The sequence below is a fragment of the Mycobacterium sp. IS-2888 genome, assembly GCF_001954215.1.
In the GTDB taxonomy this organism is placed as follows: domain Bacteria; phylum Actinomycetota; class Actinomycetes; order Mycobacteriales; family Mycobacteriaceae; genus Mycobacterium.
Genome location: NZ_MBET01000094.1, coordinates 223,018 through 279,264 on the forward strand (window position 1 = coordinate 223,018; position 56,247 = coordinate 279,264).

Sequence of the window (56,247 nt, forward strand, 5' to 3'; positions counted from 1 at the left end):
TTGTGGGTCAGCAGCGCCTGGTGGATCGCCTCGACCGCGGCCGGGTCCAGGTCGCCGCCCAGGCGCACCCCGTCGACCCGGGCGCCGATGCGGCTGCCCAGCTTGGTCACGGTTACAGGCTGCGTCATTTTGTCGTCCTTTTGTGTCATCCTAGGTGTAGTCAACTGACTACATGCGCTACTGTAGTCATATGACTACACCTTCCGCAAGGGGTCGCTCGAAAACACCCACCGGGCGGGAGGAGGTGGCCGCGGCGATCCTGGAAGCGGCCACCGACCTGTTCGCCGAGCGGGGCCCGGCGGCGACCTCGATCCGCGACATCGCCGCCCGGTCGAGGGTGAACCACGGGCTGGTGTTCCGCCATTTCGGCACCAAGGAACAGCTCGTCGGTGCCGTGCTTGATCGGCTGGGCGCAAATCTGAAAGAGCGACTGCAGGCCGGCGAGACCCTCGGCGTTTTGGACGATGCCCTGGACCGGCAGATGCGGGTCATGGCCCGCACGCTGCTGGACGGGTATCCGGCCGCCCAGTTGCAGAAGCACTTTCCGAACATCGCGGCCCTGCTGGAGTTGGTGCGGCCACTGCATGACGAGGACACCGCCGCACGGTTAGCCGTGGCCAATGCCCTTGCGCTGCAATTCGGTTGGCGGTTGTTCGCGCCCATCCTGCGCTCCGCGACCGGTCTGGACGACATGCCCGAGCCCGAAATTCGCGAGGCGATCCGCACCGAGGTGGCCCGGATGGTTCAGCCGCACTGACGGCTCAGCGTTCGGTCAGCTGCTGAAGCATGCTGCGCCGGTGCACGGGCTCGCGGCCCGGGGGCTGGGGTGGCGCCGGCAGCAGCGGCTTGCGCCGGCGCACCGCGATGGTCGTCGGCTTCTCGGTGCTCAGTTCGAGTTCCTCGCCGGCATGCCTGATGGTCAGGTCGCCGCCGGGCCCGTCGCGCAGCGTATAGGTGACATCGGAGTGGTTGGCGTCGACCGTCACCCGGAAATCCCGCCACCGCAGCCGGAACCGAAGTCGCGAAATGCCATCGGGCAGTTGGGGATCCAGGGCCAGGACACCCTCGTCGTCGCGCAGGCCGCCGAAACCGTTGATCAGCGCCATCCACGCGCCGGCCAAGGAAGCCATGTGCAGCCCGTCGCGGGTGTTGCTGTGCAAGTCGCGCAGGTCGATCAGCGCGGCCTCGTAGGCGTAGTCATGCGCCAGCTCGAGGTGCCCGACCTCGGCACACATCACCGCCTGGGTGCAGGCCGACAGCGACGAGTCGCGCACCATCCGACGCTCGTAGTAGTCGACGTTGCGGGCCTTCTGCTCGGCCGTGAACGCGTGGCTCTGCAATTGCATCGCCAGCACCAGGTCGGCCTGCTTGATCACCTGCGCGGGGTAGAGCCGCACATACGCTTCGTGCAACAGCAGCGGATAGGTCGTGTTGGCTTCAAAGTCCCACTCCGCGAAGGTGGTAAAGCCTTCGCACTGCTGATGGACTCCCAGCTCCTCGTCGTAGGGGATGTTGACGGCGCCGGCCGCATCACGCCACGAGGCGGCCTCTTCGGTGGAGACGCCCAGTTCTGCTGCCTTCTCGGGATGGCGGTTACACGCGTCGGCGGCGACGAGCAGGTTGTGTGCGGCCATCAGGTTGGTGAAGACGTTGTCGCGGACGATCGCCGTGTATTCGTCGGGGCCGGTGACCCCGTCCAGGTGCCAGACACCATGGCGGTCGTGGTGCCCGAGCGACATCCACAGCCGGGAGGTCTCGACCAGAACGTTGAGGCCGCACTCGGCCTCCAGCGATTGGTCGCCGGTGACCACGCGATACCGCTCGAAGGCCATCGCGATGTCGGCGTTGATATGCCAGGCCGCGGTGCCGGCCGGCCAGTATGCCGAGCACTCCTGGCCGCGGATGGTGCGCCACGGAAAGGCGACACCCTCCAGGCCGAGTTCGGCCGCCCGGTCCCGGGCCAGGTCCATCGTCGAGGCCCGCCATCGCAGGGCATCGGCGACCGCGTGGGGCGCGGTATAGGTGAGCACCGGCAGCACGTATCCCTCGGTGTCCCAGAAGGCGTGGCCGTCGTAGCCGGTTCCCGTGAGTCCCTTGCTGGGAATCGCGCGGCGTTCGGCGCGCGCGCTGGCCTGCAACAGGTGGAACAGTCCGAAGCGCACCGCCTGCTGCGATTCGGAGTCGCCCTCGACCTCGACGTCGGCGCTCTCCCAGAAGTTGTCGAGGTAGGACCGCTGCGCGTCCAGCAATCCCTGCCACCCGGTGTAGCGGGCGCTGTGCAGTGCGGCGGCGGCCTGGTCGCGCAGCGCCGGGCGCGAACGCAGACTCGACCAGCCATAGGCCAGATATTTGACGATGCGCAGCTTTTGCCCGGGGCGCAGCCCGCAGATCACGGTGGTGCGCGCCAAGTCCTCACGCGCGTCGGTGTTCACTTCGACGCGTCCGGGAACGTCGATCTCGTGATCCATCGCGGCGGCCATCATCAGCGCGCTGCTCCGGGTCCGGTGCATGAGAAGCGCGCCGTACTCGGTCTTTTCGTGGTCGACGGCCTCGAGCGGGTTGTCCAGAATGGCCGCCACCCGCGGGTCGGCCGACGTGGTCGGCTGATCCTCGTTGGTGACGAGCTCGGACTGCACGGTCACGCGAACGAATTCGTCGACGGCCTCGACGACGTATTCGATGGCCGCGACGCTGCGTTGCGCCAGCGACACCAGACGGGTGGACACCACCTTGACCTGCTTGCCCGAAGGCGAGCACCAGTGGGCCCGGCGGGTCAGCGTCCCGGCCCGCAGGTCGAGGGTGCGCTCGTGCGAGAGCAATTTGCCGTACCGGACGTCGAAGGGCTCATCCCCGACCAGCAGCCGGAAGATCTTGCCGTTGGTCACGTCGACGACGGTCTGACCGGCCTCGGGATAGCCGTATCCGGCCTCGGCGTACGGCAGGGGCCGGATTTCGTAGAAGGAGTTCAGGTACGTGCCCGGCAGGCCGTGCGGCTCGCCCTCGTCGAGGTTGCCGCGCAGCCCGATGTGCCCGTTGGACAGGGCGAACAGGGATTCCGACTGGGCGATCAGGTTCAGGTCCAGCTTGGTTTCGCGGACCTGCCACGGTTCGACGGGGAACGCTTCCTGGGTGATCATGACTGCAGCAATTCGGCCAGATCGGTCACCACGACGTCGGCGCCGTTTCGCCGCAAGTCCTCGGCCTGGCCCACTCGGTCGACGCCCACCACGAAGCCGAAGTTACCGGCGCGACCGGCCTGCACGCCGGATAACGCGTCTTCGAATACGGCCGCCGCGTCGGCCGGGACGTCGAGTAGCTGTGCGGCCCGCAGGAAGGAGTCGGGGGCGGGCTTGCCGGCGATGTGCTCGTCGCGCAAGGTGATGCCGTCCACCCGCTGCTGGACGAACCGGTCGAGCCCGGTGATCTCGAGCACGTCGCGGGTGTTGGCGCTCGAGGACACCACCGCGATGCCGAGCGCCGCCGCCGAGGCCGCTTCCAGATAGCGGCGCGACCCTTCGAACACCTTGACCCCGTCGTCGTGCAACACCTTCTGGAACATGTCGTTCTTGCGGTTACCCAGGCCGTAGACGGTGTCGGCGCCGTCGGGATCGTCGGGACTGCCTTCGGGCAGTTCGATTCCGCGGCTACTCAGAAACGACCGGACGCCGTCCTCTCGTTTCTTGCCGTCGACGTACTGCCGGTAGTCCGCCGCCTCGTCGAAGGGGACGAATTTTTCGCCCGTGCTCTCGGCGCGTTGGGAGAGGTAGGCGTCGAACATGGCCTTCCAGGCCTTGGTGTGCACGCTCGCGGTGTCGGTGAGCACACCGTCGAGGTCGAACAGGCAGGCACGCACCTTTTCTGGCAGACCCAGCACAGCGGATCCTCACTCTCGGAGTAGTTGGCCGCTAATACTCCACCATGCTTGCCCGCGAGCCGCCACAGATCACCGGCCGTGGCTCTTAACTGATCGCAGGGGTTGGCGGGACGTCCCGGCCTGGCCGCTGGAGCTTTGCGCCGCGCCCCCACACGAAAATGCCCACAGCAAGAATCAGCACGAACGGTATGTCGGTGAGGAACTTGCTCCAGTATTTGTCTAATTCGGTGGCGGCCTGCACGATCATCAGGCCACCGTGTGCCAGGTTGGCCCACGCTGTGAACCGCAGGAAGGACGCATAGCTGTATGGGTCTGCGGCGGCGAGGAGGAGGAACACGCCCCAGACGATGTAGATCACCATCAGCATCGGCGGAACGTGCATATGCTCGCTGCCGCAACGAACGTCATTCCAGATCGTCCAGTTCAAAGCCCCGCCGTGTTCGGCGAGCAGCGGGGATTGCGCAAGGAATCCCACGATGAGCAGACCGAAGATTGTGAGCGTCAAGACACCGTAGACGCGCAGAAACACTTTGAACGCCAAGCCCTTTCGTGGCATGCGTTCGCTGTTGATTGCACTCACCGAACTTCCCTTCATCCTCTGTTTGTTGTGGGTTGGCAGATCAAGGCGCGATCAGTACGCGGCGGTGAAGAGCGCCCGGCGATGCCTCGGGTTGTCGATCTCGTCGACAAAGGCGATGGCATAGTCGGCGCCGCCGATGTGGGAGTTGCCCTCGGCGTCGATGAGGAGCACGTCCTCACCGACGCGAAAGATCCCAGTGCGCTCGCCGCGGTTCTCGGAGTTGTACACCGCCGGCGGGGAAAGGCTGAACCAGTCCACGTCCTCGGGCAATGCGCGCAGCCGCGTCATCACCTCGGCATGCGCGATGCCATCCGCCCTGAACTCCTCGGGGAAGATCGGCGTGTCCAGCGCGCGCGGCCCATCGGGCGAAACCCGCAGATTGCCCGCACCGCCGACCACGCCGATGCGCAGCGCGTTGTCCGTGGCAATTCGCCCCAGTTCCGGGATGTATTCGGCCAGGCCGGTGCCATGCGCCGGTACGGCCACCACGACTACGTCCGCGTCCACTGCGATGTCGCGGACGAACCGCTCGTCAAACAATGAACCCTGCCGGACGTCCATGTCGGTACGGCCGGCCAACGGGCTGGTGTTGCGGGCCACCGCGATCACTCGGTGCCCGCGGGACAGCGCCTCCTCGGCGATGTTCCCGCCGGAGTAGCCGGTTGCCCCGAAAATCGCAATTGTTGTCATGTCGGTATGGAGGCGACGAGTCACTGAAACTCATCGGCGGCGCCGGACCGGAAGCCAGCACGCCGCCAGCGGCACGGTGGTGAGCACTCCGAGCACCACGACCCCTGCGATGTGCTGGTGTTCGCCGTGCATGGCGGCGGCCATGACGAGCATGGCGGCGAAGTGGGCGGCGTTCGCCGTGAGATTGAAATCAAGAAACAGCCGGTTGGCGAGTGGGTCACGCGCCGCCGCGAACAGGAAGAGGGCCCAGACGATGTAGACGGTGGCGAACATGACCGCTACCGAGTCGCCGCCCTCGCCCCAGTCGAAGAGGCGGGCGAAAAACGGCGGCAGGGTGCCGATGTGATGCGTGCTCGCGAGGACGAGGTCGGGCACGAAGAAGAGCAGGTACCCGATCGCGGTCAGCCGGATCATCAGCGCAAGCCAGAATGCCCGGGTTTGGTTCATGGGCGGGCGGTTTCCCGGATGATGCGGACCACGTCGGCCGGACGCTCCAGCGCGGAGAAGTGACCCGCGCCGGGCACCGTGACTGGGTCGACGTTCAGCAGGCGAGCGACGTGTTCGCGTTCGGCGGGGCGCGACCAGTCGCGTTCGGAATAGACCAGTGTGACGGGAGCGCTCACCTCCGGGTAACGCGGCCGCGCGGCGATGAACCCGTTGAGGCTGCGCATGATTGCGCGGGCCACCCTGGGGTAGCCGCGTCGGCGGCCGCTGCGGCGCAGCTCGACGAGGAAGTCCTTCGGCAGCGCGCCGCGGTCGGCGAAGCCGCCGGCCAGCACGCCTTTGAGGATGAGGCGGTTTTCCAGTGCGGCGAAGATCGGCCCGGAGCCGGGCAGCCGGATGGCCGTTCCGATCACGCGGGCGAACCAGTTGCCCCGTTCCAGTCCGCTCGGGTAGTCGTAGGGGTTGAACGCGATCACGTTGCGCGCGTTGTCCCTCAGCTCGATCGAGGCCAGCAGCGCGACCGCGGCGCCCATCGATTCGCCGGCCAGTGTGACGTCTCGCAGGTTGAGCGCCCTGACGAATTCCACTACGGCGCTTCGCAGTTCCGGCTCGTTATACCTCGCGCCGGCAGCGATGTCGGACCAGCCCATGCCCGGGAGGTCGAGCGCGTAGACCGTGAATTCGTCCCAGAGCGCGGGGATGACGCGTTGGAAGTAGTCCAGCTGGGTGCGGACCGTGTGCAGCAGGACCAGCGGCGGGCCGGTTCCCGCGGTGAAGTAGCGCAGCCGCGAGCCGTCGGAACGGCGGAGGAACTTGACCTCGCCGCGGCCACCGGTCCACGCGGTCGTGTACTTCTGGTCTGGAATCTCGTTGCGTTGCATGATGTTAACCTCCGCTGACTGCCTGGATAGCTCGAAGCCGTCCGTCGGCCAGGGCCTGGGTGAGATTCTCGGCCTTGCGCCTGAAGTCGGTGACGAAGGCATGCAGGCCCAGTGGGTTGGCGGGCTGCGCCAGCAGGGCTTGCATGAGCGCGGCCGCCTGATCGGTGAGATCGTTCCAGTGCTCGATCGAGAATCCGGCCGACTCGACGGCGGCACGTAATGCTTCGGCGGTGACCAGGTGGCTGTGGGCGGGCTGGTCGGCCCACGGCAGCGGATAGTCGAGTTCGCCGTGATCGCCAATCGTGATGTCCCACATGGCCAGCCGGCCGCCGTCTTTCAGTACTCGCCGCGCCTCGGAATACAGGCGAGCTTTGTCGGCGACGTTCATCTGGACGTGCTGACTGATGGCGACGTCGAAGGTGCCGTCGGCGAACGGGAGTTCGGTGACGTCGGCCTGGCGGACGCTGACCAGGTCGTCGAGTCCGACGAGGCGATTGAGCCAACGGCTGGTGTCGCAGTATTCGTCGGTGAGGTCGACGGCGTCGACGGTACAGCCGTAGCGGTCGGCGATGTAGCGGGCGGTGCCGCCGACCCCGCTGCCGGCGTCGAGCACCCTACTGGCACTGGTGATCTGCGCCAGGTCCACCAGCCGGCCGGTGGCGATGCGACCCATGGTGTGGAAGTCCTCGAGCAGGGCCAGGTCGGCGGGCGCGAGGTTGTCGAGGTTCTTGCCCGCGGCGAGCAGGGCCCGCTCGATGTTGTTGCGCGACAGGCCCGTCGAATACTGGTCGGCGATTGTGTCGGTCATTTCTGCACCTTCGTCCATGCGGTGATGATGGAGGGCATGGTGATGAGGGCGCCGGCCGCCAGCGCCTCTTCGCGGAAACGCGGCACGAACTCGGCCATGTCGCCGAGATCGTCGAGGCCATAGCCCCCTTGTTCTGCGATGGGCGAGACGAGCCGCCAGACTTCCGCGCCGTAGGCGAGGATGTCGGCATCGGCGGCGGTGCCGATCGGCGCGCCGATGGTCAGCTGCGGTGCGCCCAGGCCGGCCTCCGCGAAGACGTTGTGCAGTGTGGTGCCGAACCGCGCGGACAGGCCCATGGCCTCGAAGGCGCGGACGATGCCCGACGTCACTTGGCTGAACAGCGGCAGGTCCGGGACGCTGCGCGCCCGGGTGATGTCGATCTCGGCGAACGCGATCACGCCGCCGGGGCGCAGCAACGAGCTGAGATACCGCAGCGTGGCGGCCGGGTCGGGCAGGTGCATCAGGATCAGCCGGCCGATGACGGCGTCGACCGGTTCGTCCAGGGCGATGGCGTCAATCGCCGATCGCATGAAACGGACTGTTGTCAGGCCTTTTTCGGCGGCGCGGGCGCGGGCGAGCTCGACCATCTCGGGTGCGGCGTCCACACCGAGCACGCTTCCCGTCGGCCCGACCAGCCCCGCGGCGATGAACGACACGTCGCCGGGGCCGCTGCCGATGTCGAGCACACGCATGCCCGGGCGCAGCCCGGCGAGCCGCAGCGCGTGCTCCGTATAGCCGTCGTACAGCCTTGCCTGCAGCAGGAGCCGCTGCACCTCGACGTCGGCGTGGCCGAGGACATACGTGCTGTCTGATGTACCCATTGGTTTGGTGCCTTTCTGTGCGGGAGGGTGTTAGGCGTTGGCCAGTTCGGGTGACGGCGTCGCTTGCCGCTCGCGTGCCGGCAACAGCCAGGCCACGACGATCGCGGCGCCCAGCGCGATGCCCGCGCACACCAGCGAGCTCACCTGGAGGCCGTCCAGGAATGCGTTGTCGACGGCGGCCCGGACATAACCGGCCTGGTGCGCCGGCAGTTGTTCGATCACCCGGTGGGCGAACGCCATCGAGTGCCGCATCGCGTCGGCCGGCAGCCCGGTCAGCGCGGCAGAGCCGAGATGTCCCGAGTACACCGACGCGAAGATGCTGCCGGCGATGGCCACGCCGAGGGTGCCGCCCAGCTCACGCGTGGTGTCGTTGACGGCCGAGCCGACGCCGGCCTTGTCGACGGCCAGCGATCCCATGATGGCCTCGGTGGCCGGGGCGGTGGTCAGGCCGAGGCCGCCGCCGAGCAGCACCATCTGCAGGGCGATCTCGAGGTAGGGCGTGGCGGCGTCCGCCGTGGACGCCCACGCCAGCCCGGCGGCGAACACGATGAGGCCGGTGGCGACGACGGCGGTGGTGCCGATTCGTTCGACCAGCCGGGGGCCCAGGATGCTCGCCAGCGCGATCAGGGCGGCAACCGGCAGCAATCGCACGCCGCTCTGAAATGCCGTGTAGCCCTTGATGAATTGGAAGTACTGGGTGATCACGAAGATGAAGCCGAACAACGTCAGGAAGCCGGCGGTCACTGCCAGGCTGCCACCGGAGAACCGGCGGTTGAAGAACACCGAGACATCCAGCATCGGATGGGTGCTGCGCCGCTCCCACAGCGCGAACCCGGCGAGAACGACGGCGGCGAGCGCGAACCCGGCCACGGTCCGGCCGTTGGTCCATCCCCACGTCGGCGCCTCGATGACGGTGTAGACCAGCGTCGTGATCCCGGCCGCGGACAGGATCAGGCCGGGCACGTCGACGCGCGGTGCCGCGGGGTCGCGTGAGGTGGGAACGAACAGGATGCCGCCGACGATGGCCAGCGCCGCGATGGGGATGTTCACCATGAAGATCGAGCCCCACCAGAAGTGTTCGAGCAGCCAGCCGCCGCTGATCGGGCCGACGGCCACCCCGACGCCCACCATGGCCGCCCAGAGCCCGATGGCCTTGGCGCGCGGCACCGGGTCGGTGAAGATGTTCGTGATCAGGCCCAGCGTGGTCGGGAAGATCACCGCCGCCCCCACACCCATGGCGGCGCGAGCCGCGATCAGCGCGTCGGCCGAATTCGCTTGTGCCGCAACGGCGGATGTCAGCGCGAACACCGCGAGCCCGGAGTTGAGCCAGGCCCGCCGGCCGTAACGGTCGGACAGGCTGCCGGCCGACAGCAGCAGGCCGGACATGACCAGGGTGTAGGCGTCGACGATCCATTGCAGCTGGGCGGTGTCGGCGCCGAGCTGACGCGACAGGGTGGGCAGCGCGACGTTGACGATGGTGGCGTCGACGCTGATGACGAAGACGCCGAGGCAGATGACGGCGAGTGCGGAAATCGGGTGGTTTCGGAATATCGGTTCGGTACGCATGGACAAGAGACTAAAGCTGATAGACAAATAAATCAAGTAAGAAGTTGAAAAAGATGTCTTCCGCAGGTAGGGTGGCATTATGCCGACCCGCAGGAACTACAACCAGAACTGTCCGATCGCCCGTGGCCTCGACGTCCTCGGCGAGCGGTGGACGTTGCTGATCCTGCGCGAACTGGTCGGCGGGCCCCGCCGCTACGGCGATCTGCGCGACGAGCTCCCCGGCATCGCGACCAACCTGCTGGCCGAACGACTCAAGGAACTCCAGGACGCCGGGCTGGTCGACCGCGCCGACCTACCCGCCCCGATCGGACGCACCGTGTACACGCTCAGCGACGACGGCTGGCAGCGGGTGCTGCCGGTCCTACGGAGCATCGCATGGTTCGGGCTGGACCGGCTGGACCCGATCGGGGACGGGCCGGTCTCGCCGCTGAACGGGTTCCTGGCGGGCATCCTGCTGGGCTTCGACTCGGGTGCCGCGGCCGGTCTGGAGGCGGCGTGCCGCATCGAGATCGACGGCCGCCGTTTCGAGTTCACCGTGACCGAGGGTCGCCTCGCCGGCGCGCGCGGCGAGCCGGCGGTGACCATCACCGCCAGCGCGGCGGACCTTGTCAACGCCCGCCTCGGGTCAACCGACGCCAAGCGCAAGGCGGCGCTGCGGCGCATCGACTTCGCGGGCGACCCGGGCGCGATTGACGCGGTGCGTCAGGCGTTTTCGCTGTAGTCGGGAGCGTCAGTCTCGGTTTTCCAGCAGCGCGCCGATCAATGCGTGGGCGATGAACTTGCCGTAGCGGGAGGCCGACCAACCGCGTTCCAGAACGAGGAGTTCGTAAAGCTCGGGTGCGTGGTACGTCCAGAGGACATCGCGGGCGTGTGTGGCGCTGACCCGCAGCTGCCCGGTGTGGGCCAGGTCGGAGGCGAACATCGTCATCGCCGTGAGAGTTTCGTGCCGGATCTGCTTCCAGACCGTCGCGGCGTCTGGGGACGACGCGGCGCCGTCGCGTGCGAGCAGCTGGACTGGAGCGCTGCGCGGCATCGTGGAGGCCAGGTGCTTGGCGTAGATCTCGATCTTGCGGGCGGCCCGGGGCGCCTTGAGCACCTCCTGGATGACGTCTCGCTGGACCATGGGGATCGGTTCGTCATCGCCGGCGACGGACACATCGAAGAGCGCTTTGAGGACGCCCGCCTTGGTGGCGAAGGCCTTGTACACCGTCTCGACTGACACGCCGGCGTCGCCCGCGATCTCCGCAATGGTCGTCGCCGCATAACCCTGCGCCAGGAAGCGCTTCCGGGCGGCCGCAAGCACCGCCTGCCGGTTCTGTTGCGCCTGTTGGCGACGACGGGTCGAGTCATAGCGGCGCGGAGGCTGGCTCTTGACAGATCCCATATTTCAGTACATGCTCCTGTATCTATTACTATTTACTGTATCAGACATGGGGAGCCAGACATGACAATCGCTACACCTGCTCCCGCCACGCTGGCGGACGGCGACCATTCCATGGCGGTCGCGCGTGGCCTGGCGCCGGAAATTGCGCGGTGCGCCGATGACGCTGAGGCGCTCGGGACATTGCCGATCGATCTGGTCGGGCGGCTGCGTGCTGCCGGCATCTTCCGTGCCTTGCAACCACGCTCGCTCGGCGGCTTTGAAGTGGCACCCGCGGAGTTCATCCAGATGATCGAGGAACTGGCGCGTGCCGACGGTTCGACGGGCTGGATTGGGGCGATCGGTGCCGGCGCTCCGGCGTTCACCGCTTGGCTCGAGCCTGCGGTCGCCCTAGAACTGTTCGGCCCGGACGCGGATTTTTTGGCGGCCACCGTGTTTGCCCCCACCGGGCGAGCCGTCCAGGATGACCGCGGCCGGTTCACAGTCGACGGCCGTTGGCCTTTCGCCAGCGGTTGCCGCCACGCCGAATGGTTGCTGGCCGGGATGTTCGTCTTCGACGCCTTGGACAGTCAGGCGCCGAGAATGATCGCGGGGCAGGGCCCGGACTGGCGCCTTGCGTTCTTTCCGCGCGCCGACGCCGAAATCGTGGACAACTGGGACGTTTTGGGGCTGCGCGCCACGGGCAGCAATGACGTGGTCGCACGAGGTCTGCACGTTGCCGAAGAACACACCATCCGCCCGTTCTTCGAGCCGGCCCGCCAGGACGGCCCATTGTGGAGACTGGCGTTCTTCACACTGGTCGGAGTCGCCTTGGTCGGTGTCCCGCTCGGGATCGCGCGGCGCGCGCTCGACGAATTCGCCGACCTTGCGCCCACGAAGACCCGTGCCGGCACCTTCGAGCCCCTCGCCGAGGACCCTGTCGCGCAGGTCGAGTTCGCCGGTGCCGAAGCGGCTTTGCGGTCGGCGCGGGCCTTCGTTCTCGACGAGGCCGGCGCCCTGTGGGACACCGCGCTCGCCGGCGACACACCGTCGCTACAGCAGCGCGCTCGTTTCCAGCTCGCCGCCCAGCAGGCAATGCGCGCGGCGCGCCACGCGGTCGACGCGACGTTCGGCCTGACCGGTGCGGGGGCGGTGCACGCGACCCATCCGCTGCAGCGATGCTTCCGGGACTTACATACCGTCGGTCAGCACGTGTACTTCAGTCCGTCCGCCCTGAAGCGCTATGCCAACGCCCAATTCGGCATCACCCAACCGACCCACTTGATGTGACACCCACGCCCCGTCAGACCTCCAAGGCGTTGATCCACTTTTCCAGCCGCCTGGCTTCGCGCGTCATGATCTCGGGTTGGGCCAGCGCGTTCGTGAGGACCGCGCTGCCCTCGTAGGCGATGACGAGTTGGTGCGCCAGGTCGCGGGCGTCGCGGCGACCCATGGCGCGGAATTGCTGCTCGGCCCAGTCCAGCAGGGTCTGCATGAGTGGAGCGGTCAGGGCGGGCGATTGGCCCGGCTGGTTCGCGAGCTCGGTGCACAAGGTGCCCAACGGGCAGCCGTGGTCGGCGATCGTGTCACGCGAGTCGGCCAACATGCCCACGAGCGCCTTCAGCCGGGCCTTGGGGCTACCGTGCCGGCGTTGCACGGCCGCGGTGGCGGATCGGATTTCGTCGGTGCGCGCCTCGACGACTGCGGCCACGATGTCGTCCTTGGTCTTGAAGTAGTAGTACACGTTGCCCAGCGGTACGTCGGCGGCCTCGGCGATGTGCGCGAGCGTGGTACCCGCGATGCCCTGGCGATGGAACAGATCGCATGCGGCGGCGATCAGTCGCTCTCGCTTGCCCGGGGGCGTCGGCGGGGCGGCATCGTCGGAATCGGTTGAGTCAGCCATATCACTCACGGACTATAGACGGCACGCATCCATGCTCAACGCCCACAACAGATTCCTGTTCTCGTGCGTGTTGTAGGAGGTCTTGACGCTCCTAGCCTTAGCACGCGCGAAGTATTGGCCGGAGTGCTGCGCTCGCCGCGTGGAGGAGGCAAGGTCCACCGAGGTGGCCGCGCCCTTGTTGGGGGAAATCGAAAACGGCAGAGCCGCATAGGACATCGCACGCAGGGCTCCCGGGGCGTCCCGCATCATCGGTGTCCTGACGATCCCGGGATGCGCGGCGTTCGCGGTGACCCGCGTCGACGCCAGCCGGTGCGCCAGCTCGATGGTGAACAACAGCACGAGGAGCTTGGACGCCGCATAGGCGCGGATGGCCGAAAATCGTTGCTCGCCTTGCAGGTTGTCGGGTTCGAACTTGCCCACGCGGTACACGCTCGAGCTCAGGTTGACGATTCTGCCCTGTGGGCTCCTTCGCAGTTCGTCGAGCAACAAGTGGGTGAGGTAGAACTGCGAGAGGTAGTTGACCTGAAAGGTCGTCTCATAACCGTCCTCGGTCAGGATGCGCCGCGTCATGACGATCCCGGCGTTGTTGATCAACACGTCCAACCGCGGATAACGGGCCGCGAACGTGTCGGCCAGCCGCTGCTGCTGGGCGAGGGACCTGAGGTCGGCGGTGAGGTAATCGACGTCGTGATTGCCGGTGGCCGCGACGATTTCGCTCATGACGCTCGCCGCCTTGGCTTCGTTGCGTGCGGCGAGCACGACGGCATAACCCTTTGTCGCGAGCGCGGTCGCGGTGACCTTGCCGATGCCGTCGGTGGCCCCGGTGATCAGGCAGATTGGTTTTTCCATGGGCTATTGGGCGGCCGCATTGATCTGCGATGGCCGCGCCAACATGCGCGACATCATCGAGCGGGTCAACGCCGCGGGCACGAGCGCGGCACTGACCCGGTTGATCCGGCCCGGTATGCAGTTGGCGCGGTTGCGCTGCAGCGCGCGCAGCGCCTCGCGGACGCAATCGTCCGGCGTCAAGGGCGGTATTGGCAGCTTGTCGGGGTCCAGGCCGAGCTCGGCCAGCACGGGGGTGCGGGTGGGTCCCGGGTGCAGGACGGTCACGTGCACGCCGTGCTTGGCCAGCTCGCCGTGCAGTCCGGCGCCGAGGCTTGTTACGTAGGCCTTGGTCGCTGCGGTGTGCGCCATGTAGGGCACGCCGTGGATCGCGCCCAGCGCGGAGACGAGCACGATGCCGCCGCGGCCGCGGCGCGCCAGGCGTTGACCGAAGTGGTGGCTCAGGCCCAGGTGCGCCGCGGTGTTCAGCCGCAGGACCGCGCGCTGCGCCTGCAGGTCGGAGCTCAGGAAGGGCCCGGGCAGGGCCACACCGGCGTTCGACACCAGCAGGCCGACGTCAATGTCGTTGGTGGCCTCGGCGATTGGGGTCAGCATGCCCGGCTCGGACAGGTCGACGTCGAGGGCGCGATGCTCCACACCGTGGCGCTCCGCCAGCTCCGCGCCGACATCCCGCAGCACGTCCAGGCGCCGGGCGACCAGCACCACGTTGATGCCCGCGGCGGCGAGCTGGTTAGCGAACTCGCGCCCGATCCCTGATGACGCGCCCGTCACGACGGCCCACGGACCGAATTGGTGTGCGTTGATGCTCATGGCGTCCGCCTTCCCTTTGTCATGTACCAAGCTAGTTAGCCAACTTACTATCTGGGGTGAGTACTGACAAGGAGAAGAATTGAAGGACGGATTGCGCTGGCATCGGCTCAGTATTATGTTAGTTGTCTGACTGACTACTGCCTACCGCGAGAGGCTTAGAGCCAGATGATTGTCGTCAAGCGTGCGTGGCTGCCGCTGGCCATCGCGGCCCTGGTCGCTATCGCGGGTTTCGCCGTCTACCGGCTGCACGGGACATTCGGTGTTCACCCCAACGCGTCGGCGGCGAGCCCCCGCGCCGATGACATCAAGCCGTTCAATCCCAAGCGCGTGACCCTCGAGGTGTTCGGCCCCGTGGGGAGCGTCGCCGACATCAACTACCTCGACGTCGACGCCGCACCGCAGCGAGTCGACGGTGCCGGGTTGCCGTGGACCTACAGCGTGTCCACTACCGCCCCGGCGGTAAGCGTCAACGTCGTGGCGCAGGGCGATGGCGAGGTCATCGGCTGCCGAATCACGGTGAACGGCCAGACCAAGGATCAACGAACCGTCGAAGGCGTCAACCCCCAAACCTTCTGCCTGGTGAAATCCGCGTGATCGCGCGAACGGTCCGCCGCCTTGCGCTGCCCATCCTGCTGTTTTGGGTGGGCCTCGCCGCGATTACGAATATCGTTGTGCCACAACTGGAAGCGGTCGGGGAAGCGCACGCGGTGTCGATGAGCCCCGACGACGCTCCCGCGATACAGGCGATGAAGCGCATCGGCCAGGTATTTCACGAGTTCGATTCGGACAGCGCCGTCATGGTCGTCCTGGAAGGTCAGGCGCCGCTGGGCGACACGGCGCACCGGTTTTACGACGACCTGGTGCGCCGGCTCGCACAGGACAAGAAGCACGTCGAGCACATTCAAGACTTCTGGGGCGATCCGCTCACCGCGGCCGGCTCGCAGAGTCCCGACGGCAGGGCCGCATATGTGCAGGTCTTCCTCGCCGGGCACCAGGGCGAGACGCTGGCCAACGAGTCGGTCGACGCCGTGCGGCGCATCGTGTCGAGCGTGCCGGCACCGGGTGGCGTCAAGGCTTATGTCGCCGGCGCGGCGGCCGTCACCACCGACCAACTCGAATTCGGCAACAAAAGCGCCCGCAAGGTGATGGGCGTGACGATCGGGGTCATCGTGCTGATGCTGCTGATCGTGTACCGATCGTTGGTCACGGTGCTGCTGACGCTGCTGATGGTCTTCATCGAATTGCCCGCCGTGCAGGGGGTGATCGCGTTTCTGGGAAGCCATGGGGCCATCGGGCTTTCGACCTTCGCGGTGCAAATCCTGCCGATACTCGCCATCGCGGCCGGCACCGACTACGCGATATTCGTCGTCGGGCGATATCAGGAGGCCCGCCAGGCGGGGGAGGATCGGGAAGCCGCCTACTACACCATGTTTCGCGGCAGCGCACACGTGGTCCTGGGCTCGGGCCTGACCATCGCCGGCGCGATGTTCTGCCTGTCCTTCACACGGCTGCCCTACTTTCAAACGCTGGGTGCGCCCTGTGCCATCGGCATGTTCACGATGGTCGCGGCGGCCCTCACCCTGGGCCCGGCCATCCTCACCCTGGGCAGTCGATTCGGCCTGTTCGATCCCAAACGGAAGATCAAGACGCGCGGATGGCGACGGGTCGGGACCGCCGTCGTGCGCTGGCCCGCGCCGATCCTCGCGGCGACCTGCGCGAGCGCCCTGGTCGGGCTGCTGGCGCTGCCGTCGTTCACCACGAGCTACAACGACCGCAATTACCTGCCCGCGATCACACCGTCCAACATCGGATACGCCGCGGCGGACCGGCACTTTTCGCCGGCGCGGCTCAACCCCGACCTGCTTCTCGTCGAGACCGACCACGACATGCGCAATCCCGCCGACATGCTCATCCTGGACCGGGTTGCCAAGGCCGTCTACGCGGCCGACGGCGTCGCCCGCGTCCAGGGCATCACCCGGCCGCTGGGTACCCCCATCGCGCACACGTCCATTCCCTTCCAGATCAGCATGCAGGGGACGACCCTGACCGAGAACATGAAGTACATGCACGACCGCATGGCCGACATGCGCGCCGTCGCCGATCAGATGGCGGGCGTCATCGACACCATGCAACGGATGCTCGCCGCGATGCGCGGGCTCGCGGCCACCACCCACGACATCGCGGGCCAAACAAAGCAGATTGTCGCGGACACCGACGACGTGCGCGACCGCATCGCCGATTTCGACGACTTCTTCAGGCCGTTGCGCGGCTACCTCTCCTGGGAGCGGCACTGCTTCGACATCCCCGTCTGCTGGGCGCTGCGCTCGGCATTCGATGCGCTGGATGGCGTCGACAAGCTCACCGACGACCTGGGCGGGCTGGTGAAAGACACCGACAGCCTCGATGTCATGCTGCCACAGCTGATCTCGCTGCTGCCGCCGATCATCGACGCCACCTCGACCATGCGCACGATGACGATGACGATGTACAGCTCGTTCTCGGGCCTGCTGGATCAAATGGACGCCGCCCAGCAGAACGCGAGCGCGATGGGGCAGGCCTTCGACGCGGCCAAGAACGACGATTCCTTCTATCTGCCGCCGGAAGCGTTCGACAACCCTGACTTCAAACGGGGCTTGGCGATGTTCCTCTCGCCCGACGGGAAGGCGGCCCGGTTCATCATCACCCACAACGGGGATCCGGCGACACCCGAGGGCATCTCGCACGTCGACGCCATCAAAAAGGCCGCGCACCACGCGGTCAAGGGAACCCCCTTGGAGGACGCCAAGATTCAGCTGGGCGGCACGGCGGCGACGTACAAGGACATGAGTGACGCGGCCAAGTACGACCTGCTGATCGCCGGGATCGCCGCGGCCAGCCTGATTTTCGTCATCATGCTGATCATCACCCGCAGCGTGATCGCCGCCCTCGTCATCATCGGCACGGTGCTGCTGTCGCTGGGATCCTCGTTCGGACTGTCGGTGCTCGTCTGGCAAGACATTCTCGGAAGTCCGTTGCACTGGCTGGTCATCGCGATGGCGCTGATCGTGCTGCTGGCCGTGGGATCGGACTACAACCTGCTGCTGGTATCCCGATTCAAAGAGGAAATCGGCGCCGGCATCAAGACCGGAATCATCCGCGCCATGGGCGGAACCGGAGCGGTGGTGACGTCCGCCGGGCTGGTGTTCGCGTTCACCATGGCGTCCTTTGTGTTCAGCGATCTGAGGATGATCGGCCAATTCGGCACGATCGTCGGGATGGGGCTGCTCTTCGACACTCTCGTCGTGCGCTCCCTCATGACGCCGTCGATCGCGGCCCTGCTCGGACGCTGGTTCTGGTGGCCGCAACGGGTCGGCTCCAGACCTTCTTTGGTGAGACCCACGGTCTCGCCCCGGACCGTCGCCGAAAGCCTGCGCGCATGAAATCCCGACGCGCCGAACAGCAGACGCTCTCCAAGTCGATACGCCTCGCCGCGCCGCCGGAGAAGGTGTGGAACTTGATCACCACCGTCGCCGGCATCGCCGAGTGGTACGACACCTGGGACGCCGTCGAGCACGCCGTCGAGGACCAACGGCTCGAGGTGGGCACGTCGTTTCGGTTGATCCGTCATCGCCGCGGCCGCGACGACACCGCACTGTGCCGGGTGACAGCGCTACAGGCGCCCACGCGATTGTGCTGGGTGCAATACGCCCCTCATCTGTCCGCCATGTCGGTCGAGTTCCGGTTAGTTCCCGACGACGGGGCCACCCTGCTGGAGCACACCAGGAGTTGGATCACCACGTGACCGGTAGTTCGACGAGTCCGCCGGCCAGCACGTCGCGACGCATGGGCAGTGTTGCGGGATCGACCGTGAGATTCATTGACGGAAACCGTGGAATCAGTTGAGCGAAAACCGCTTTCAGCTCGATGCGAGCCAGCGGGGCTCCGATGCAATAGTGGCCGCCGTATCCGAACGCAAGATGGGCGGCTTCCTTGCGGGAGACATCAACGCGTTGCGGATCGGCGAACGTCGCGGGATCGTGGTTGGCCGCCCCGACGTCCAGCAGCACCAGGTCTCCGGCGTGGATCGCGACACCGTCGATGTCGAAGTCCGTGCGCGCGTAGCGGGGAATGCCGCCCACCCCGCCCCCAGTTGTCGACGCTCGTAACAGTTCCTCGACCGCGTTGGGAATCAGCGCGGGGTTATCGACAAGCGCCTCCCACTGATCGCGGTTGGTCAGCAAATGCATTGTCCCCAAGCCGATCTGGACCACGGTGGTCTCGTGCCCGGCGAACAGCAAGAGCATCGACATCGTGGCGGCGTCTTCGTCGGAGACGCCGTCGGTCGCACACAGCCGCGACATAACGTCGTCGCCCGGGTGGGCGCGCTTGCGCTCGACCAGGGCGCGGCCATAGTCGAACAGCGCGGCCAGCCCGCGCTCGGAGCGATCGTGATCGCGCACGTTGCCTGCGTCCTCCGCCCAGGCACGGAACTGGTCCCTATCGGAATAGGGCACCCCGAGCAGCTCGCAGATCACCAGGATGGGCAGCGGCAGCGCCAATCGCGCGTGCAGATCGGCCGGGGGGCCCTGCTTTTCGAGTTCGTCCAGCAGCCCGGTGGTCAGTGCCTCGACTCTCGGTGCCAGCGAACGCAGGTGCTTGGGTGAGAAGTGGGGCTGTAGCAGTGCCCGCATCTTCGCGTGGTCCGCCGCCTCGGTGTCGAAGTCCCCCAGCGGGCCACCGAACAACGCCGATTCGCCTGTGCGCGCGGCCGTTTCGGGTTCGCGATGAGAACGGCCGAGGCGATCGTCGTCGAGCAGCCGTCGCACGTGGGTGTAGTCGCTGACCAGCCAGCCCACGTCGCCGACCGGGGTCCGTACCCGATGTATGGGCAGTCCGATGGATGTCATCGCATGTCCCCAGCAGGTATAAGAGTTCTTATACAACTGTACTTGTATACTTAGGCCTAGACAAGAGGAGGTTGGATGACGGTTGTCCAATCCGAGCCGACCCGGCGGATGCCCCGCGCCCAACGGCGCGAGCAGATCCTCGAGGCCGCCACCCGCGCCTTCGCCCGCGGCGGCTTCGCGAACACGGGGCTCGATGCCATCGCCGCGGAGGCCGGCGTGACCCCGGTGATCCTGTACCGGCACTTCGCGTCGAAGGCCGACCTGTATCGCGAAGTCATAGAGAGTGGCCACCAAAGGCTGCGCGAGGCAACCGGCGGCGAAGACCTCGGCGATGCCAGCATCCCCGCGTTCATCCGCGCGGCCGCGGCCGATCCGGACGCCTTCCGGCTGCTCTACCGTTACGTCGCGCGCGAACCGCAGTTTCACGACATCATCGACACCCTCATCGAGAGCTCGGCCGACCTCACCCGCCGCCACCTCGCGGGCGTCGCCGATGATCGGTGGCGGAGCTGGGCGGCGCGGCTGCTGCCCAGCATGACGATCGACGCCGTCATCGCCTGGCTCGACGCCGGCCAGCCCGACCCCGACGACGCCGCCATCCGAATCAGGAGCGTTGTCGACGCCGTGATCCAGGCCGCGGAGCGCTGACCGGGGGCGGTCGTCGGCAGCCACTAGACTTTCTGCCGTGGCCGAACCCGCTGACACCGTGTCGACGCCCCGCCCTGTGTTGGTGGTCGATTTCGGCGCACAGTACGCGCAATTGATCGCCCGCCGGGTGCGGGAGGCGCGGGTCTTCTCGGAGGTGATCCCGCACACCGCCTCGGTCGAGGAGATCAAGGCCCGCGACCCGGTGGCGCTGGTGCTCTCCGGTGGACCGGCCAGCGTCTACACCGAGGGCGCGCCGCAGCTCGATCCGGCGGTGTTCGACCTCGGGCTGCCGGTGTTCGGCATCTGCTACGGGTTTCAGGCCATGGCGCAGGCGCTGGGCGGGACCGTCGCGCACACCGGCACCAGCGAGTACGGCCGGACCGAGCTGAAAGTTGTTGGCGGCGAATTGCATTCGGGGCTGCCCAGTGTGCAGCCGGTCTGGATGAGTCACGGCGACGCCGTCACCGCCGCCCCCGATGGGTTCGATGTGGTGGCCAGCAGCCCCGGTGCGGTGGTGGCCGCCTTCGAGAACCGCGGCCGGCGCCTGGCCGGGGTCCAGTACCACCCCGAGGTGATGCACACCCCGCACGGGCAACAGGTGCTCAGCCGGTTCCTGCACGACTTCGCCGGACTCGGCGCGGAGTGGACGGCCGCCAACATCGCCGAGGCGCTCGTCGAGCAGGTGCGCGCCCAGATCGGCGACGGCCACGCGATCTGCGGGCTGTCCGGCGGCGTGGATTCCGCGGTTGCCGCCGCGCTGGTGCAGCGCGCCATCGGCGACCGGCTGACGTGCGTCTTCGTCGACCACGGGCTGCTGCGCGCGGGCGAGCGCGATCAGGTGCAGCGCGATTTCGTGGCCGCCACCGGCGCCAACCTGGTCACCGTGGACGCCGCGGACACCTTCCTGCAGGCGCTGTCGGGGGTGACCAATCCCGAAGGCAAGCGCAAGATCATCGGCCGGCAGTTCATCCGGGCCTTCGAGGGCGCGGTGCGGGATGTGTTGGGGGACAATCCCGTTGAGTTCCTGGTGCAGGGCACGCTGTATCCGGATGTGGTGGAGTCCGGCGGGGGCAGTGGCACCGCCAACATCAAGAGCCACCACAACGTCGGCGGGCTGCCCGGCGACCTTAAGTTCAAACTCGTCGAGCCGTTGCGGCTGCTGTTCAAGGACGAGGTGCGCGCCGTCGGGCGGGAGTTGGGTCTGCCGGAGGAAATCGTTGCGCGCCAACCGTTTCCGGGCCCGGGGCTGGGCATCCGCATCGTCGGCGAGGTCACCGCGAAGCGGTTGGACACGCTGCGGCGCGCCGATGCCATCGCGCGCGAGGAGCTCACCGCCGCCGGGTTGGACAACCAGATCTGGCAGTGCCCGGTGGTGTTGCTGGCCGACATTCGCTCGGTCGGCGTCCAGGGCGACAACCGCACCTACGGGCATCCGATCGTGCTGCGGCCGGTGTCCAGCGAGGACGCGATGACCGCCGACTGGACGCGGGTGCCCTACGAGGTGCTGGAGCGGATCTCCACCCGCATCACCAACGAGGTGGCCGAGGTCAACCGCGTGGTGCTGGACGTCACCAGCAAGCCGCCCGGCACCATCGAGTGGGAGTAGTTACTCGACGAATTCGCGCCTGCCGGAGGCGATCGTGGCCGCATCCCAGTTCCCGCCGGCCTCGGCGACGAGTCTGCGTGCGACCTCGCGATCGTCGTTCCCGGCGACCAGGATCAAGGTGTGGTCGGTCGCGGTGACGGATCCACCCCGGATGCGGTCGCGCCCAGCCGGGTCGGCCGCCAGCGCGTCGCCGAAGCGGGCGATGTCGACATCCGGCACGGCGATGATGATCGCGTCCCCACCCGGCGCGGGCTCGTAGTCGAAGGTCAGGATGGCTTCCTGGTCGAACTGGCGGCGCAGCGCCTCGGCGGCGGTGTGCAACGTACCGTCGGCCCCGCACAGGTGAAATTCACGCGAGCGCTCATGGGTGATCTGCTGCAGCGCCGTCGACCAGTACACGCCGTCGAGGGCGGTGGATCCCGTCACCGCCGTGCCGTTCAGCGCGAGCGTCACGTCGGCTTGCGTCTCGAACAGGGGATCGGTGTTGTCGGTGGCGAACAGCTCCGCGGGGTGACACGGCGCGGCATGGGTTGGCGCGGGAAAAGTAGCGCAAAAAAGCACCATCAGCCACACCAGTACCGAGCGCATAAAGCAGCCTCTCATGTTTCTTGACGGTTGTCGGAGGCTGGGTGTTTACTCCAAATATATCGAACATGCGTTCGAAAAAGAGTGTTTGGTAGGAGGCAGTCATGACCGCGGCTTTGGCCTCCGATAACCGCGCTGAACAGCTGGAATCGCTTCGCCGACGGATGGCTGCAATGTCCGGGCGAGCCCCCGACCCGCTGCCGGATTCGGAATCCGGGGTGGCGCTCCCGCGGTGGCTGGCGGAGTCGCTCCCGGTGCCGTTGCCGCGGGGGACGGTGGCGGTGCTGTCGGGGGCCCGGTCGCTGCTGCTGGGCATGGTGGCCGCGGTGACGGCGGCCGGGGGCAACGTCGCCGTCGTCGGCCAGCCGGACATCGGGCTGCTGGCAGCCGCGGAGATGGGGGCGGATCTGAGCAGGCTGGCGGTGATACCGGATCCCGGGAACGATCCGGTGGAGGTGGCCGCGGTGCTCATCGACGGCATGGATTTGGTGGTACTCGGTCTGGGCGGGCGCCGGGTGCCGCATACCCGCGCGCGGGCGGTGGTGGCGCGGGCCCGCAGCAAGGGGTGCACCCTGCTGGTCACCGACGGCGATTGGCAAGGGGCGCCGACGCGGCTTGCGGCCCGGGTCTGCGGCTACGAGATCACTTCGGCTTCTCCAGGGGCTCCCGCCCCTGGATTCGGCCGGATCAGCAGGGTGCGGCTGCAGGTCAGCGGCGTGTGTGCGGGCAGACGGGTGATCGGCCGAGCGCGAGCCGGGTAATTCCAGTGGTATCCCCTTCTGGTTCAAGGGTTTTAGCGATCTGGTGCATGGACTGGCCCGCGGTCGCGGCGGCAGCGGCAGCGGACCTGCCCGCGACCGCTCCCATCGCGGTCACGTTGGCCAATCGGGTGATTGCCTGCTCGTCGGCCGCTCGTGCGGTGGGAGTGCGCCGAGGGCTGCGACGCCGCGAGGCCGCGGCCCGGTGCCCGCAACTGCACGTCGCGACCGCCGACGCCGACCGCGACGCCCGCTTCTTCGAAGGAGTGATCGCGGCGGTGGACGATCTGGTGCCCCGCGCCGAGGTGCTGCGGCCCGGCCTCCTGGTGTTGCCGGTGCGCGGGGCGGCCCGCTATTTCGGGTCCGAGGAGGTGGCCGCCGAGCGGCTGATCGACGCGGTGGCCGCGGCCGGCGCGGAGTGTCAGGTCGGGATCGCCGACCAGTTGTCCACCGCGGTCTTCGCCGCGCGCGCGGGCCGGATCGTGGAACCGGGTGGCGACGCGAAGTTCCTGTCGGTGCTCTCGATCCGGCAGCTGGCCACCGAGCCGAGCCTGTCGGGTCCGGGCCGAGAAGAGCTGACGGATCTGTTGTGGCGGATGGGGATTCGCACCATCGGGCAGTTCGCCGCGCTGTCCCGCACCGATGTGGCCTCCAGGTTCGGCGCCGACGGGGTGACCGCGCACCGGTTCGCCCGCGGTGAACCCGAGCGAGGCCCGTCCGGGCGGGAGCCGCCGCCGGAACTCGAGGCCGTCCTGGACTGCGATCCACCGATCGACCGGGTCGATGCCGCGGCATTCGCCGGACGCTCGCTGGCCGGCACGCTGCACCAGATGCTGATGGCCGCCGGAGTGGGATGCACCCGGCTGGCCATCCACGCCGTCACCGCCAACGGCGAAGAGCTGCAACGGGTGTGGCGCTGCGCCGAGCCGCTGACCGAGGACGCCACCGCCGACCGGGTGCGCTGGCAGCTGGACGGGTGGTTGAGCAACCGGAATGCCCGAGTCCGCGCGCCCACGGCGGCGGTGACGTTGCTGCGGCTGCAGGCGGTGGAGGTGGTGTCCGCCGAGGCGCTGCAATTGCCGCTATGGGGCGGTCTCGGCGAGGAGGACCGGCTGCGGGCCCGCCGCGCGCTGGTGCGGGTGCAGGGCCTGCTCGGCCCGGAGGCGGTGCGGGTGCCGGTGCTCTCCGGCGGCCGCGGGCCCGCCGAACGCATCACGCTGACCCCGCTGGGCGACGAGCCGGTGCCGGGCGCCGACCCGGGGTTGCCGTGGCCCGGACAACTGCCCGAGCCGTCGCCCGCGGTCCTGCTCGATGACCCGGTGGAATTGCTTGACGCCCAAGGCAATCCGATACGGGTAACCGGACGGGGGCTGTTCTCGGCCGACCCCGCCCGGCTGACCGTGGACGCTCGAGACGAGCGGCTGAGCTGGTGGGCCGGACCGTGGCCGGTCGACGAGCGGTGGTGGGACCCCGACGCCAAGGGCGGCGCCGCCCGCGCCCAGGTCTTGCTGGAGGACGAGCGGGCGTTTCTGCTGTGCTACCGCCAGCGGCGCTGGTATCTCGAGGGAAGCTACGAGTAGCGGTGCGGGCATACCCGGCGGGTGTGCGGGTAGTCATCCAGCATGGCTTTGCGTGCGAGTTCAGCGATTCCCGTCGAATCCGTCGAGGCCTCGGCCTACTCGATCCCGACCGACGCACCGGAGTCCGACGGCACCCTGGAGTGGGACTCGACGACCCTCGTCCTGGCGAGCGTGCGGGCCGGCGGGCAGGTCGGCGTCGGCTACACCTACGCGGGCACGCCCGTCGTCACCGTCGTCCGCTCCAAGCTGGCCGACGTCCTGGACGGCGCGGACGCGCTGCAGCCGCCGGCGCGGTGGGCGCAGATGCAGGACGCGGTCCGCAACCTGGGCAAGCCGGGCGTGGTTGCCGAGGCGATTTCGGCGCTCGACATCGCGCTGTGGGACTTGCGCGCTCGCCTGTTGGACGAACCGTTGGTCGTGGCGCTGGGCGCCGTGCACGACGCCACGCCGATCTACGGCAGCGGCGGGTTCACCTCGTACGACAACGACACCCTGCGCGCGCAGCTGAGCGGCTGGGTCGAGGCCGGCATTCCCCGGGTCAAGATGAAGGTGGGTCGCGACCCGGACGCCGACGTCGGTCGGGTCGCGGCCGCCCGGGCGGCGATCGGCGACGACGCCGAGCTGTTGGTCGACGCCAACGGCGCGTATCAGCGCAAGCAGGCGCTGCTGTGGGCCGAGCGCTACGCGGAGTACGACGTGCGGTGGTTCGAAGAACCGGTGTCCTCCGACGATCTCGACGGATTACGCCGGCTGTGCGAGCGCGGGCCGGCCGGCATGGACATCGCGGCCGGCGAATACGGGTACCACCTGCCCTACTTCCAGCGCATGCTTGCCGCGGGCGCGGTCGACTGCCTGCAGGCCGACGTCACCCGGGCCCTCGGCATCACCGGGGTGCTCAAGGTTGCCGCGTTGTGCGACGCGCGGGGCATGGACCTCTCGCTGCACTGCGCGCCGCAGATCAGCGCCCAGGTTGGCACCGCCATCTGGCACCTGCGCCACCTCGAGTACTTCCACGACCACGTGCGGATCGAACGGCTCGCGTTCGACGGGACCATCGATCCCGAGCCGGGCGGCGTGCTGCGCCCGGACCGCACCGCGCCCGGACACGGGTTGACCGTCAAGGACGCGGATCTCGAGCAGTTCCGCGTCGCCTGAACTCATCGCGGGCGAACATCCCGACCCGTGCGATGAACCGGTCGAAGAACTCCTCAGGTTCCACGCCAATACCGATGTGCGCGTTGGGTTCCCGGCCCCAGCGCCCCGACCAATCGACGACGGTCATGCCGCGGGTCAGGGTCCCGGCCAGCTCGACGTCGACCGTCGCCGCCCGGGTCGTCACCAGCTCCGGCTCCAGCGCGACCGCGGCGGCCAGCGGATCGTGCAGATGCGCCACGTATCCGTGAGCGTGGTCGTGGTGGACCTCGCAGTAGTACCGCAGCGCATCCTCGATCACCCGGATCAGCGGATTCGACGCCGTCGACCGGGTGCCGCGTTCATCGTCGGCGCTCATCGGCGTGGTGGTCGAGTTCGCCGCGGCCGCCAGCCGTGCCACCATCTCCGGCGTCATCGCGATGTGCTGGGTGAGATCCAGCCCGCACAGGATCGGAAGGCGTTGGGGGTCAAGGGCTTTAGACCAGGCCGCGAACACCTCGGCCGCCGCCTCCGGGTCCACGCTGATGTTCCATTCGGCGACCGGATTGGTGTTGCCGCGGTAGTCGTAGGCGCCGCCCATGATCACCAGGCGGCGCAGCAGCGTCGGGAGCGCGGGCTCGGCGCGCAGCGCCAGCGCCAGATTGGTCAGCGGCGCGGCGGCCACGCCTATCAACTCCGCGGCGTGGGCGTGTGCCGCGCGCACCCAGGCGGTAGCGGAATCGTAGTCGGTGAGCCGGCGGCGGGTGGGCGGCACGTCGGCATACCCCATGCCCCTGGGGCCGTGCGCCTTCCCGGGGCGCAACGGACAGTTCAACGGCTGCTGGGCCCCCTTGGACACGGGTATGTCTGTGGCCCCGCACAATTCGAGCAGACCCAGGTTGTTCTCACACACCTGATCCACCGCGACGTTGCCGGCCGTCGAGGCGATGCCGACCACGTCCGCCTCCGGGCTGGCCAGCAGGTAGATCAGGGCCAGCGCATCGTCGACACCGGTGTCGACGTCGACGAAAACGGGGTTCACCGCGGCAAGGATACCGGGACGCTCAGGGCCAGCGGGACGCGAAAGTGATCACCAGGACGTCGCGCTGCGCCGGCGCGGGGGCGTCGATGGGCCGGACCGGGGTGACGCCGTGCAGGGTCCGGCGGTCGTCGCCCAGCAGCAACGTCCCGGGCTCGGCCAGCGTGGTCGTCAGCAACCGGTGACCGTCCGAGTCGCACACCGAACTCTCGCCACCGATGGCGTTGCGGCGTCCGATCAGCAGCGCGCTGACCAGGGTGACGCCGTCGCGGTGCATGCCCTCGGGCGTCGGATGGCCACCCTCGCCGGTGGACCGGACGCGGAACGGATGCACCTTGACGTTCCAGTTGACCACGTCGTCCAGGGCCGCCGCCAAGCGGGCCAGCAGCTTGATCACCTTGTGCAGCAAGGGATCCTGGCCGAACGCGTCGGTCAGCGGCTCGAAGTCGCGACCCCGGTTGATGTAGAGGGGATTGGAGTCGTCCGGCTGCGCGAAGGTGTTGGCGGGCATCCGTTGCGCAACCCCGTCGCGAAACAGGTACTGGCCGTAGCGGCGTAGCCGCACCACGCCCAGCTCCGCCGCGTAGGGGTCGGGCACCAGGTCCTCCCAGTGCCGGCCAAAGCGCGTCCAGGCTTCACGGCCCACCCCCAGGCTCCGGGTCACGTCGAACGACGGGATCAGGGCCGCGCCCGTGCTGGTGAGCTGTTCCGCCGCGACGGCGACCGGGTCGGCGTGCGTGCGCCGGTCGGAAGTAATCCGGGCCATCGGTCGGGAATACCGCAATCCGGTGCGGCCAAACGCAACTAGCGGATTTACCAGTGCACTCCGGGCACCAATCGCACCAGCCGCTTGACCGGGCGGGGCGTCCGGATGCCGCGGGCGACGGCCCGCGCCGGGCGCTTCGGCTTGCGGCGGGCCGGTGCGGCCGCGCCCGGGTCGGTGGGCAGCCCGCGGGCCGCGGCCGAATCCGGGTAGCCCAGGTAGAGCTGATGCAGGATCCGCCGCGACAGCCTCGGTGTGAAGTAGTTGCCGACTTCGGCCAGCGTGCCCATCGGGGTATCGATGCGGGCCGGTTTCTCCACCAGCCCGCGCACCACCATTGCCGCGGCGCGCTCGGGGCTGATCGGCGGAACCGGGTTGAGCCGCTGCGACGGCACGATCATCGGCGTGCGGACCAGCGGCATATGGATGTTGGTGAAGGTGATGTGGTCGGACAGCGTCTCCGTCGCGACGACATCGGCGAACGCGTCCAACGCGGCCTTGGTGGGCAGGTACGAACTGTATTTCGGATTGCGGGCCTGCACACCGGCGCTGGACACGTTGACGACGTGCCCGAACCGGCGCTCGCGCCAGTGCGGCAGCAGCGCCAGCACCATCCGCACCGCGCCGAAGTAGTTGACCGCCATCACCCGTTCGTAGTCGTGCATGCGGTCCGTCGCGTTGACCACCGAGCGCCGGATCGACCGGCCGGCGTTGTTCACCAGGTAGTCGACGTGGTCGAAGCGGCCGAGGATGTCCTTGACGGTGTGCTCCACCGAGGTGGAGTCGGTGACGTCGCAGGTGAACGCGAACGCTTGCCCGCCGTTGGCACGGATCTCGGCCACCAGCTGATCCAGCGCGTCGGCGTTGCGGGCCAGCGCGAAAACCGTCGCGCCCTTTTCCGCGACGGCGATGGCCGACGCGCGGCCGATGCCGCTCGATGCACCGGTGATGATGACGTGCCGGCCCTGCAGCGGGCCCGTCGGGTCGTCGCGCCGCGCGCGGTCGGGGTCGAGGTGCTCGGCCCAGTACCGCCACAGCTTGGGGGCGTAGCTCGCGAACTCGGGGACCTCGATGTCGGTGCCGCGCAACGCTTTCCGGGTCTCGTCGCTGACGAATACGGGCTTCAGGTCTACGACGTCGAGGATCTCGGCGGGAATCCCGAGCTGGGTGGCCGCCATGTTGCGCATCCATTTGGCGCGCCCACTGGCCTTCAGCACCGGTGCCGCCACCGAGCGGGGCAGCGACCCGCGCAGCGGGGGCAGCCCGGCCGCCTTGGCGACACCGCGGTAGATGCCGCGCAGCCCAATGGTTTTCGGCGCGGTGAGGTGGAAGGTCTGCCCGTCTCGACCGTCGGCGTGCATGAGGGCGACCAGCGCGTCGGCCACGTAGTCGACCGGGACGATGTTGGTGCGCCCGGTATCGGGCAGCAGGATCGGCGTCAACTTGGGAAGGCGGGCCAGCACCGACAGTATTCCGAAGAAGTAGTAGGGACCGTCGACCTTGTCCATCTCGCCGGTGCGCGAATCGCCGACTACCACCGCCGGCCGGTAGATGCGGTAGCGCAGGCCGGGCGCCGAGCGCACCAGCGACTCGGCCTCGAACTTGGTTTGGTGATACGGCGTCGGCAACCGCTGGCCGACGTCGAAGTCGTCCTCGGTGTACTCGCCGGCGAAGTCGCCGGCCACCGCGATCGATGACACGTGGTGAAGCGTGGCGCCCAGCCGCTGCGCCAGCCCGATGACGGCGCGGGTGCCCTCCACGTTGGCGGCCCGCTGCTCGGCCTCGCCGGCGGTGAGGTCGTAGATCGCCGCGCAGTGCACGACATGGGCGACTGGACCCAGCTCCGCCACGGTCTCGTCGCTGAGCGTTAGCTCCGGAAGCTCGCCGACCAGTGGTTTCGCCCGTTCCCCCCACTGGGCGGCGAGGCGCTCGAAGCGTCCCAGCGACTGGCGGCGGACCAGCACCCACACCTCGGCATCGGCGTGCTCGTCCAACAGGCGAGCTACGACGCGGCGACCAATAAACCCGGTACCGCCGGTAACGACATACCGCATGCAGCCATGGTGGCGGTTGGTGCCGCGCACGTCAACCGTGATCTGTACCGCTGTCGGCTAGACGTCGCTCAGGCCGTGAAGTTGCGGATGCCGTCCCAGTCCACCAGCGTCCAGCCGTCCACCGGGTTGCCGGTGACGACCACGCGGCCGATATTTGGCAGGGGATGGCTGCTCAGCAGACTGGTCTTGGCGTTCTTCGTGTTCATCAGCGTCCAGACCATGATCGCCGTGCCCTGCGAGAACACCGCCGGGCTGTGGTGACCGCTGTTGTAGATCTTCTGGATCGCGGCGGTGAACTGATCGTTGAACTGTTTGCCGCTGACCGACCCCGGGATGCTGTTCTGCAGGTCGCCGTTGATCCAGTCCGCCGGCGCCAGCATGTACGTCGAGCTTGACATCGTTTCGGGTTTGCCGTTGTACCAGCCGGCGTTGATCGACTGCAGGCCGTTGAGCACCTCGACCTGCTTGCCTAGTTCGCTGGCCAGCGGCCCGGCGGTCTGCTGGGCTTCCGCCATCTCCGAGGCGTAGACGCTGTCGTACTGGTTGTGGCCGGCCTGGTGTACCAGTTGCTGGGCCTGCCCCTTGCCCTCGGCGGTGAGGCTGGGGCCGGGGATACCGGTGTCGATGACCCCGTCCGCATTCGCCTGGGACTGCGCGTTGCGGATGAAGGTCAGGGTGATGCTGTGCGCCTGCGCCGAGCCGCCGCAGGCACCGACGATTACCGTTGCGGCAAGCACGCTGGCCGCCTTCCAGATCATGCTGCGATTGCGCATGGCGATAGCCTGCCCTGCCCACCATGTCGGTGGGAAGGGTTTGCGATGGTTGAGTGCAGAAAAAGCCGAATTTCCACTGGAGAGGATGCTCGTATGGCGATTGATCCGAGTGCCGTCGGTGCGGTGACCGAACCGATGACCTTCGAATGGACGGACCGGGACACGTTGCTGTATGCCCTCGGCGTCGGTTGTGGGATCGATGACTTGTCGTTCACCACGGAGAACAGCCACGACACTCCCCAACAAGTGCTTCCCACCTACGCAGTGATCTGCTGCCCGGCCTTCGGGGCGGCGGGCAAGATCGGAAAGTTCAACTGGGCCATGCTTTTACACGGATCGCAGGGTATCCGGCTGCATGCGCCGCTGCCGGCGGCGGGCAAGCTGTCGGTGGTCTCCGAGGTCACCGACATTCAGGACAAGGGCGAGGGCAAGAACGCGGTCGTGATGCTGCGCTCTCGGGGCACGGACCCGGACTCGGGGGCGCTGATCGCCGAAGCGTCGACCACCTTCGTCATCCGGGGCGCGGGCGGTTTCGGGGGGCAGCCGGGTCAGCGGCCGGTCGCGCCGGAATTTCCGGACCGCGAGCCCGACGTCCGGATCCCGCTGCCCACCCGCGAGGACCAGGCGCTGATCTACCGGCTGTCCGGTGACCGCAACCCCCTGCACAGCGACCCGTGGTTCGCCCGGGAGCTGGCCGGGTTCCCCAAGCCGATCCTGCACGGGCTGTGCAGCTACGGCGTGTCGGGCCGGGCGCTGGTCGCCGAGCTCGGCAAGGGGGTGGCCGCCAACGTCACCTCGATCGATGCGCGGTTCAGCTCGCCGGTGTTCCCCGGCGAAACGCTGACCACGCTGATCTGGCGCACCGAGCCGGGCAAGGCGGTTTTCCGCACCGAGGCGTCGGGCGCCGAAGGCAACCCCGCGCGCGTGGTGCTCGACGACGGCGCGGCGGAATACGTGGACGGCTAGCTGGTCGGCTAGCCCACGTGGGCGTCGCTTAGCTGACGCGCCAGCCGGTCGGTGAACTCGGTGACGCGCGCGGGGCTGTCCAGCGCGAACAGTGCCGCCGTGGCGCGGTCGCCATCGTCGGTGTGCCGCACCACAATTGGGACGCCGTCGTGGCGCACCGCGTCGAACGCATCCTCGTCGGTGATGTCGTCGCCGAGATAGATCGGCGTCAGGTTCGCTCCGGCCTGAGGACCGGCGTGACGCAGGTGGTCGATCACCCACCGAAGCGTTTTCCCCTTGTCCCAGTCGATATCCGGACGCAACTCGATGACTTCGCGGCCGGTGGTCACGCGCAGCGCGTGACGCTGACCCGCCGCGCGCACCGCCGCCGCCGCCTCGCCGACGCGATCTCGGGCGGCATTGCGATAGTGCACGGCCACACCGAATCGCTTGTGCTCCACCACAACACCGGGAGCCGACCCGAGCTGGTCGCGCAGCTGGGCGGCAACCCGCTCCAGCACCGGTATGGCCGCCGCCGCGGCCTCGTTTTGGTGGTGCGTTCCGTCGGGTGCGGTCAGCTCGAAACCGTGGCTGCCCGCATACCAGATGCCGGGCAGGCCGACCCGCTCGGTCACGTCGGCGAGGTCGCGGCCGGACAGCACCGCGACCGGGCAATGCGCGGCCAATTTCCGCAGCGCCTCGACCGCACCGGCGGCCGGCCGGGCCGCGTCCGGATCGTCGACGATGTCCGACAGCGTGCCGTCGAAATCGAAGAACACCGCCGGCTGCCGGGCGGTCAGGCCCGCGGCCAGGCCGAGGGCCTGCAATGCGTCGGGAAGCTGCGAGAGCCGTCGGTCCCCGGTCCGCACGGTCACTTCCTGCAGCCCGGCGACGACCGCGTCGGCGCCGAACCGGCGCAGCTCGTCGCGGTGACCCGTGGGGTCGACCCCGATGACTAACGCGAATCCACCGTCGCGCCCCGCCGCGACGCCGGCCGCGTCGTGCGCGACGACGACGCACCGACCGGGTCGCGCGCCCAGCCCGCCGGCCGTCTCGACCGGGCCACCCACCCGCACGTCGATCCCCGCGAGGGCGTCTCGGCGGTCGCGGTCGTGGGTAAAAACGGCGGTGCCGGCACCGATCTCGTGCAGCAGCCGGATCAGCGTCATCGCCGAGTGCGCCGCGGCGCCCTCGGCCGTCACCACCGCGTCGAGGTCGAACAGCACCGCGTCATGGCGGCGCGGGTCGATGATGACCTGCCCCAACTTGCGCACGACCAACTTTCTCACGGAGCGGAATCGAACATACATTCGATATACTCACCGTGTGGGCTGGTTCAACGGGCCGCCGAGTTGGGCGGAAATGGAGCGGGTGCTCGATGGCAAGCCGCGCCGTGCGGGCGGCCCGGCCCCGGTCGAGCCGGCTTTCGAAGCCGGGGGAGACGTCCCCACGTCGCGCAAGCGCGGGGCGTATGAGCCGCCGGACGACAACCGGAGGGTCCGTTCGTCCGTCGCCTACGCCGAGCTGCACGCGCATTCGGCGTACAGCTTCCTCGACGGGGCCAGCACGCCGGAGGAGCTGGTCGAGGAGGCGGCCCGGCTGGATCTGCGCGCTCTGGCATTGACCGACCACAACGGGCTGTACGGGGCGGTGCGGTTCGCCGAAGCGGCCGCGGAACTCGACGTGCGTACCGTCTTCGGCGCCGAACTGTCTTTCGCGCCCGTCGCCCGCACCGAGGAGCCCGATCCGCCCGGGCCGCATCTGCTGGTGCTGGCCCGTGGCCCGGAGGGCTACCGTCGGCTGTCGCGGCAGCTGGCCGCTGCGCATCTGGCCGGCGGCGAGAAGGGCAAGCTGCGCTACGACTTCGACGCGCTGACCGAGGCGGCGGGCGGGCACTGGCACATCCTGACCGGGTGCCGCAAAGGCCATGTGCGCCAAGCGCTTTCCGACGGCGGCCCGGACGCGGCGGCCCGCGCGCTGGCCGACCTGGTCGACCGGTTCGGCGCGGCGCGGGTCAGCATCGAGTTGACCCATCACGGTCATCCGCTCGACGACGAACGCAACGAAGCCCTGGCCGCACTCGCGCCGCGGTTCGGTGTCGGTGTCGTCGCCACCACTGGCGCGCACTTCGCGGGGCCGTCGCGGCGGCGGCTGGCCATGGCGATGGGGGCGATCCGGGCCCGGCAGTCGCTGGATTCCGCCGCGGGATGGCTGGCCCCGCTGGGCGGTTCGCATCTGCGCTCCGGCGAGGAGATGGCCCGGCTGTTCGCGCAGCGGCCCGAGGCGGTGACCGCCGCGGCCGAGCTTGGCGAGCAGTGCGCGTTCGGGCTGGCGCTCATCGCGCCGCAGCTGCCGCCGTTCGACGTGCCCGACGGGCACACCGAGGACAGCTGGCTGCGGCAGCTGGTGATGGCCGGGGCGCGCGACCGTTACGGACCGGCCGAGGCCGCGCCGCGGGCCTACTCCCAGATCGAGCATGAGCTGAAAGTCATTGCACAACTGCAGTTTCCGGGATACTTCCTGGTGGTGCACGACATCGCCCGGTTCTGCCGGGACAACAACATCCTGTGCCAGGGCAGGGGATCGGCGGCCAACTCCGCGGTCTGCTATGCACTCGGCGTCACCGCGGTGGACCCGGTGACCAACGAGCTGTTGTTCGAGCGCTTCCTGTCGCCCGCCCGTGACGGTCCGCCCGACATCGACATGGACATCGAATCGGACCAGCGCGAAAAGGTCATCCAGTACGTCTACGACAAATATGGTCGGGACTACGCCGCACAGGTCGCCAACGTGATCACCTACCGGGGGCGAATCGCGGTGCGCGACATGGCCCGCGCCCTGGGTTTCTCGCAGGGACAGCAGGACGCGTGGAGCAAGCAGGTCAGCAGCTGGAACGGGCTGGCCGACTCGCCCGACATCGAAGACATTCCGCCGCAGGTGATCGACCTGGCCACCCAGATCCGGAACCTGCCGCGGCACATGGGAATCCACTCCGGGGGCATGGTGATCTGCGACCGTCCGATCGCCGACGTGTGCCCGGTGGAGTGGGCCCGCATGGAGAACCGCAGCGTTCTGCAATGGGACAAAGACGACTGCGCGGCAATCGGTTTGGTGAAGTTCGACCTGCTCGGGCTGGGCATGCTCTCGGCGCTGCACTATGCGAAGGACCTGGTGGCCGCACACAAGGGCATCGAGGTCGATCTGGCCAGGCTCGATCTCTCCGAACCGGCGGTGTACGAGATGCTGGCACGCGCCGATTCCGTTGGCGTGTTCCAGGTGGAGTCGCGGGCGCAGATGGCGACGTTGCCGCGGCTACGGCCGCGGGAGTTCTACGACCTGGTGGTGGAGGTGGCGCTGATCCGTCCCGGGCCCATCCAGGGCGGGTCGGTCCACCCCTACATCCGGCGGCGCAACGGCATCGATCCGGTCGTCTACGACCACCCCTCCATGGAACCGGCGCTGCGAAAGACGCTGGGGGTTCCGCTTTTTCAAGAACAGCTGATGCAACTCGCGGTCGACTGCGCCGGCTTCTCGGCCGCCGAGGCCGACCAGCTGCGGCGCGCCATGGGATCCAAGCGGTCGGCCGAACGCATGCGACGCCTGCGCGGCCGGTTCTACGACGGCATGCGCGCGCTGCACGGCGCCACCGACGACGTGATCGAGCGGACCTACGAAAAGCTGGAGGCATTCGCCAACTTCGGCTTCCCGGAAAGCCACGCACTGTCCTTCGCGTCGCTGGTGTTCTACTCGTCGTGGTTCAAGCTGCACCACCCGGCGGCGTTCTGCGCCGCGCTGCTGCGCGCACAGCCGATGGGTTTCTATTCCCCGCAGTCACTGGTGGCCGATGCGCGCAGGCACGGGGTGGTGGTGCACGGTCCGTGTGTCAACGCCAGCCTGGCGCACGCCACCCTCGAGAACGCCGGGACGGAAGTGCGGCTGGGTTTGGGCGCCGTCCGTCATATCGGCGACGATCTCGCCGAACAACTGGTCGAGGAGCGAAAAGCCCACGGCCCGTTCGCTTCTCTGCTGGATCTGACCGCCCGGCTACAGCTATCCGTGCCGCAGACCGAAGCGCTGGCGACGGCCGGGGCTTTTGGGTGCTTCGGGATGTCCCGCCGCGAGGGATTGTGGGCGGCCGGGGCGGCGGCCACTCAGCGGCCCGACCGGCTACCCGGCGTGGGGTCGTCGTCGCACATTCCGTCGCTGCCGGGGATGAGTGAGCTGGAGCTGTCCGCCGCCGACGTGTGGGCCACCGGCATCTCGCCGGACAGCTATCCGACGCAGTTCCTGCGGGACGATCTCGACGCGATGGGCGTGGTTCCGGCCGAGAAGCTGCTGAGCGTGCCCGACGGCGATCGCGTGCTGATCGCCGGCGCGGTGACCCATCGGCAGCGACCCGCGACGGCCCAAGGGGTGACCTTCCTCAATCTCGAGGACGAAACCGGGATGGTCAACGTGCTCTGCACGCCGGGGGTGTGGGCCCGGCACCGCAAGCTGGCCAACACCGCGCCGGCGCTGCTGGTGCGTGGTCAGGTCCAAAACGCCAGTGGTGCAGTCACTGTCGTGGCCGAGCGGTTGGGCCGCATCACCTTGGCGGTCGGTTCGCGCTCGCGTGACTTCCGCTGACTCAGCCCGTCGGTGTCGTCCACACCTTGGTCGGGGTGATCGTCAGCCGGGTGCTGTAGGAGCCCATCGCCTCGGTGAGGCCAAACTTCGCCGCTTCCTCGCTGTACTTCGCCCAGTAGGGCTCGTCGTCGCGGCAGTCGACGTCGACGGCGTCCACCGTGGCGATCCCGCCGACGACGATGATGCCACCGCCGTTGCCGTCGGAATCCAGATTGAGGCTCACCTTCGGGTGCGACTTGATGTGGGCCACCTTGGCCGCCTGCGGCATGGAGTACACCGTCAGCTTTGCGCCGTCGAAGTAGAACCAGATCAGCCGCGGTACCGGTTGCCCCGATTTTGCGACCGTTGTCAGCCACCCATAGTGGTCGGAGATAAGCCTGCCGGAAACCTCTTGTGTCAGTTCGACGCTCATGGGCCCGAATGTAGTCTCCACCCATGACCCTCAACTTGTCCGTCGACGAAGTTCTCACCACCACTCGCTCGGTCCGAAAGCGCCTCGATTTCGACAGGCCGGTACCTCGCGAGGTGTTGATGGAATGCCTCGACTTGGCGCTGCAGGCGCCGACGGGCTCCAACTCGCAGGGCTGGCAGTGGGTCTTCGTCGAGGACGCCGAGAAGAAGAAGGCGATCGGCGACATCTACCTGAACAATGCCCGCGGCTACCTCGCCTCGCCGTCGCCCGAGTACGCCGAGGGAGACACCCGCGGTGAGCGGATGGGCAAGGTCAGGGATTCCGCGACCTATCTCGCCGAACACATGCACGAGGCGCCGGTGCTGATGATTCCCTGCATCGAAGGCCGCGAGGACAAGACGCCGCTGGGCGGCGTGTCGTTCTGGGCATCGCTGTTCCCGGCGGTGTGGAGCTTCTGCCTGGCGCTGCGCTCCCGCGGCTTGGGCTCCTGCTGGACGACGCTGCACCTGCTGCGCGATGGCGAAAAGCAGGCCGCCGAAGTGCTCGGCATCCCCTACGACCGGTACAGCCAGGGCGGGCTGTTCCCGATCGCCTACACCAAAGGCACCGACTTCCGGCGGGCCAAGCGGCTGCCCGCCGAGAGCCTCACGCATTGGAACAGCTGGTAGCCGCTAGGTCGTCACCGCCTGAACGGGGCGTCCGGCAGGAGGATGGTCTTGCCGTGCAGGCGGCCCGCGTCGGAGTCGGCGTGCACGGCCGCGGCCTGATCGAGCGGGCGCCGGTCGGCGACTTCGATGCGCAGCTGCCCGGCGTCGGCGCGGCTGACCAGCCCGGCCAGCTGCCCGGCGTCGCTGCGTACGAAGACCCGTTGCGTGCGGATCCGGCGGCCGGGGTTTTCCGGGCCAGAAGTCATGGTGCCGACGTGAAAGCCGCCGTCGGCGACGACGCCGATGAGGGCTTCGGTCTCCTCCGGCGAGGTGCTGACCAGGTTGAGCACCACGTCGAACGGTGCACCATCGACGTCGATCGGCGAGCGCGTGTAGTCGATGTAGTCGACGATCCGGTCGGCGCCCAAGCCGCGCAGGCGCTCGGCGTCACGCGCCTTGGCGGTCGCGGTCACGACGGCACCGGCCTGCGTGGCCAGCTGAATCGCGTAGCCGCCGACCGCGCCCGACGCGCCATTGATCAGGATCGTCTGCCCGGCCGTCAAACCGGCGATCTCGAACAGCGCTTGCCACGCCGTCAATGCGGGCTCCGGCAGTGCAGCCGCATCCGCTAGATCCACCGACTGCGGTGCGGCGGCCAGCGACTCGGCCGGCGCTATCGCGTACTCCGCGGCGGCGCCATCGGCATCCAGGGGCAGAAACGCGACGACCGCATCGCCGACGTTCCATCCCTGAACGCCGTCACCGAGTTCGGCGATCGTGCCCGAGACGTCGACGCCGGGGATGTGCGGGAAGCTGATTTGGTACACCTCGGCCAGATAGCCGCCGCGAATGCCGGCATCCACCGGGTTGAACGAGGTGGCGGCCACCTTCACCAGCACTTGCCCCGGGCCCGGCAGCGGTCGCGGGGCCTCCTCGTACTGCAAGACGTCGCTGTCGCCGTAACGGTGGTATCGCACAGCCTTCATGATCTTCCCCTTCCTCGATTGCTTCGATGTTGAAGCAGTTGCACCTGGAGTAACTTGCTTCAATATCGAAGCAATTCCGAAGACGGCTGTGACGGTCGTCTCATTGCTTCGATGTTGAAACATTAAGATGGCGGGATGGCCGAAGGCCTCAAACCCGTGCAACTGCGCACTTACTTCGCCCTGACCGAGGCGACCAGCTTGCTCCAGTACGCCGTGCGACAGCAGTTGCAGGCCGAGGGCGGCCTCAGCTACGTGCAGTTCGAGGTCTTGGCCAAACTGGTCGACGCCGGCCAACCGCTCACCATGACCGAGCTCGCCGATGGCGTGGTCTATAGCCGCAGCGGCCTGACCCATCAGGCGGGACTGTTGGAAAAGGCGGGGCTCATCACCCGCCAAGTCAGTACCCATGACAAGCGCGCCACTGGCGTCGAGATCACCGAGGCGGGTCGAGCCCTTGTCGCCAAGGTTCTACCCGGCCACATCCAGGTCGTGCGCGAACTCCTGTACGGCTCACTTTCCGATCAAGACGCGCAGATCCTCGGGGATCTCATGAGTCGCGTCCGCGATCACATGCGTGATCGGCCACCCCGCTCGGCCGCTCCGCGCAAACGCCACGGCTAGACCGCGCCCGCGTATCCGTGCTGGCGCCAGGCCTCGTACACGGCGATCGCCGCCGCGTTGGCAAGGTTCAGCGAGCGCCGGCCGGCAAGCATGGGGATGCGCACCTGCTGCGTGACGTGGGGGTCGGCCAGGGTCGCCGCGTCCAGTCCGTCGGGTTCCGGCCCGAACATCAGCACGTCGCCGGCCCGGTAACCGATGTCGGCGAACGAGGTGCTCGCGTGCGCGGTGAACGCCACCACCCGCGCCGGCAGCAGCGCGTCCCACGCCGCCGGCAGCGACGGGTGCACGGTGACCGACGCCAGGTCGTGGTAATCCAGCCCGGCCCGGCGCAGCTTGGGCTCGGACAGATCGAAACCCAGCGGCTCGACCAAGTGCAATTCGGTGCCGGTGGCGGCCGCCGTCCGGATGGCGTTGCCGGTGTTGGGGGCGATGCGCGGGCTATAGAACAGCAGCCGAAACATCTGCCGATCATTGCAAAACCGTCCGTGCCGGTGACCCGCCGTGTTTGCCAGATTTGCTTGCCGGTGTAGGCAGAAACCTTAAAGGGCTCTGTCTGCTCAGTAACAATTCTGGTGACCTGAGGCTTGGGCTGTCATACTCGTCGGATTGCCAGGCGTTTTCCGCTCGCGCCTTTCTGCGCGGGGTGGGTGCGAATAAAGCAGGAAGTTTCATGAGGCTCTTTTGTTCAGCGCTGAATGTCAGCGCAGCGGCCCTTCGTGCGGCCGCGATCACGTGACCATGTTCGCCCGCCCGGCCGACTCGGTCGAGGCGGTTCCCCCCGAGTTCGCCGATGCCCCCGCCGCCGCGGCGCCGGTCAAGCGTCCGCCGGCCTGGTCGCTGACCAACTGGCCGGTGCGGTGGAAGGTCCTGGCGATCGTGCTGGTCCCGCTGGTTTTGGCGTCGCTTTTCGCTGCGTTGCGCGTCAACGCCGCCATGGCCAACTCCAGTGGCCTGCGGCTGGCCGCGGCCCGCGCCGACGTCCTACCGGCGATCACCAAGTACATGTCCGCGCTCGACGTGGCGCTGATGGCGAGCTCCGCCAACCGCGACCAGGAAGGCGCGAAGAAGAACTTCGAGGCCCGTAAGGGCGAGCTGGCGGCGCGGCTGGCCGACACCGACGTGACCCCCGACGTCCGGTCGGCGGTGACCAACCTGCTCAACGGCGGGCAGGCGCTGTTGGGCAAGGTGGCCGACAACAGCATCGGTTTGCGGGAGCGGGTGACCACCTATGCGCCGCTGCTGTTGACGGCCGAGGACGTCATCAACGCCTCGGTCCGGGTCGACGACGAGAAGATCCGCGCCGAGGCGCAGGGTTTGAGCCGCGCGGTCGGGGCCCGCGGGCAGATGACCATGCAGGAAATCCTGGTGACCCGGGGCGCGGACCTGCCCGAGCCGCAGCTGCGCACCTCGATGATCACCCTGGCCGGTACCGAGCCGTCGACGCTGTTCGGGATGAGCGAAGTACTGGGCGCGGGCTCGCCGGAAGCCAAGACGCTGCAGCAGCAAATGGTGACCCGGATGGCGATGATGTCCGACCCGGCCAGCCCGCTGGTCGACAATCCCGAGCTGCTGCGCTCGATACGGACCACCGACGGGATCGCCGAACAGGTCATCAAGGACGCCACCGCGTCAGTGACCAAGGCGGTGCACGCCCAGGCCGATGACCGGCGCCGCGCCGCGATCCTCGACAGCATCCTGGTGCTGGCCGCCATTGTGGTCGCTCTGGCCATCGTCTTGCTGGTGGCGCGCGCGCTCGTCGTGCCGCTTCGGGTGCTGCGCGACGCGGCACTCAAAGTCGCGCACACCGACCTCGAGGAAGAGGTCGCGCTGGTCAAGGGCGGTGGCGCCGAGCCGATCCCGCAGCCGTTGCCGGTGTACACCACCGAGGAAATCGGCCAGGTCGCCCACGCCGTCGACGAACTGCACACCCAGGCCCTGCTGCTCGCCGGCGACGAGGCGCGGCTGCGGCTGCTGGTCAACGACATGTTCGAGACCATGTCGCGGCGCAGCCGGTCGCTGGTCGATCAGCAGCTGCAGCTCATCGACCGGCTGGAACGTAACGAGGAGGATCCCGACCGCCTCGACAGCCTCTTCCGGCTGGACCACCTTGCGGCCCGGCTGCGCCGCAACAGCGCCAACCTGCTGGTGCTGGCGGGTGCGCAGCTGGCGCGCGACCAGCGCGAGCCGGTGCCGCTCGCGACGGTCATCAACGCCGCCGTTTCCGAGGTCGAAGACTATCGCCGCGTCGAAATCGCCCGGGTACCCGAGTCAACGCTGATCGGTGCCGCCGCGGGCGGTGCCATCCATCTGTTCGCCGAGCTGATCGACAACGCCCTGCGCTACTCGCCGCCGACGACGTCCGTGCGGATCTCCGGGGCGCCCGGCGGCGACGGCGGGGTGCTGGTGCGGATCGCCGACGCCGGCTTGGGCATGAACGACGCGGATCGGCGCATCGCCAACATGCGGCTGCAGGCCGGCGGCGAGGTCACCCCCGACAACGCCCGCCACATGGGGCTTTTCGTGGTCGGCCGGATCGCCGCCCGGCACGGAATCCGGGTCGGGCTGCGCGGTCCGGGCCCCAACGAGGCGGCGACCGGTACGACGGCCGAGATCTACCTCCCGGCGACGGTGCTCGTGGGTGCCGCCTCACGGGCGGCGGCGGCGCGAGCACGGGCCCGAGGCGTGTCCTCGCCGAGCACCCAACTCGCCAACGCCATGGCGACGACCGACCCCGGCGGCGAGGCCGCCCTGCGAGACGCCGACGTGGCCACGACGTCCGCCCACAACGGCGCTCACACGGCTGCCCCACCGGCTTCCCAATCGCCGGTTCCGCCGATCACCCTGCTGCCGCGCCGTGACCCGGGGTCCAGCGGCATCACCGAAGTTCCCGCCCAACCCCCCGAGAAGCCGCGCCGGCACCGGCGCGAACTGGCCACCCCCTGGTGGGAGACGCAGAAGCAGCCGGAGCCGAAACCGGCGCCGCCCGCGGAGACCGAAACCCCGGCCGCGGCGGTCTCGGACACCTCGGCATTCTTCGCCGCCCGGTCGCGGGATTTGCCCGCGGAGACGCCGGCCGCCGAATCCGCCGACGCGGATGCCGACATGCCGGTCACTGCGGAAGCCGACGCGTCGGTCACCCCGATCCGGTCCGTCCAGTCGATCCCGTCGATCCCCGAGGCGCCGGAGGCGCCGGATGCCGCGGAGACCCCGAGCGAGGACGACGTGATCTACCGGCGGATGCTCTCGGAGATGTTGGGCGACCCGCACGACCTGGTCAACAGCGCCGACCTGGATTGGCAGTCGGTGTGGGACCGTGGCTGGTCGCTGGCCGCCGAGGCCGAGGACAAACCCGTCGAGTCGCACACCGCCGAGCACGGCCTGCCGGTGCGCACCCCCGGCGCCCGGCTGGTGCCCGGCGCGGCCAACGGTGTCGGCCTGTCCGCGCACGACCAGGCCGACGAGGACGGCCCCGACCAGGACGATGAAGGCTCCCTCGTAGGATCGAATGGCGGATCCGGTTCCAGCCGGTCCGAGCGGCGGCCGCAGCACGCGGCCGCGGTGCGCGACCCCGACGCGGTTCGCGCCTCCTTCAGCAGCCATTTCGGCGGCGTGCGCACCGGACGCTCGCATGCCCGTGAATCGAATCAAGGACCCGATCAGGAATGACGTCACCGGATAACTCACTGGACTGGCTGGTGACGAACTTCGCCCGCGAGGTCCCCGGGGTGGCGCACGCGCTGCTGGTGTCCGTCGACGGGCTGCCCATCGCCGCCAGCGAGCATCTACCCCGCGAGCGGGCTGACCAGTTGGCCGCGGTTGCCTCCGGGCTCGCGAGCCTCGCGACCGGGGCCGCGCAGCTGTTCGAGGGCGGCCAGGTGCTGCAATCCGTGGTCGAGATGCAGAACGGCTATCTCTTGCTGATGCGCGTCGGCGACGGCTCACACCTGGCCACGTTGGCGGTGACGTCATGTGACATCGGTCAGATCGGTTACGAGATGGCCATCCTTGTCGAACGGGTGGGCGGCGTCGTGCAGTCCTCCCGCCGGTCCGCTGCACACTCGTGAGCCGCGATGGACAAGCGCGAGTCCTGGCCGCCCTCACGTGAGGCGAGCCTCGTCCGTCCGTACACCCTGACGTCCGGACGGACCGGAACCAAAGTCGACCTTCCGCTGGAAGCGCCGATTCAAGCGTTGCAGGCCGGACTGGCGCACCGATGGCCGCCCAACGACGCGAGAGGCAAGATCATCCAACTGTGCGTCAAAAGCCCGTCCGTCGCGGAAATCTCGGCCCGGCTCGATTTGCCGGTCGGTGTCACGCGCGTCTTGATCGGCGATCTGGTGCTCTCCGAATACGTTCGGGTGCATCGAACGTTGACCGAGCGTTCGACCCGCGATGAGCGCCACGATCTCATAGGAAGGACGCTGCGTGCCCTACGCGCACTCTGACCCGCACCCCGATGCGCACTCCGATGACGGAGCCACCGCCTCGACGAAAATCGTCATCGCGGGCGGCTTCGGTGCCGGCAAGACCACGTTCGTCGGGGCGGTTTCGGAGATCATGCCGCTGCGCACCGAGGAGATGGTCACCGACGCCTCCGCCGGCGTCGACATGCTCGAGGCGACCCCCGACAAGCGGACCACCACGGTCGCGATGGACTTCGGCCGGATCACCCTGGAAGAGGACCTGGTGCTCTACCTGTTCGGCACCCCGGGCCAGCGCCGGTTCTGGTTCATGTGGGACGACCTGGTCCGCGGCGCCATCGGGGCAATCGTCCTGGTCGACTGCCGGCGGCTGCAGGACAGCTTCGCCGCGGTCGACTTCTTCGAGCACCGCAACCTGCCGTTCTTGATCGCGGTCAACGAATTCGAAGGCGCGCCGCGCTATCCCATCGACGAGGTGCGCGAAGCGCTGACCCTGCCCCGCCACATCCCGGTGATCTCCGTCGACGCACGGGATCGCAGATCGGCGACCGACGCGCTGATCGCGGTCAGCGAGTACGCACTGGAAACGCTGGCCGCGAGCTGACCGCTTTGCAGCCCTGGGTCGATTGCGAGTTTTCCGGCAGGGATTTTCGCGACGAGGACCTCAGCCGGTTGTGCACCGAACGGGCCGTGTTCACCGAATGCAATTTCAGCGGCGCCAACCTGGCCGAATCGCAGCACCGGGGATCGGCGTTTCGCAACTGCACATTCGAGCGAACGCTGTTGTGGCACAGCACGTTTGCGCAGTGCAGCATGCTCGGTTCGGTCTTTGTGCAATGCCGGCTGCGGCCCACGACCTTCGACGAGGTGGACTTCACGCTCGCGGTGCTGGGCGGCAACGACCTGCGCGGTGTCGACCTGAGCGGCTGCCGGCTCCGCGAGGCCAGCCTGGTGGAAACCGACCTGCGCAAGGCCGTGCTGCGTGGCACCGACCTGTCCGGGGCGCGGACCGCCGGCACCCGGCTCGACGACGCCGACCTGCGCGGCGCGACCGTCGACCCGTCGTTGTGGAGAACCGCAACGCTGGCCGGGGCGCGCGTCGACGTCGGCCAGGCCGTCGCCTTCGCGGCCGCCCATGGGCTGCGCTTGGACGCGGGCCCGGACGCCTGAGCCGTCGTACCCGCTTGAGCCGCTATCGCTTGAGCCGCATGCGCCACCACACGACGCCGGTATAGAACACCGACAACGCCGCGAGCATGGCCATGTCGAAGAGCCAGGTGCCGGACGTGTGCTGGAAGTGGCGGTCGCGGGGACTCTGCGGGCCGGGCGCCACCGTCCACAAATCCACCGTCGAGCCCGAGGCCGCATACCCCCACCGCGAGGGCACCACCCAGGACAGCTGATCCAGAAAGATGCGGTTGGTGATCGGAACCATCCCGCCGGAGAGCACCATCTGCATCATCAACGACACCACCAGCAGCGGCATGATCTGCTCATTCGAGCGTGCCAGCGACGACAGCAGCAGGCCGAGCATCGCCGAGGCCACGCAGGTCGCCGCGATCGTGACGTAGAGCTCGAAGGTGGCATTGCCGAGCAGCACGGCCGGCCGCGTCGGCGTGCCCTTGCCCACGACCACGATGGTGGTTGCGATCACCGCCTGGACGATGGCGAACACGCAGAAGACGACGACCTTGGCGCCCAGATAGGCCCCGGTCGACAGTCCCACCGCCTGCTCGCGCCGGAAGATCGCGCGCTCGCCGATGAGGTCGCGCAGCGTCAGCGCCGTACCCATGAAGGCGGCGGCCATGGTCAGCAGCATCAAGATCGTCGCGGCCTCGCCGGCGGAGGCGCTCGTCGGGTCGGCGATGCCGAAACCGGTGTCGCCGGGAACGGTCAGCGACAGCGCACCCATGACGAACGGCAACAACGCCAGGAACACGAAATACGCGCGGTCGGACACGATCAGGCGAATCTGGCGCCGCGCGATCGTCGAGAACTGACGACGCACGCTGGTGTGCGCCGCGTCGCCGAGTTCGGCCGCGGGCGCTTCGGCCTCCGGCGGCGGCGGGGGTTTGTTCTGGGCCAGGAACCGGCGATTGGCCTCGTCCGGGTCGGCGCCGACCTTCGCGAAAATGTGGGCCCAGTTGGTGGTCCCCATGACCTCGCCGATCTGGTCGGGCGCGCCCAGGAACGCGGTCTTGCCGCCGGGAGCCATCAGCAGCACCTGATCGCAGATGTCCAGATACGTCAACGAGTGGGTGACCACCAACACCACGCGGCCGGCGTCGGCCAGTTGCCGCAGCATCGTCATGACTTGCAGGTCCAGCGCGGGGTCAAGGCCCGAGGTCGGTTCGTCGAGGATCAGCAGCGACGGCCCGGTGAGCAGCTCGAGCGCGACAGACGCGCGCTTGCGCTGGCCGCCGGAGAGCTTGTCGACCCGGGTGTCCGCGTGCTGCGTCAGCCCCAGCTCGTCGAGGACCTGCGCGACGACCTCTTCGCGGTCGGTCTTGCTGGTGTCCGGCGGCAGGCGCAGCTCGGCGGCGTAGCCGAGCGCCTGGTTGACGGTCAGCTGGCGGTGCACGACGTCGTCCTGGGGCACCATCCCGATCCTGGTGCGCAGCGTCGCGTAGGCGGTGTGGATGTTGTGGCCCTCGAACGTGACGGTGCCGGCCGTGGGGGTGGCGTACCCGGCGATCAGCCGTGACAGCGTGCTCTTGCCGGCGCCTGATCCGCCGATGATGGCGGTCAGGGTGCCGGGCCTGGCCGTCATCGAGATCTTCTCGAGCAGGTTCTTGCCGTCGACGCTGAAGTCGACATGGCGGACCTCGAGACCGCCGGTGCGCGTCGCCGCCTCCTGGCGGCGCAGCAGAACGCCGCCGGTGAAGACCAGGTCGACGTTGCCGATGGTGACCACGTCGCCCTCGGACAGCAGCGCCGACCCGACCCGGAGCCCGTTGACGAACGTCCCGTTGATGCTGTTGGCGTCGCGGATCTCGGTGCCGATCGGCGTCGGGGCCAGGAACGCGTGATAGCGCGACGCCAGCACGTCGTGGATGACGATGTCGTTGTCGATCGCGCGGCCGATCCGGGCGGCGCCGGCGACGGGTGCCGCATCCGATTCGGGCCCCAGGGGTTTGATCGTTCTGGTCGGGGCGTCGGGCCCGGGCCCGGCCGCTGCCGGCGGCACCTGGTGGGTTTGTGCTTTGGGCGCGACGATCGGAACCGGCTGCGGCGAGCCGGGCTGATAGCGGCGCGCGACCGGCGCCTGGGCCGGTGATTGGCGGGGCACGGGGGATGGTGCGATCGTCGGGATCACCTGCGTCGTCCCCGGTAGCGAGCCGACGCTGCCCCGGTGATGTCCGACCTCGAAGGTGATCCGCGGCCCGTCGGGCTTGCCGATGTTGATGCTCTGCCCGTCCTGGATGTCGACGGTGGGCACGCGCTGGCCGTTGACGAACACACCGTTGAGCGAGTTGTTGTCGACCGCCAACCAGCGGCCCTGGTCGAAGCGCAACAGCACGTGCGCGCGGGCGACCAGCGGATGGGCCACTCGCAGGTCGGCGCGCAGGTCGCTGCCGACCACCACGTCACCGCCCGGGGCGAAGCTGCCCTGGGATCGGTTGGACCGAACGGTCAGCACGGGCTGCGCAGGGCGATTCATCGGGTGATCAGTGCCGCTTGAGCCGGATCTTCCACCACACGATGGCGCTGTAGAGGACGCTCAACAGCGCGAGCATCGCCATGTCGAACAGCAGAATGTGTTTGGAGTGCTGCCAGACCGGGTCGTTGGTCGGGATCTGTTTGACCTTCACCAGTGACGGAAAGTCGATCGAGGACGCACCCCCGGCGTAGCCCCAGCGGGCGGGTGTCAGCCATGCGAGCTGCTCGAGACCGACGCGTTGGTAGACCGGGATCATCCCGCCGGACAACACCAGCTGCGACATGATCGACACCACGAGCAGCGGCATGATCTGCTCGTTGGACTGCGCCAGCGACGACAGCAGCAGGCCGAGCATCGCGGAAGCAACACAGGTGCCCGCGACGGTGACGAATAGCGAGAACGTCGAGTTGCCAAAGAAAGGCGGGTCTGCGGTCGGCGCGCCCTTGCCCAGCCGCACGATGAACGTTGCGATCGCTGCCTGCGCGGTCGCGAAGACGCAGAACACCACGATCTTGGCCAGCAGATACGCCGTGGTGGACAGGCCGACGGCCTGCTCCCGGCGGAAGATCGCGCGCTCGCCGATGAGGTCGCGGATGGTCAGCGCGGTGCCCATGAAGACGGCGCCGATGTTCAACAGCACCATGATGTACTGCGGCTGAGTGGGCGCGAGACCGAGCGGGTCGGCGGGGCCGAGGCCGGGTTTTGGACCTTTCACGGTCAGCGACAACGCGCCGATGAGGAAGGGCAGGATCGCCAGGAAGATCGTGTAACCGCGGTCGGACACGACGAGGCGAACCTGACGGCGCGCGATGGTCGATAGCTGCCGCCACAGGTCGGTTTGGGGTGGTTCGCCCAGATCCGCCGGGCTCTCGGGAGCCGGCGCCTGCGACGACGGCTGGTTGCGTTCCTTGAAGCGGCGGTTGGCCTCGTCGGGATCGGCGCCCACCTTGGCGAAGATGTCGGCCCAGTTGCGGGTCCCCATGGCGGCCTCGACCTGGTCGGGCGGCCCGCAGAACGCGGTCTTACCGCCGGGCGCGACGAGCAGGATCTGATCGCAGACGTCGAGATAGGACACGGAGTGGGTGACCACCAACACCACGCGGCCGGCGTCGGCGAGCTGACGCAGCATCAGCATGACCTGACGGTCCAGCGCCGGGTCCAGACCGGACGTCGGCTCGTCCAGGAGCAGCAGCGATGGTTGGGTCAGTAGCTCCAGCGCCACCGAGGCGCGTTTGCGCTGGCCGCCGGAGAGCTTGTCGACCCGGGTGTCTGCGTGTTTGGTCAGCTCGAGTTCCTCGAGCACCTGAGCGACGACCTGGGCGCGTTCCTCTTTGCTGGTGTCGGGCGGCAGGCGCAGCTCGGCGGCGTAGCCGAGCGCCTGGTTGACGGTCAGCTGGCGGTGCACCACGTCGTCCTGCGGGACCATCCCGATCCTGCTGCGCATGGACGCATATTCGGTATGGATGTTGTGACCCTCGAAGGTCACCGAGCCCGACGTCGGGGTGGTGTAGCCGACGATCAGCCGCGACAGGGTCGTCTTGCCGGCGCCGGAACCACCGATGATGGCGGTCAGCGTCCCGGGCCGGGCGGTCAGCGAGATGTGGTCCAGAAGTTGCTTGCCGTGGTCGACGGTGAAGCAGACCGAGTTCACCTCGAGGCCGCCGGTGCGCGTCGCCGCTTCGGTGCGCCGGACCAGGGTGTCGCGGGTGAACACCAGGTCGACATTGCCGATGGTGACCACGTCGCCCTCGGTGAGCACCGCGGACCCGACCCGCACACCGTTGACGAAGGTCCCGTTGACGCTGTGCGCGTCGCGGATCTCGGTGCCCAGCGGCGTCTGAGTCAGAAACGCGTGATGGCGTGACGCCAGCACGTCCTGGATGACGACGTCGTTGTCGGTGGCACGGCCGATCGTGAGCGAGCCGACCGGCTTCTGTATCGCCCCGGACCGCGACGGCATCAGCGCCTGGAACATCTTCGTCGCGAGGTTGCCCACCTCCGGTTGCTTGGGGGCGGTGCGCGATATCTCGGTGTGCGGCGCGGCCGGCGCCGACGCCGCGGATCCCGCAAGCGGCGGTGGTGAGAAGTTGGGTGGCGGTGGCGGCGCGCCGGGCGGAAACGCGGCCGGCCGCGCCGGTGGTGGCCCCGGCGGTGGGCCCGGATGCGGTCGACGCAATGGGGGCGCGGCGCGGTTCGGTGGGCGCCCCGGCGGGCCGGGCGGCGCTGGCGGAGGGCCCGGCTGACCCGGGGCCGGCGAGGGCGGCCACGCCGTTCCCGCCGCGTGCGCCGCCACGGGGATGCCCATCGACTCGGTGCGGGGCGGGCGACCCGCCATCCCTTGGTAGTGGCCGATTTCGAAGGTCAGCTGCGGCCCGTCTGGGTTGCCGATGTTGACGGTCTGGCCGTCGTGGATGTCGACCACTGGCACGCGGCGGCCGTTGACGAAAGTCCCGTTGAGCGAACCGTTGTCGATCGCCAGCCACCTGCCCTGGTCGAAGCGCAGTAGTAGATGGGCACGCGAAATCAGCGGGTGTGTGATGCGCATGTCGGCGCGGAGATCGCGCCCGACCACCACGTCATGGCCCGCCGCGAAAGTCCGTTCGGACCCGTCGTGTCGAACGGTTAGCGCTGGCGGGGGTGCTGCGGTCATCGCCACAACTCTAGCCGGTGCAACTGTCGTCAGCCTGCAATGTCAGGCGCCCCGGTAACCACGCAGTGCGTCCGGCTGTAGACCGTGGGCATGCAGCGATTGCAGTGCGTGCACGCCGAATGCACGCCGCCGTCGGCCGCGATCCGATTGACCAGGTCCGGCTCGGCCAGCAGGGCCCGGGCCATCGCGACGAATTGGAATCCCTCCGCCATCGCGAGGTCCATCGTTTCCCGGTTGGTGATGCCGCCGAGCAGGATCAGCGGCATCGTCAGCTCGGCGCGGAACAGCTTGGCGTGTCGCAAGAGATAGGCCTCGCGGTAGGGGTACTCGCGAAGGAATTTCTTGCCCGTCATGCGGATGCCCCAGCGCAGCGGCGGCTTGAAAGCGCCGGCGAACTCCTTGACCGGTGCGTCGCCGTGAAACAGATACATCGGGTTGACCAGCGAGCTGCCGGCGGTGAGTTCGATCGCGTCCAGCCCGCCATCGTCCTGCAGCCATTTGGCGGTGGTCAGCGATTCCTCGGTGCTGATGCCGCCGCGCACGCCGTCGGCCATGTTGAGCTTGGCGGTCACCGCGATCGGCGTCCCCTCTTTCTCCACCGCGCGCCGGACGGCCATCACCATGCCGCGGGCCAGCTTGGCCCGGTTCTCCAGCGATCCGCCGAACTCGTCGTCGCGGCGGTTGATCAAAGGGGACAGGAACGAGCTCGCCAAATAGTTGTGGCCCAAATGGATTTCGACCGCGTCGAAGCCCGCCTCGATGGCCAGCCGCGCGGCGTTGGCGTGTCCTTCGATGACGTCGTCGATGTCCTCGCGGGTTGCCTTCTTCGCGAACCGCATCCCGATCGGGTTGAAGAATCGCACCGGTGCCAGGGCGGTGGCCTTGTTGGACCGGGCGTTGGCCACCGGGCCGGCGTGGCCGATCTGCGCGCTCACCGCCGCGCCCTCGGCGTGGATCGCGTCCGTCAGCCGCCGCAGTCCCGGCACCGCCTCGGGGCGCATCCAGAGTCCGTTGCCCTCGGTGCGGCCGCCGGGCGAGACCGCGCAGTAGGCGACGGTGGTCATGCCCACCCCGCCGGCGGCCGGCAGCCGGTGGTATTCGATCAAGTCGTCGCTCACCAGCGCGCCGGGTGTGCGCGCCTCGAACGTCGCGGCCTTGATGATCCGGTTGCGCAGCGTGACGGGGCCCAGCTTGGCCGGCGAGAACACGTCTGGGGTCTCGGGCATGTGGGCAGCGTAAACCTTGGCCATGGAACACTGTCAGGCGTGGGCGCAATCACGCTGGACGGCAAGGCCACCTGTGACGAGATCTTTGTCGACCTGAAGAAGCGCGTCGCCGAGTTGACCGCCGCGGGTCGCACGCCCGGGCTGGGCACCATCCTGGTCGGGGACGACCCGGGCTCGCAGGCCTACGTCCGCGGTAAGCACGCCGATTGCGCCAAGGTGGGCATCAACTCGATCCGCCGCGACCTGCCCGCCGACATCAGCGCGGCCGTGCTCGACGAGACGATCGACGAGTTGAACGGCAATCCCGATTGCACCGGTTACATCGTGCAATTGCCGCTGCCCAAGCATCTCGACGAGAACGCGGCGCTGGAGCGCGTCGACCCCGACAAGGACGCCGACGGGCTGCACCCGACGAACCTGGGCCGGTTGGTGCTGAACAAGTCTGCGCCGCTGCCGTGCACCCCTCGCGGCATCGTGCATTTGTTGCGGCGCTACGACGTCGAGATCGCCGGGGCGCATGTGGTCGTCATCGGCCGGGGTGTCACGGTGGGCCGCCCGCTGGGCCTGCTGCTAACCCGCCGCTCCGAAAACGCCACGGTGACGTTGTGCCACACCGGAACTCGCGACTTGCCCGCGTTGACCAAGCAGGCGGACATCATCGTGGCCGCCGTGGGAGTGCCGCACCTGCTGACCGCCGACATGGTGCGGCCCGGCGCCGCGGTGCTCGACGTCGGCGTCAGCCGGGTGGACGGCAAGCTCGTGGGCGACGTGCATCCGGACGTGTGGGACGTCGCCGGTCACGTGTCACCGAATCCCGGTGGCATCGGCCCGCTGACCCGGGCGTTCCTGCTGACCAACGTCGTCGAGCTGGCCGAGCGGCGATGACCGCCAGGACCGTCCTGCGGGCGCTCGTGCGGGCCCAGTGGCCGATTCTGTCGGTCGGGCTGATTTTCGCCGCGGCGTTTGTCTTGGTCGGGGCCAACTTCTGGCGCCGCGGTTCCCTGCTGATCGGCATCGGCGTCGGGGTAGCCGCGGCGCTGCGGCTGGTCTTGTCCGAAGACCGTGCCGGCCTGCTGGTGGTGCGCAGCAAGGGCACCGACTTCATGACGACCGCGATGGTTGGGGCCGCGATGATCTACATCGCGTCGACCATCGATCCGCTGGGGACGCGTTAGATCCCCGGCGTGTAGTTGCCTGGGATGCCGGGCATGCCCCCAGGCACACCCGGCATCCCTCCCGGCATGCCCGGCATCCCCCCCGGCATGCCCGGGACCTGCGGCACACCAGATAGGTTGCCGTTGGCTATGTTTGCCATTTCGGTCGGGCAGTACGTCTGTATCGCGATCGTGGTGAACATCTGGGCCATTCCCGGCGACAGGCCGGCGCCCCGCACGCGCTGCACGGCCGCGGCCATGCTCCCGCCCGGCTGGGCGAGCATCGGGCAGATGGATTCGCCGACAGCCATCGCGTTGCCGGGTTGGCCGAAGTCGACGCCGGCGTGGTTCAGCGCGTCGATGAAGGCATCGTCGGTCCCCGGGTCGGCCTCGGCGGGCGCCGAAAAGGCCGCGGCCATGGTGAGCAGGGCGGCCGTCGCCGCCAGCAGGCGGATCGTCAGGGGCTGACGGCGAAACAACCACAGCCAGTCCTGAGTTCGTGCCAGAGCCTTCAACAGCTTCCCCATCCGTCCCGAGTGCGCTCATGGCACTCAAATCACTCTGGAAACTTTGGTCTACTACTGTCACATTTACAACACGGGGAGATAAAGGTTTGCACACTATGCGTTTCGTGAACGCGACGTGCGCGAGACATCGGTTATTGGGGCGGCTATAGGTCGACACGCGCCGACACGCGCGTCGACACCGGACTTTCGGGGCGAAATGGTCCAGAATCTGGCATGACGACGAATCGCAGCCGTCCGTCTGACCCCGTGATCTCCCGTGTTATCTCCCGTCAGGCGTTGCTCCGCGGCGCCGCCGGAGCGTTGGTGAGCGGGACGGTGTTCGGCGGCACGCGTGCGGCGGCCGACCCGGATCCCGGGTGGGACGGTCTGGCCTCGTCGATAGGCGGTACTATTCTGTTGCCCGCCAACGGAACTCAGTTCGCGACGGGCAAGCAAGTCTTCAATTCGTTCTACGACAACTCCAATCCCGCTGCGGTGGTGAGGGTTTCGTCGCAAGCCGACGTGCAGAAGGCGTTGTCGTTCGCCGCGGCGCACAACCTGAAGGTCGCGCCGCGTGGGGGAGGGCATTCGTATGTCGGCGCGTCCAGCGCCACCGACGCGATGGTGCTCGACCTGCGCGGGCTACCGGGGGGAGCGAACTTCGATGGCGGTAGCGGCAACGTCACGGTGACGCCGGCGACGAATCTCTTTGCGGTCCACCAGGCGTGCGCCGCGGCGGGCCGCGCGATCCCCACCGGGAGCTGTCCGACGGTCGGCGTCGCGGGGCTGGCGCTCGGCGGCGGGATCGGGGCCGATTCCCGGCACGCGGGCCTGACATGTGACGCGCTGAAGTCCGCCACCGTGGTGCTGCCGAGCGGCGATGTCGTCACCGCCTCGGGTAGTGACCATCCGGATTTGTTTTGGGCCCTATGCGGCGGTGGCGGGGGCAATTTCGGCGTGACCACGTCGATGACGTTCGGGACCTTCGCCACCGCCGACTGCGACGTGGTCCGGCTCGACTTCCCGCCGGCGTCAGCCGTTCAGGTGCTCGTCGGCTGGCAGTCGTGGCTGACCGGCGCGGACCGAAACACCGGCGGAATCGTCGATCTCGCCATCGGCGCGACTCCAAGGTGCCATATCCTGGCGATCTGTCCGGCCGGCGCGGGATCCGGGGTGGCCGACGCCATCAAATCGGCGGTCGGCGAGGCGCCCACCGCGGTGCAGACCAAGACGTTGAGCCACATGGATCTGGTGATGTTCCTGGCCGGCGGCAGTTCGGCGCCTCCGCCGCGCGGGTTCGTCGCCGGATCCGACGTCACCGGTCCGGTGGATTCGGCTGCGGCCCATGCCATTGCCACCGCGATCGGGCAGTGGCCCGCCTCGGCGGGACAGGCGTCGGTGCTCGTCGACCCGTTGGGCGGCGCGGTGGGCGATGTGGCCGCCGGAGACACCGCATTTCCCTGGCGTCAGCAGTCCGCGGTGCTGCAATGGTACGTGGAGCCGGCCGCGAGTCAGGTTTCCGCAGCCAAGCAGTGGCTGACTTCCGCGCACCAAGCGGTGCAACAGTTTTCGGCCGGCGGCTACGTCAATTACCTCGAGGCCGACACCACCGCGGCCCGCTATTTCGGACCGAACCTGTCGCGGCTGACGACCGTCCGGCAGAAGTATGACCCGAACCGGATCATGTTCTCCGGATTGAACTTCTGACGCCTTCCGGTCGGTCCACCGTCGTTCAAATTTCTTGCGCCACTTTGGTTTCAGTAGTCACAAACTAACGATTCTTGTCGGTGCGCTTGGATAGTTTCGCATTATGAATTCCGGCGGGGTGGTCGACCGAGAGGCGATGACGGCTGCTTTTGATGCGTTGGACGCCGCACTCGACGTGGTCGCCGCGCTGGACTTCGATCCGCTGACCACGCCCGAACGCTTCCGTTTCTTGGAGCGCTGCGAACGGGTGCGTCGCCGGTTGCCGGCGGTGGAGCATCCGCTGATCAATCAGCTTGGCCGCCAGGCCACTCCGGAGGAGATGGGCGGCAAGCTCTCGCATGCGATGGCCGAGTGGACGCTGATCAGCCGCGCCGAGGCGTCCCGGCGCATCCGCGAAGCCGCCGATCTGGGACCCCGACAAGCATTGACGGGAGAACCCCTCCCTCCTGTGCTGCCGGGCGCCGCCGCCGGGCAGCGCGATGGGACGTTGGGCCCCGGGCAAGTCGCGGTGATCCGCCGCTTCTATCACCAGCTGCCCGGCTGGATAGATGATTCCACGCGCGACCAGGCCGAAGCCCAATTGGCCAAGCAGGGCAGCCAGTTTCGTCCGGAACAACTGGCCGGGCTCGCCGACACGCTGGCCGACTGCCTGAACCCCGACGGAACCTACACCGACGAGGAACGAGCCCGGCGCCGCGGCCTGACCCTGGGCACCCAGGGCTCGGATGGAATGTCGCAGCTGCGCGGCTGGCTGACACCGGAGGCCCGCGCCACCCTGGAGGCGGTGCTGGCCAAGCTCGCCGCACCCGGGATGTGCAATCCTCTCGATGAAGCCCCAACGGTGGATGGGCCGCCCCCGCAAGAGGCCATCGACAAAGACGCCCGCTTAGTCGGCCAGCGCAACCACGATGGGCTGAATGCCGCCCTGCGCGCGCTGTTGGCGTCGGGAAAACTCGGTCAGCACAACGGGTTACCGGCCTCCATTGTCGTCACCACCACCCTGGCCGGACTGGAAGCCGCCGCCGGGAAGGGCCTCACCGGTGGCGGCACCATCTTGCCCATGAGCGACGTGATCCGCCTGGCGCGCCATGCCCGGCACTACCTCGCGATTTTCGACAAGGGCAAGGCCCTGGCGCTCTATCACACGAAACGGCTCGCAAACCCCGCCCAGCGGATTGTGTTGTACGCCAAGGACCGCGGCTGCTCGGCGCCCGGCTGCGACGTGCCCGGGTACTACAGCGAAGTCCACCACGTCACCGATTACGCGAAGTGCCGCACCACCGACGTCAATGACCTCACCCTCGGTTGCGGTCCCCACCACCGACTGCTGCGACCCGGCGGCTGGACGACGCGAAAACGCGCCAACGGCGACACCGAATGGATCCCGCCCACGCACTTGGATCGCGGCCAACCGCGAACCAACACCTTCCATCACCCCGAGAAACTGCTGCGCTACGACGAGGACGATGACGAGTGGTAACTGCTCAGCTTGTCAGCCATTGGCGTACGCCGCCGTGGCCCGAGCATGTGCCCGTGTGGTGGGTGCTGAATGAATAGTCGCCGTCGCGGCAGATCGCGGTGGCTCCGGGAGGTGTACCTACGAGGCCGGGGGCCCCGCCGGGGGGCAGACCCGACGATGGCCGGGGGATACATTGACCGTCCGAGTTTTGGTAATAACCGCTGCTACAACTGGCCAAGACCGCCGTCGGACTGCTGGGGACCACGGTTGAAGCAATGCCTAAGGCTGACGCTCCAATCGCTGACGCGACGACGAGCACCCTAATCTGAACGCGCATATCAAACCCCGCACAAAACTGCGTTGATTGTCAGGCACCCGAAGCCTGCGGGAGAGCCTAACGTTTCTGTGACTCCGTCACATGAATTCGAGCAACAAAGTTCGGCGCGCTGGCCCGACCTACTCGGCCAGCGTTGCGCGGATGCACACGGTGACGTAGGGCATCGCCAGGCCGGTGGAGTTCGCCAGCGCCGGGTGGGTGGCCAGCAACTCGCGCACCTGGTCGAGCGTCCTGGTGCGGACCTCGGTCGGGGAGGTGATGCAGTAACTACGCGAAGCCACCAGGTCGATCAGCGCTTGCGGGGTAAGGTAATTCGTCCATTCGACTTGATGGCGCTGCGACTCGGCGAATGGCGCGGGCAACCCGACGTCGAATCGACCCCTGTCGCCATCGCTGCCGATGATCTCGCCCAATTCGCGTACCCAGCCGAGCCTTTCGTCGCGGGTGTTCCACACCAGACCCAACCGGCCGCCGGGCCGTAGC

General features: G+C 68.2%; 53 protein-coding genes and 1 pseudogene (2 of these 54 cut by a window edge). 24 read left to right on the plus strand and 30 right to left on the minus strand.

The features are described 5' to 3' along the window. On the minus strand, positions 1–128 hold the 5' portion of the coding sequence (locus A5745_RS18065) for a TauD/TfdA family dioxygenase (protein WP_076117895.1). It extends 775 nt beyond the left edge of the window; 128 of the gene's 903 nt are visible here — the first part of the coding sequence; it begins with the start codon at positions 126–128; its stop codon lies beyond the left edge, outside the window. Positions 129–190: 62 nt separating this feature from the next. Here A5745_RS18065 and A5745_RS18070 point away from each other — a divergent pair, with 62 nt between their 5' ends. Further along, positions 191–757, plus strand: coding sequence for a TetR/AcrR family transcriptional regulator (locus tag A5745_RS18070; protein ID WP_076061706.1), 567 nt, complete (start codon positions 191–193; stop codon positions 755–757). Positions 758–761: 4 nt separating this feature from the next. Here A5745_RS18070 and A5745_RS18075 read toward each other — a convergent pair whose 3' ends face one another. From A5745_RS18075 to A5745_RS18115, 9 genes and pseudogenes are all read right to left on the minus strand, one after another. Further along, positions 762–3,137 (minus strand): glycoside hydrolase family 65 protein, encoded by a 2,376-nt coding sequence (locus A5745_RS18075; RefSeq protein ID WP_076061708.1) that lies wholly within the window; start codon positions 3,135–3,137, stop codon positions 762–764. Continuing rightward, positions 3,134–3,887 (minus strand): annotated as a pseudogene (locus A5745_RS18080) (beta-phosphoglucomutase family hydrolase). The gene A5745_RS18075 and the pseudogene A5745_RS18080 overlap by 4 nt, the downstream one beginning before the upstream one ends. A 72-nt stretch (positions 3,888–3,959) precedes the next feature. Further along, positions 3,960–4,454, minus strand: a complete 495-nt coding sequence (locus A5745_RS18085; protein WP_139329673.1) for a DUF6632 domain-containing protein — start codon at positions 4,452–4,454, stop codon at positions 3,960–3,962. Positions 4,455–4,505: 51 nt separating this feature from the next. Beyond that, the gene (locus A5745_RS18090) at positions 4,506–5,144 is read right to left on the minus strand and encodes an NAD(P)-dependent oxidoreductase (RefSeq protein WP_076061714.1); all 639 of its coding nucleotides are present in this window, start codon (positions 5,142–5,144) and stop codon (positions 4,506–4,508) included. A gap of 30 nt (positions 5,145–5,174) precedes the next feature. Continuing rightward, positions 5,175–5,591: a hypothetical protein gene (locus A5745_RS18095; protein ID WP_076061716.1), complete on the minus strand. Its 417-nt coding sequence runs from the start codon at positions 5,589–5,591 to the stop codon at positions 5,175–5,177. Continuing rightward, positions 5,588–6,469: an alpha/beta fold hydrolase gene (locus A5745_RS18100; RefSeq protein WP_076061718.1), complete on the minus strand. Its 882-nt coding sequence runs from the start codon at positions 6,467–6,469 to the stop codon at positions 5,588–5,590. Before A5745_RS18100 ends, A5745_RS18095 begins: the two co-directional genes overlap by 4 nt. A 4-nt stretch (positions 6,470–6,473) precedes the next feature. Next, a complete protein-coding gene (locus tag A5745_RS18105) occupies positions 6,474–7,277 on the minus strand; it encodes a class I SAM-dependent methyltransferase (protein WP_076061720.1) in 804 nt (267 codons plus the stop codon). Next, positions 7,274–8,098: a class I SAM-dependent methyltransferase gene (locus A5745_RS18110; protein ID WP_076117772.1), complete on the minus strand. Its 825-nt coding sequence runs from the start codon at positions 8,096–8,098 to the stop codon at positions 7,274–7,276. Before A5745_RS18110 ends, A5745_RS18105 begins: the two co-directional genes overlap by 4 nt. Before the next feature lie 30 nt (positions 8,099–8,128). After that, positions 8,129–9,664 (minus strand): MFS transporter, encoded by a 1,536-nt coding sequence (locus A5745_RS18115; protein WP_076117774.1) that lies wholly within the window; start codon positions 9,662–9,664, stop codon positions 8,129–8,131. A 79-nt stretch (positions 9,665–9,743) separates the two neighbouring features. On the opposite strand from A5745_RS18115, the gene A5745_RS18120 reads away from it, so the two are divergent. Then, on the plus strand, positions 9,744–10,385 hold the full coding sequence (locus tag A5745_RS18120; protein ID WP_076117776.1) for a helix-turn-helix domain-containing protein: 642 nt from the start codon (positions 9,744–9,746) through the stop codon (positions 10,383–10,385). Positions 10,386–10,394: 9 nt separating this feature from the next. On the opposite strand, the gene A5745_RS18125 is transcribed toward A5745_RS18120, so the two are convergent. Then, a complete protein-coding gene (locus A5745_RS18125; RefSeq protein WP_076059678.1) occupies positions 10,395–11,048 on the minus strand; it encodes a TetR/AcrR family transcriptional regulator in 654 nt (217 codons plus the stop codon). A gap of 60 nt (positions 11,049–11,108) precedes the next feature. On the opposite strand from A5745_RS18125, the gene A5745_RS18130 reads away from it, so the two are divergent. After that, positions 11,109–12,314, plus strand: coding sequence for an acyl-CoA dehydrogenase family protein (locus A5745_RS18130; protein WP_076117778.1), 1,206 nt, complete (start codon positions 11,109–11,111; stop codon positions 12,312–12,314). Between the two features lie 13 nt (positions 12,315–12,327). On the opposite strand, the gene A5745_RS18135 is transcribed toward A5745_RS18130, so the two are convergent. Genes A5745_RS18135 through A5745_RS18145 form a run of 3 tightly spaced genes read right to left on the minus strand, consistent with a single transcriptional unit; the run spans position 12,328 to position 14,583 of the window. After that, the gene (locus tag A5745_RS18135; RefSeq protein ID WP_076059675.1) at positions 12,328–12,927 is read right to left on the minus strand and encodes a TetR/AcrR family transcriptional regulator; all 600 of its coding nucleotides are present in this window, start codon (positions 12,925–12,927) and stop codon (positions 12,328–12,330) included. Between the two features lie 12 nt (positions 12,928–12,939). Continuing rightward, a complete protein-coding gene (locus A5745_RS18140; RefSeq protein WP_076117780.1) occupies positions 12,940–13,776 on the minus strand; it encodes an SDR family oxidoreductase in 837 nt (278 codons plus the stop codon). Positions 13,777–13,779: 3 nt separating this feature from the next. Next, the gene (locus A5745_RS18145; protein ID WP_076059671.1) at positions 13,780–14,583 is read right to left on the minus strand and encodes an SDR family oxidoreductase; all 804 of its coding nucleotides are present in this window, start codon (positions 14,581–14,583) and stop codon (positions 13,780–13,782) included. Positions 14,584–14,748: 165 nt separating this feature from the next. On the opposite strand from A5745_RS18145, the gene A5745_RS18150 reads away from it, so the two are divergent. The 3 genes from A5745_RS18150 to A5745_RS18160 are packed head-to-tail and all read left to right on the plus strand — an operon-like array spanning position 14,749 to position 18,364. After that, on the plus strand, positions 14,749–15,177 hold the full coding sequence (locus A5745_RS18150; protein ID WP_076059670.1) for an MmpS family transport accessory protein: 429 nt from the start codon (positions 14,749–14,751) through the stop codon (positions 15,175–15,177). Next, a complete protein-coding gene (locus tag A5745_RS18155; RefSeq protein ID WP_371337037.1) occupies positions 15,168–18,002 on the plus strand; it encodes an RND family transporter in 2,835 nt (944 codons plus the stop codon). The genes A5745_RS18150 and A5745_RS18155 overlap by 10 nt, the downstream gene beginning before the upstream one ends. Continuing rightward, positions 17,999–18,364, plus strand: coding sequence for an SRPBCC domain-containing protein (locus A5745_RS18160; protein WP_076059667.1), 366 nt, complete (start codon positions 17,999–18,001; stop codon positions 18,362–18,364). Before A5745_RS18155 ends, A5745_RS18160 begins: the two co-directional genes overlap by 4 nt. On the opposite strand, the gene A5745_RS18165 is transcribed toward A5745_RS18160, so the two are convergent. Next, on the minus strand, positions 18,354–19,469 hold the full coding sequence (locus tag A5745_RS18165; RefSeq protein WP_076117782.1) for a cytochrome P450: 1,116 nt from the start codon (positions 19,467–19,469) through the stop codon (positions 18,354–18,356). The genes A5745_RS18160 and A5745_RS18165 overlap by 11 nt on opposite strands. A gap of 75 nt (positions 19,470–19,544) precedes the next feature. Here A5745_RS18165 and A5745_RS18170 point away from each other — a divergent pair, with 75 nt between their 5' ends. Next, positions 19,545–20,117 (plus strand): TetR/AcrR family transcriptional regulator, encoded by a 573-nt coding sequence (locus A5745_RS18170; protein ID WP_076117784.1) that lies wholly within the window; start codon positions 19,545–19,547, stop codon positions 20,115–20,117. 37 nt (positions 20,118–20,154) lie between these two features. Continuing rightward, on the plus strand, positions 20,155–21,723 hold the full coding sequence (gene guaA, locus A5745_RS18175) for a glutamine-hydrolyzing GMP synthase (protein WP_139329674.1): 1,569 nt from the start codon (positions 20,155–20,157) through the stop codon (positions 21,721–21,723). Here guaA and A5745_RS18180 read toward each other — a convergent pair whose 3' ends face one another. After that, positions 21,724–22,311: a hypothetical protein gene (locus A5745_RS18180; protein ID WP_139329675.1), complete on the minus strand. Its 588-nt coding sequence runs from the start codon at positions 22,309–22,311 to the stop codon at positions 21,724–21,726. 101 nt (positions 22,312–22,412) lie between these two features. Here A5745_RS18180 and A5745_RS18190 point away from each other — a divergent pair, with 101 nt between their 5' ends. The 3 genes from A5745_RS18190 to A5745_RS18200 are packed head-to-tail and all read left to right on the plus strand — an operon-like array spanning position 22,413 to position 25,801. Continuing rightward, entirely contained in the window at positions 22,413–23,069 is a 657-nt protein-coding gene (locus tag A5745_RS18190; protein ID WP_076117786.1) for a hypothetical protein, read from the plus strand. A 47-nt stretch (positions 23,070–23,116) separates the two neighbouring features. Next, positions 23,117–24,646, plus strand: coding sequence for a DNA polymerase Y family protein (locus tag A5745_RS18195; RefSeq protein WP_076117789.1), 1,530 nt, complete (start codon positions 23,117–23,119; stop codon positions 24,644–24,646). 42 nt (positions 24,647–24,688) lie between these two features. Further along, positions 24,689–25,801 carry an enolase C-terminal domain-like protein gene (locus tag A5745_RS18200; RefSeq protein WP_076117791.1) on the plus strand — a complete coding sequence of 371 codons (1,113 nt, stop codon included), beginning with the start codon at positions 24,689–24,691 and terminating at the stop codon, positions 25,799–25,801. On the opposite strand, the gene A5745_RS18205 is transcribed toward A5745_RS18200, so the two are convergent. From A5745_RS18205 to A5745_RS18220, 4 genes are all read right to left on the minus strand, one after another. After that, positions 25,764–26,819 (minus strand): nucleoside hydrolase, encoded by a 1,056-nt coding sequence (locus tag A5745_RS18205; protein ID WP_076117793.1) that lies wholly within the window; start codon positions 26,817–26,819, stop codon positions 25,764–25,766. The two genes, A5745_RS18200 and A5745_RS18205, sit on opposite strands and share 38 nt — an antisense overlap. Positions 26,820–26,841: 22 nt before the next feature. After that, on the minus strand, positions 26,842–27,582 hold the full coding sequence (locus A5745_RS18210; protein WP_083662970.1) for a 2OG-Fe dioxygenase family protein: 741 nt from the start codon (positions 27,580–27,582) through the stop codon (positions 26,842–26,844). A gap of 47 nt (positions 27,583–27,629) precedes the next feature. Beyond that, positions 27,630–29,633: an SDR family oxidoreductase gene (locus A5745_RS18215; protein WP_076117795.1), complete on the minus strand. Its 2,004-nt coding sequence runs from the start codon at positions 29,631–29,633 to the stop codon at positions 27,630–27,632. 68 nt (positions 29,634–29,701) lie between these two features. Continuing rightward, positions 29,702–30,406 (minus strand): histidine phosphatase family protein, encoded by a 705-nt coding sequence (locus A5745_RS18220; RefSeq protein ID WP_076117797.1) that lies wholly within the window; start codon positions 30,404–30,406, stop codon positions 29,702–29,704. Positions 30,407–30,499: 93 nt separating this feature from the next. On the opposite strand from A5745_RS18220, the gene A5745_RS18225 reads away from it, so the two are divergent. Further along, complete coding sequence (locus A5745_RS18225; RefSeq protein ID WP_076059652.1) at positions 30,500–31,372, plus strand: MaoC family dehydratase; 873 nt, start codon at positions 30,500–30,502, stop codon at positions 31,370–31,372. An 8-nt stretch (positions 31,373–31,380) separates the two neighbouring features. On the opposite strand, the gene otsB is transcribed toward A5745_RS18225, so the two are convergent. Continuing rightward, positions 31,381–32,625: a trehalose-phosphatase gene (gene otsB, locus A5745_RS18230; RefSeq protein ID WP_139329683.1), complete on the minus strand. Its 1,245-nt coding sequence runs from the start codon at positions 32,623–32,625 to the stop codon at positions 31,381–31,383. Positions 32,626–32,677: 52 nt separating this feature from the next. Between otsB and A5745_RS18235 the strand changes: the two genes are divergently transcribed. Continuing rightward, positions 32,678–35,977, plus strand: coding sequence for an error-prone DNA polymerase (locus tag A5745_RS18235; RefSeq protein ID WP_076117801.1), 3,300 nt, complete (start codon positions 32,678–32,680; stop codon positions 35,975–35,977). Position 35,978: 1 nt separating this feature from the next. Here the strand turns inward: A5745_RS18235 and A5745_RS18240 are convergent, their stop codons facing one another. Next, positions 35,979–36,389 (minus strand): TIGR03667 family PPOX class F420-dependent oxidoreductase, encoded by a 411-nt coding sequence (locus A5745_RS18240; protein ID WP_076059647.1) that lies wholly within the window; start codon positions 36,387–36,389, stop codon positions 35,979–35,981. A 23-nt stretch (positions 36,390–36,412) separates the two neighbouring features. On the opposite strand from A5745_RS18240, the gene A5745_RS18245 reads away from it, so the two are divergent. Then, positions 36,413–37,057 (plus strand): nitroreductase family protein, encoded by a 645-nt coding sequence (locus A5745_RS18245; protein ID WP_076117803.1) that lies wholly within the window; start codon positions 36,413–36,415, stop codon positions 37,055–37,057. A gap of 11 nt (positions 37,058–37,068) precedes the next feature. On the opposite strand, the gene A5745_RS18250 is transcribed toward A5745_RS18245, so the two are convergent. Further along, positions 37,069–38,022, minus strand: coding sequence for an NADP-dependent oxidoreductase (locus A5745_RS18250; protein WP_076059643.1), 954 nt, complete (start codon positions 38,020–38,022; stop codon positions 37,069–37,071). Between the two features lie 135 nt (positions 38,023–38,157). Between A5745_RS18250 and A5745_RS18255 the strand changes: the two genes are divergently transcribed. Continuing rightward, positions 38,158–38,643: a MarR family winged helix-turn-helix transcriptional regulator gene (locus A5745_RS18255; protein ID WP_076117805.1), complete on the plus strand. Its 486-nt coding sequence runs from the start codon at positions 38,158–38,160 to the stop codon at positions 38,641–38,643. On the opposite strand, the gene A5745_RS18260 is transcribed toward A5745_RS18255, so the two are convergent. Beyond that, positions 38,640–39,104, minus strand: a complete 465-nt coding sequence (locus tag A5745_RS18260; protein ID WP_076117808.1) for a tRNA (cytidine(34)-2'-O)-methyltransferase — start codon at positions 39,102–39,104, stop codon at positions 38,640–38,642. The genes A5745_RS18255 and A5745_RS18260 overlap by 4 nt on opposite strands. 277 nt (positions 39,105–39,381) lie before the next feature. Between A5745_RS18260 and A5745_RS18265 the strand changes: the two genes are divergently transcribed. From A5745_RS18265 to A5745_RS18285, 5 genes are read left to right on the plus strand one after another with little or no spacing between them, the layout of a single operon-like run. Next, positions 39,382–42,309 (plus strand): sensor histidine kinase, encoded by a 2,928-nt coding sequence (locus A5745_RS18265; RefSeq protein WP_076117904.1) that lies wholly within the window; start codon positions 39,382–39,384, stop codon positions 42,307–42,309. Continuing rightward, entirely contained in the window at positions 42,306–42,707 is a 402-nt protein-coding gene (locus tag A5745_RS18270; RefSeq protein ID WP_076059635.1) for a serine protease inhibitor, read from the plus strand. The genes A5745_RS18265 and A5745_RS18270 overlap by 4 nt, the downstream gene beginning before the upstream one ends. Before the next feature lie 6 nt (positions 42,708–42,713). After that, positions 42,714–43,088 carry a DUF742 domain-containing protein gene (locus A5745_RS18275; protein ID WP_076059633.1) on the plus strand — a complete coding sequence of 125 codons (375 nt, stop codon included), beginning with the start codon at positions 42,714–42,716 and terminating at the stop codon, positions 43,086–43,088. Further along, positions 43,069–43,668: an ATP/GTP-binding protein gene (locus A5745_RS18280; RefSeq protein ID WP_076117811.1), complete on the plus strand. Its 600-nt coding sequence runs from the start codon at positions 43,069–43,071 to the stop codon at positions 43,666–43,668. The genes A5745_RS18275 and A5745_RS18280 overlap by 20 nt, the downstream gene beginning before the upstream one ends. A gap of 5 nt (positions 43,669–43,673) precedes the next feature. After that, positions 43,674–44,234: a pentapeptide repeat-containing protein gene (locus A5745_RS18285; RefSeq protein ID WP_076059630.1), complete on the plus strand. Its 561-nt coding sequence runs from the start codon at positions 43,674–43,676 to the stop codon at positions 44,232–44,234. 22 nt (positions 44,235–44,256) lie between these two features. On the opposite strand, the gene A5745_RS18290 is transcribed toward A5745_RS18285, so the two are convergent. From A5745_RS18290 to A5745_RS18300, 3 genes are read right to left on the minus strand one after another with little or no spacing between them, the layout of a single operon-like run. Then, entirely contained in the window at positions 44,257–46,725 is a 2,469-nt protein-coding gene (locus A5745_RS18290; RefSeq protein ID WP_076117813.1) for an ATP-binding cassette domain-containing protein, read from the minus strand. A 7-nt stretch (positions 46,726–46,732) separates the two neighbouring features. After that, positions 46,733–49,375, minus strand: a complete 2,643-nt coding sequence (locus tag A5745_RS18295) for an FHA domain-containing protein (protein WP_076117907.1) — start codon at positions 49,373–49,375, stop codon at positions 46,733–46,735. Between the two features lie 29 nt (positions 49,376–49,404). Continuing rightward, complete coding sequence (locus A5745_RS18300; protein ID WP_076117909.1) at positions 49,405–50,601, minus strand: NADH:flavin oxidoreductase; 1,197 nt, start codon at positions 50,599–50,601, stop codon at positions 49,405–49,407. Positions 50,602–50,640: 39 nt separating this feature from the next. Here A5745_RS18300 and A5745_RS18305 point away from each other — a divergent pair, with 39 nt between their 5' ends. After that, a complete protein-coding gene (locus tag A5745_RS18305; protein WP_076117816.1) occupies positions 50,641–51,486 on the plus strand; it encodes a bifunctional methylenetetrahydrofolate dehydrogenase/methenyltetrahydrofolate cyclohydrolase in 846 nt (281 codons plus the stop codon). Beyond that, a complete protein-coding gene (locus A5745_RS18310; RefSeq protein WP_076117817.1) occupies positions 51,483–51,776 on the plus strand; it encodes a DUF3017 domain-containing protein in 294 nt (97 codons plus the stop codon). The genes A5745_RS18305 and A5745_RS18310 overlap by 4 nt, the downstream gene beginning before the upstream one ends. On the opposite strand, the gene A5745_RS18315 is transcribed toward A5745_RS18310, so the two are convergent. Continuing rightward, a complete protein-coding gene (locus tag A5745_RS18315) occupies positions 51,773–52,270 on the minus strand; it encodes a DUF732 domain-containing protein (RefSeq protein ID WP_170874442.1) in 498 nt (165 codons plus the stop codon). The genes A5745_RS18310 and A5745_RS18315 overlap by 4 nt on opposite strands. Before the next feature lie 261 nt (positions 52,271–52,531). Here A5745_RS18315 and A5745_RS18320 point away from each other — a divergent pair, with 261 nt between their 5' ends. Continuing rightward, positions 52,532–53,968: an FAD-binding oxidoreductase gene (locus A5745_RS18320; protein WP_076117911.1), complete on the plus strand. Its 1,437-nt coding sequence runs from the start codon at positions 52,532–52,534 to the stop codon at positions 53,966–53,968. A 103-nt stretch (positions 53,969–54,071) separates the two neighbouring features. Further along, positions 54,072–55,448 carry an HNH endonuclease signature motif containing protein gene (locus A5745_RS18325; protein ID WP_076117819.1) on the plus strand — a complete coding sequence of 459 codons (1,377 nt, stop codon included), beginning with the start codon at positions 54,072–54,074 and terminating at the stop codon, positions 55,446–55,448. Positions 55,449–55,452: 4 nt separating this feature from the next. Here the strand turns inward: A5745_RS18325 and A5745_RS18330 are convergent, their stop codons facing one another. Both A5745_RS18330 and A5745_RS18335 read right to left on the minus strand, forming a co-directional pair. Further along, positions 55,453–55,764: a DUF3761 domain-containing protein gene (locus tag A5745_RS18330; protein ID WP_076059620.1), complete on the minus strand. Its 312-nt coding sequence runs from the start codon at positions 55,762–55,764 to the stop codon at positions 55,453–55,455. A 119-nt stretch (positions 55,765–55,883) separates the two neighbouring features. Next, positions 55,884–56,247, minus strand: partial view of a class I SAM-dependent methyltransferase gene (locus tag A5745_RS18335; protein WP_076059686.1) — the 3' portion only. It continues 371 nt past the right edge of the window; only the last 364 of its 735 coding nucleotides appear in the window; the start codon falls outside the window, past its right edge; it ends in the stop codon at positions 55,884–55,886.

What these genes read in the sequence shown, in the direction of transcription:
- A5745_RS18310 (WP_076117817.1), top strand. Translation starts at nt 51,483, where the DNA reads ATGACCGCCAGGACCGTCCTGCGGGCGCTCGTGCGGGCCCAGTGGCCG.
- A5745_RS18195 (WP_076117789.1), top strand. Translation starts at nt 23,117, where the DNA reads ATGGACTGGCCCGCGGTCGCGGCGGCAGCGGCAGCGGACCTGCCCGCG.
- A5745_RS18250 (WP_076059643.1), bottom strand. Translation starts at nt 38,022, where the DNA reads ATGAAGGCTGTGCGATACCACCGTTACGGCGACAGCGACGTCTTGCAG.
- A5745_RS18240 (WP_076059647.1), bottom strand. Translation starts at nt 36,389, where the DNA reads ATGAGCGTCGAACTGACACAAGAGGTTTCCGGCAGGCTTATCTCCGAC.
- A5745_RS18270 (WP_076059635.1), top strand. Translation starts at nt 42,306, where the DNA reads ATGACGTCACCGGATAACTCACTGGACTGGCTGGTGACGAACTTCGCC.
- A5745_RS18165 (WP_076117782.1), bottom strand. Translation starts at nt 19,469, where the DNA reads ATGACATCCATCGGACTGCCCATACATCGGGTACGGACCCCGGTCGGC.
- A5745_RS18180 (WP_139329675.1), bottom strand. Translation starts at nt 22,311, where the DNA reads ATGCGCTCGGTACTGGTGTGGCTGATGGTGCTTTTTTGCGCTACTTTT.
- A5745_RS18100 (WP_076061718.1), bottom strand. Translation starts at nt 6,469, where the DNA reads ATGCAACGCAACGAGATTCCAGACCAGAAGTACACGACCGCGTGGACC.
- A5745_RS18220 (WP_076117797.1), bottom strand. Translation starts at nt 30,406, where the DNA reads ATGCGCAATCGCAGCATGATCTGGAAGGCGGCCAGCGTGCTTGCCGCA.
- A5745_RS18190 (WP_076117786.1), top strand. Translation starts at nt 22,413, where the DNA reads ATGACCGCGGCTTTGGCCTCCGATAACCGCGCTGAACAGCTGGAATCG.
- A5745_RS18090 (WP_076061714.1), bottom strand. Translation starts at nt 5,144, where the DNA reads ATGACAACAATTGCGATTTTCGGGGCAACCGGCTACTCCGGCGGGAAC.
- A5745_RS18255 (WP_076117805.1), top strand. Translation starts at nt 38,158, where the DNA reads ATGGCCGAAGGCCTCAAACCCGTGCAACTGCGCACTTACTTCGCCCTG.
- A5745_RS18170 (WP_076117784.1), top strand. Translation starts at nt 19,545, where the DNA reads ATGACGGTTGTCCAATCCGAGCCGACCCGGCGGATGCCCCGCGCCCAA.
- A5745_RS18075 (WP_076061708.1), bottom strand. Translation starts at nt 3,137, where the DNA reads ATGATCACCCAGGAAGCGTTCCCCGTCGAACCGTGGCAGGTCCGCGAA.
- A5745_RS18275 (WP_076059633.1), top strand. Translation starts at nt 42,714, where the DNA reads ATGGACAAGCGCGAGTCCTGGCCGCCCTCACGTGAGGCGAGCCTCGTC.
- A5745_RS18265 (WP_076117904.1), top strand. Translation starts at nt 39,382, where the DNA reads ATGTTCGCCCGCCCGGCCGACTCGGTCGAGGCGGTTCCCCCCGAGTTC.
- A5745_RS18130 (WP_076117778.1), top strand. Translation starts at nt 11,109, where the DNA reads ATGACAATCGCTACACCTGCTCCCGCCACGCTGGCGGACGGCGACCAT.
- A5745_RS18300 (WP_076117909.1), bottom strand. Translation starts at nt 50,601, where the DNA reads ATGCCCGAGACCCCAGACGTGTTCTCGCCGGCCAAGCTGGGCCCCGTC.
- A5745_RS18120 (WP_076117776.1), top strand. Translation starts at nt 9,744, where the DNA reads ATGCCGACCCGCAGGAACTACAACCAGAACTGTCCGATCGCCCGTGGC.
- A5745_RS18290 (WP_076117813.1), bottom strand. Translation starts at nt 46,725, where the DNA reads ATGAATCGCCCTGCGCAGCCCGTGCTGACCGTTCGGTCCAACCGATCC.
- A5745_RS18115 (WP_076117774.1), bottom strand. Translation starts at nt 9,664, where the DNA reads ATGCGTACCGAACCGATATTCCGAAACCACCCGATTTCCGCACTCGCC.
- A5745_RS18110 (WP_076117772.1), bottom strand. Translation starts at nt 8,098, where the DNA reads ATGGGTACATCAGACAGCACGTATGTCCTCGGCCACGCCGACGTCGAG.
- A5745_RS18210 (WP_083662970.1), bottom strand. Translation starts at nt 27,582, where the DNA reads ATGGCCCGGATTACTTCCGACCGGCGCACGCACGCCGACCCGGTCGCC.
- A5745_RS18105 (WP_076061720.1), bottom strand. Translation starts at nt 7,277, where the DNA reads ATGACCGACACAATCGCCGACCAGTATTCGACGGGCCTGTCGCGCAAC.
- A5745_RS18140 (WP_076117780.1), bottom strand. Translation starts at nt 13,776, where the DNA reads ATGGAAAAACCAATCTGCCTGATCACCGGGGCCACCGACGGCATCGGC.
- A5745_RS18215 (WP_076117795.1), bottom strand. Translation starts at nt 29,633, where the DNA reads ATGCGGTATGTCGTTACCGGCGGTACCGGGTTTATTGGTCGCCGCGTC.
- A5745_RS18135 (WP_076059675.1), bottom strand. Translation starts at nt 12,927, where the DNA reads ATGGCTGACTCAACCGATTCCGACGATGCCGCCCCGCCGACGCCCCCG.
- A5745_RS18325 (WP_076117819.1), top strand. Translation starts at nt 54,072, where the DNA reads ATGAATTCCGGCGGGGTGGTCGACCGAGAGGCGATGACGGCTGCTTTT.
- A5745_RS18260 (WP_076117808.1), bottom strand. Translation starts at nt 39,104, where the DNA reads ATGTTTCGGCTGCTGTTCTATAGCCCGCGCATCGCCCCCAACACCGGC.
- A5745_RS18070 (WP_076061706.1), top strand. Translation starts at nt 191, where the DNA reads ATGACTACACCTTCCGCAAGGGGTCGCTCGAAAACACCCACCGGGCGG.
- A5745_RS18330 (WP_076059620.1), bottom strand. Translation starts at nt 55,764, where the DNA reads ATGCGCGTTCAGATTAGGGTGCTCGTCGTCGCGTCAGCGATTGGAGCG.
- A5745_RS18150 (WP_076059670.1), top strand. Translation starts at nt 14,749, where the DNA reads ATGATTGTCGTCAAGCGTGCGTGGCTGCCGCTGGCCATCGCGGCCCTG.
- A5745_RS18245 (WP_076117803.1), top strand. Translation starts at nt 36,413, where the DNA reads ATGACCCTCAACTTGTCCGTCGACGAAGTTCTCACCACCACTCGCTCG.
- A5745_RS18200 (WP_076117791.1), top strand. Translation starts at nt 24,689, where the DNA reads ATGGCTTTGCGTGCGAGTTCAGCGATTCCCGTCGAATCCGTCGAGGCC.
- A5745_RS18160 (WP_076059667.1), top strand. Translation starts at nt 17,999, where the DNA reads ATGAAATCCCGACGCGCCGAACAGCAGACGCTCTCCAAGTCGATACGC.
- A5745_RS18225 (WP_076059652.1), top strand. Translation starts at nt 30,500, where the DNA reads ATGGCGATTGATCCGAGTGCCGTCGGTGCGGTGACCGAACCGATGACC.
- A5745_RS18095 (WP_076061716.1), bottom strand. Translation starts at nt 5,591, where the DNA reads ATGAACCAAACCCGGGCATTCTGGCTTGCGCTGATGATCCGGCTGACC.
- A5745_RS18145 (WP_076059671.1), bottom strand. Translation starts at nt 14,583, where the DNA reads ATGAGCATCAACGCACACCAATTCGGTCCGTGGGCCGTCGTGACGGGC.
- A5745_RS18125 (WP_076059678.1), bottom strand. Translation starts at nt 11,048, where the DNA reads ATGGGATCTGTCAAGAGCCAGCCTCCGCGCCGCTATGACTCGACCCGT.
- A5745_RS18295 (WP_076117907.1), bottom strand. Translation starts at nt 49,375, where the DNA reads ATGACCGCAGCACCCCCGCCAGCGCTAACCGTTCGACACGACGGGTCC.